Annotated in this window: 53 protein-coding genes, 1 tRNA gene and 1 pseudogene (1 of these 55 running past the window's edge); 14 read left to right on the top strand and 41 right to left on the bottom strand. The window is 45.3% G+C overall.

What is annotated here, in order from left to right; all coding sequences use genetic code 11:
- From HMPREF9442_RS08775 to HMPREF9442_RS08765, 3 genes are all read left to right on the top strand, one after another.
- Positions 1–362, top strand: the 3' portion of a protein-coding gene (locus tag HMPREF9442_RS08775) for a hypothetical protein (protein WP_008627641.1). The gene continues 115 nt to the left of window position 1, outside the view; only the last 362 of its 477 coding nucleotides appear in the window; its start codon lies off the left edge, out of view; its stop codon occupies positions 360–362.
- A gap of 109 nt (positions 363–471) precedes the next feature.
- Positions 472–1,554, top strand: a complete 1,083-nt coding sequence (locus HMPREF9442_RS08770; protein WP_009040055.1) for a type II toxin-antitoxin system RnlA family toxin — start codon at positions 472–474, stop codon at positions 1,552–1,554.
- A gap of 1 nt (position 1,555) precedes the next feature.
- On the top strand, positions 1,556–1,939 hold the full coding sequence (locus HMPREF9442_RS08765) for a type II toxin-antitoxin system RnlB family antitoxin (protein WP_005647599.1): 384 nt from the start codon (positions 1,556–1,558) through the stop codon (positions 1,937–1,939).
- 248 nt (positions 1,940–2,187) lie between these two features.
- On the opposite strand, the gene HMPREF9442_RS08760 is transcribed toward HMPREF9442_RS08765, so the two are convergent.
- The 8 genes and pseudogenes from HMPREF9442_RS08760 to HMPREF9442_RS08720 form a co-directional block, all read right to left on the bottom strand.
- Positions 2,188–2,679 (bottom strand): dihydrofolate reductase family protein, encoded by a 492-nt coding sequence (locus tag HMPREF9442_RS08760; protein WP_008627633.1) that lies wholly within the window; start codon positions 2,677–2,679, stop codon positions 2,188–2,190.
- Between the two features lie 408 nt (positions 2,680–3,087).
- Positions 3,088–3,447: a helix-turn-helix domain-containing protein gene (locus tag HMPREF9442_RS08750; protein ID WP_004327328.1), complete on the bottom strand. Its 360-nt coding sequence runs from the start codon at positions 3,445–3,447 to the stop codon at positions 3,088–3,090.
- Positions 3,422–5,522: pseudogene (locus HMPREF9442_RS08745) on the bottom strand (AAA family ATPase). Before HMPREF9442_RS08745 ends, HMPREF9442_RS08750 begins: the two are co-directional and overlap by 26 nt.
- Positions 5,485–5,913 (bottom strand): helix-turn-helix domain-containing protein, encoded by a 429-nt coding sequence (locus HMPREF9442_RS08740; RefSeq protein ID WP_032581435.1) that lies wholly within the window; start codon positions 5,911–5,913, stop codon positions 5,485–5,487. Before HMPREF9442_RS08740 ends, HMPREF9442_RS08745 begins: the two are co-directional and overlap by 38 nt.
- A gap of 238 nt (positions 5,914–6,151) precedes the next feature.
- Positions 6,152–6,988: an RteC domain-containing protein gene (locus HMPREF9442_RS08735; protein WP_004327325.1), complete on the bottom strand. Its 837-nt coding sequence runs from the start codon at positions 6,986–6,988 to the stop codon at positions 6,152–6,154.
- A 147-nt stretch (positions 6,989–7,135) separates the two neighbouring features.
- Positions 7,136–7,981 carry a helix-turn-helix domain-containing protein gene (locus tag HMPREF9442_RS08730; protein ID WP_008627616.1) on the bottom strand — a complete coding sequence of 282 codons (846 nt, stop codon included), beginning with the start codon at positions 7,979–7,981 and terminating at the stop codon, positions 7,136–7,138.
- A 223-nt stretch (positions 7,982–8,204) separates the two neighbouring features.
- Positions 8,205–8,723: a hypothetical protein gene (locus HMPREF9442_RS08725; RefSeq protein ID WP_008627612.1), complete on the bottom strand. Its 519-nt coding sequence runs from the start codon at positions 8,721–8,723 to the stop codon at positions 8,205–8,207.
- 30 nt (positions 8,724–8,753) lie between these two features.
- Positions 8,754–9,056, bottom strand: coding sequence for an immunity 17 family protein (locus tag HMPREF9442_RS08720; protein ID WP_008627610.1), 303 nt, complete (start codon positions 9,054–9,056; stop codon positions 8,754–8,756).
- 130 nt (positions 9,057–9,186) lie between these two features.
- Between HMPREF9442_RS08720 and HMPREF9442_RS08715 the strand changes: the two genes are divergently transcribed.
- From HMPREF9442_RS08715 to HMPREF9442_RS08700, 4 genes are all read left to right on the top strand, one after another.
- A complete protein-coding gene (locus tag HMPREF9442_RS08715; protein ID WP_008627608.1) occupies positions 9,187–9,942 on the top strand; it encodes a WG repeat-containing protein in 756 nt (251 codons plus the stop codon).
- A gap of 654 nt (positions 9,943–10,596) precedes the next feature.
- Positions 10,597–11,676 (top strand): LacI family DNA-binding transcriptional regulator, encoded by a 1,080-nt coding sequence (locus HMPREF9442_RS08710; RefSeq protein WP_008627603.1) that lies wholly within the window; start codon positions 10,597–10,599, stop codon positions 11,674–11,676.
- A gap of 28 nt (positions 11,677–11,704) precedes the next feature.
- Positions 11,705–12,988 (top strand): Na+/H+ antiporter NhaC family protein, encoded by a 1,284-nt coding sequence (locus tag HMPREF9442_RS08705; protein WP_008627602.1) that lies wholly within the window; start codon positions 11,705–11,707, stop codon positions 12,986–12,988.
- Between the two features lie 58 nt (positions 12,989–13,046).
- The gene (locus HMPREF9442_RS08700) at positions 13,047–14,222 is read left to right on the top strand and encodes an MFS transporter (protein ID WP_040602866.1); all 1,176 of its coding nucleotides are present in this window, start codon (positions 13,047–13,049) and stop codon (positions 14,220–14,222) included.
- A 21-nt stretch (positions 14,223–14,243) separates the two neighbouring features.
- Here HMPREF9442_RS08700 and HMPREF9442_RS08695 read toward each other — a convergent pair whose 3' ends face one another.
- Genes HMPREF9442_RS08695 through HMPREF9442_RS08680 form a run of 4 tightly spaced genes read right to left on the bottom strand, consistent with a single transcriptional unit; the run spans position 14,244 to position 17,417 of the window.
- Positions 14,244–14,765, bottom strand: coding sequence for an IbrB-like domain-containing protein (locus HMPREF9442_RS08695; protein WP_008627598.1), 522 nt, complete (start codon positions 14,763–14,765; stop codon positions 14,244–14,246).
- Positions 14,752–16,050, bottom strand: a complete 1,299-nt coding sequence (locus tag HMPREF9442_RS08690) for a DUF3440 domain-containing protein (RefSeq protein WP_008627596.1) — start codon at positions 16,048–16,050, stop codon at positions 14,752–14,754. Before HMPREF9442_RS08690 ends, HMPREF9442_RS08695 begins: the two co-directional genes overlap by 14 nt.
- A complete protein-coding gene (locus HMPREF9442_RS08685) occupies positions 16,047–16,451 on the bottom strand; it encodes a hypothetical protein (protein ID WP_008627594.1) in 405 nt (134 codons plus the stop codon). The genes HMPREF9442_RS08690 and HMPREF9442_RS08685 overlap by 4 nt, the downstream gene beginning before the upstream one ends.
- A gap of 45 nt (positions 16,452–16,496) precedes the next feature.
- Positions 16,497–17,417, bottom strand: coding sequence for a restriction endonuclease (locus HMPREF9442_RS08680; RefSeq protein WP_008627590.1), 921 nt, complete (start codon positions 17,415–17,417; stop codon positions 16,497–16,499).
- Positions 17,418–17,662: 245 nt separating this feature from the next.
- On the opposite strand from HMPREF9442_RS08680, the gene HMPREF9442_RS08670 reads away from it, so the two are divergent.
- Genes HMPREF9442_RS08670 through HMPREF9442_RS08660 form a run of 3 tightly spaced genes read left to right on the top strand, consistent with a single transcriptional unit; the run spans position 17,663 to position 19,733 of the window.
- Positions 17,663–18,442, top strand: a complete 780-nt coding sequence (locus tag HMPREF9442_RS08670; RefSeq protein ID WP_253271070.1) for an RsiV family protein — start codon at positions 17,663–17,665, stop codon at positions 18,440–18,442.
- A 13-nt stretch (positions 18,443–18,455) separates the two neighbouring features.
- Entirely contained in the window at positions 18,456–19,076 is a 621-nt protein-coding gene (gene rsmG / locus HMPREF9442_RS08665; protein ID WP_008627587.1) for a 16S rRNA (guanine(527)-N(7))-methyltransferase RsmG, read from the top strand.
- Positions 19,077–19,088: 12 nt separating this feature from the next.
- On the top strand, positions 19,089–19,733 hold the full coding sequence (locus tag HMPREF9442_RS08660; protein ID WP_008627586.1) for an MBL fold metallo-hydrolase: 645 nt from the start codon (positions 19,089–19,091) through the stop codon (positions 19,731–19,733).
- A 197-nt stretch (positions 19,734–19,930) separates the two neighbouring features.
- Here the strand turns inward: HMPREF9442_RS08660 and galE are convergent, their stop codons facing one another.
- The 13 genes from galE to HMPREF9442_RS15815 form a co-directional block, all read right to left on the bottom strand.
- Complete coding sequence (gene galE, locus HMPREF9442_RS08655) at positions 19,931–20,965, bottom strand: UDP-glucose 4-epimerase GalE (protein ID WP_008622763.1); 1,035 nt, start codon at positions 20,963–20,965, stop codon at positions 19,931–19,933.
- A gap of 144 nt (positions 20,966–21,109) precedes the next feature.
- Positions 21,110–21,721 (bottom strand): electron transport complex subunit RsxA, encoded by a 612-nt coding sequence (rsxA, locus tag HMPREF9442_RS08650; RefSeq protein WP_008627585.1) that lies wholly within the window; start codon positions 21,719–21,721, stop codon positions 21,110–21,112.
- A 20-nt stretch (positions 21,722–21,741) separates the two neighbouring features.
- Positions 21,742–22,326 (bottom strand): RnfABCDGE type electron transport complex subunit E, encoded by a 585-nt coding sequence (locus tag HMPREF9442_RS08645; protein ID WP_008627584.1) that lies wholly within the window; start codon positions 22,324–22,326, stop codon positions 21,742–21,744.
- A gap of 18 nt (positions 22,327–22,344) precedes the next feature.
- A complete protein-coding gene (locus tag HMPREF9442_RS08640) occupies positions 22,345–22,974 on the bottom strand; it encodes an RnfABCDGE type electron transport complex subunit G (protein ID WP_008627583.1) in 630 nt (209 codons plus the stop codon).
- On the bottom strand, positions 22,971–23,960 hold the full coding sequence (locus HMPREF9442_RS08635; RefSeq protein ID WP_008627582.1) for an RnfABCDGE type electron transport complex subunit D: 990 nt from the start codon (positions 23,958–23,960) through the stop codon (positions 22,971–22,973). Before HMPREF9442_RS08635 ends, HMPREF9442_RS08640 begins: the two co-directional genes overlap by 4 nt.
- Positions 23,961–23,972: 12 nt before the next feature.
- Positions 23,973–25,319 carry an electron transport complex subunit RsxC gene (rsxC, locus tag HMPREF9442_RS08630; protein WP_172634402.1) on the bottom strand — a complete coding sequence of 449 codons (1,347 nt, stop codon included), beginning with the start codon at positions 25,317–25,319 and terminating at the stop codon, positions 23,973–23,975.
- Between the two features lie 29 nt (positions 25,320–25,348).
- A complete protein-coding gene (locus HMPREF9442_RS08625; protein ID WP_008627579.1) occupies positions 25,349–26,305 on the bottom strand; it encodes a Fe-S cluster domain-containing protein in 957 nt (318 codons plus the stop codon).
- A gap of 8 nt (positions 26,306–26,313) precedes the next feature.
- Positions 26,314–26,733 carry a SoxR reducing system RseC family protein gene (locus HMPREF9442_RS08620; RefSeq protein WP_008627577.1) on the bottom strand — a complete coding sequence of 140 codons (420 nt, stop codon included), beginning with the start codon at positions 26,731–26,733 and terminating at the stop codon, positions 26,314–26,316.
- 122 nt (positions 26,734–26,855) lie between these two features.
- Complete coding sequence (locus HMPREF9442_RS08615) at positions 26,856–28,490, bottom strand: RagB/SusD family nutrient uptake outer membrane protein (RefSeq protein ID WP_008627576.1); 1,635 nt, start codon at positions 28,488–28,490, stop codon at positions 26,856–26,858.
- Positions 28,491–28,501: 11 nt separating this feature from the next.
- Positions 28,502–31,243, bottom strand: a complete 2,742-nt coding sequence (locus HMPREF9442_RS08610; protein WP_420850128.1) for a SusC/RagA family TonB-linked outer membrane protein — start codon at positions 31,241–31,243, stop codon at positions 28,502–28,504.
- Positions 31,244–31,488: 245 nt separating this feature from the next.
- Positions 31,489–31,562: transfer RNA gene (locus HMPREF9442_RS08605), tRNA-Ala, on the bottom strand.
- An 87-nt stretch (positions 31,563–31,649) separates the two neighbouring features.
- Positions 31,650–33,296 (bottom strand): hypothetical protein, encoded by a 1,647-nt coding sequence (locus HMPREF9442_RS08600; protein ID WP_008627572.1) that lies wholly within the window; start codon positions 33,294–33,296, stop codon positions 31,650–31,652.
- A gap of 32 nt (positions 33,297–33,328) precedes the next feature.
- Positions 33,329–34,339 (bottom strand): hypothetical protein, encoded by a 1,011-nt coding sequence (locus HMPREF9442_RS15815; RefSeq protein ID WP_008627570.1) that lies wholly within the window; start codon positions 34,337–34,339, stop codon positions 33,329–33,331.
- A 146-nt stretch (positions 34,340–34,485) separates the two neighbouring features.
- On the opposite strand from HMPREF9442_RS15815, the gene prmA reads away from it, so the two are divergent.
- Positions 34,486–35,331, top strand: a complete 846-nt coding sequence (gene prmA / locus HMPREF9442_RS08590) for a 50S ribosomal protein L11 methyltransferase (protein WP_008627568.1) — start codon at positions 34,486–34,488, stop codon at positions 35,329–35,331.
- 63 nt (positions 35,332–35,394) lie between these two features.
- Here prmA and HMPREF9442_RS08585 read toward each other — a convergent pair whose 3' ends face one another.
- Both HMPREF9442_RS08585 and HMPREF9442_RS08580 read right to left on the bottom strand, forming a co-directional pair.
- Positions 35,395–36,348: a glycoside hydrolase family 25 protein gene (locus tag HMPREF9442_RS08585; protein WP_008627566.1), complete on the bottom strand. Its 954-nt coding sequence runs from the start codon at positions 36,346–36,348 to the stop codon at positions 35,395–35,397.
- Positions 36,349–36,438: 90 nt separating this feature from the next.
- Complete coding sequence (locus HMPREF9442_RS08580) at positions 36,439–38,076, bottom strand: diphosphate--fructose-6-phosphate 1-phosphotransferase (protein WP_008627564.1); 1,638 nt, start codon at positions 38,074–38,076, stop codon at positions 36,439–36,441.
- Positions 38,077–38,266: 190 nt separating this feature from the next.
- Here HMPREF9442_RS08580 and HMPREF9442_RS08575 point away from each other — a divergent pair, with 190 nt between their 5' ends.
- Genes HMPREF9442_RS08575 through HMPREF9442_RS08565 form a run of 3 tightly spaced genes read left to right on the top strand, consistent with a single transcriptional unit; the run spans position 38,267 to position 42,000 of the window.
- Positions 38,267–38,536, top strand: coding sequence for a hypothetical protein (locus HMPREF9442_RS08575; protein WP_008627549.1), 270 nt, complete (start codon positions 38,267–38,269; stop codon positions 38,534–38,536).
- Positions 38,537–39,091, top strand: coding sequence for a 1-acyl-sn-glycerol-3-phosphate acyltransferase (locus tag HMPREF9442_RS08570; protein WP_008627547.1), 555 nt, complete (start codon positions 38,537–38,539; stop codon positions 39,089–39,091). It abuts the gene before it with no gap.
- The gene (locus HMPREF9442_RS08565) at positions 39,091–42,000 is read left to right on the top strand and encodes a golvesin C-terminal-like domain-containing protein (protein WP_008627545.1); all 2,910 of its coding nucleotides are present in this window, start codon (positions 39,091–39,093) and stop codon (positions 41,998–42,000) included. The genes HMPREF9442_RS08570 and HMPREF9442_RS08565 overlap by 1 nt, the downstream gene beginning before the upstream one ends.
- Here HMPREF9442_RS08565 and HMPREF9442_RS08560 read toward each other — a convergent pair.
- The 14 genes from HMPREF9442_RS08560 to HMPREF9442_RS08495 all read right to left on the bottom strand — a co-directional run.
- Complete coding sequence (locus HMPREF9442_RS08560) at positions 41,963–43,045, bottom strand: glycosyltransferase family 4 protein (protein WP_420850127.1); 1,083 nt, start codon at positions 43,043–43,045, stop codon at positions 41,963–41,965. The genes HMPREF9442_RS08565 and HMPREF9442_RS08560 overlap by 38 nt on opposite strands.
- A gap of 200 nt (positions 43,046–43,245) precedes the next feature.
- Positions 43,246–44,427 carry a radical SAM protein gene (locus HMPREF9442_RS08555; RefSeq protein ID WP_008627541.1) on the bottom strand — a complete coding sequence of 394 codons (1,182 nt, stop codon included), beginning with the start codon at positions 44,425–44,427 and terminating at the stop codon, positions 43,246–43,248.
- Between the two features lie 14 nt (positions 44,428–44,441).
- The gene (locus HMPREF9442_RS08550; protein ID WP_008627539.1) at positions 44,442–45,587 is read right to left on the bottom strand and encodes a glycosyltransferase; all 1,146 of its coding nucleotides are present in this window, start codon (positions 45,585–45,587) and stop codon (positions 44,442–44,444) included.
- A gap of 40 nt (positions 45,588–45,627) precedes the next feature.
- Complete coding sequence (locus HMPREF9442_RS08545) at positions 45,628–46,740, bottom strand: glycosyltransferase (RefSeq protein WP_008627538.1); 1,113 nt, start codon at positions 46,738–46,740, stop codon at positions 45,628–45,630.
- Entirely contained in the window at positions 46,737–47,822 is a 1,086-nt protein-coding gene (locus HMPREF9442_RS08540; RefSeq protein WP_157183532.1) for a glycosyltransferase family 4 protein, read from the bottom strand. Before HMPREF9442_RS08540 ends, HMPREF9442_RS08545 begins: the two co-directional genes overlap by 4 nt.
- Positions 47,823–47,881: 59 nt before the next feature.
- Complete coding sequence (locus HMPREF9442_RS15365) at positions 47,882–48,904, bottom strand: glycosyltransferase family 2 protein (RefSeq protein ID WP_008627535.1); 1,023 nt, start codon at positions 48,902–48,904, stop codon at positions 47,882–47,884.
- The gene (locus HMPREF9442_RS08530; protein ID WP_008627534.1) at positions 48,901–49,707 is read right to left on the bottom strand and encodes a glycosyltransferase family 2 protein; all 807 of its coding nucleotides are present in this window, start codon (positions 49,705–49,707) and stop codon (positions 48,901–48,903) included. The genes HMPREF9442_RS15365 and HMPREF9442_RS08530 overlap by 4 nt, the downstream gene beginning before the upstream one ends.
- Positions 49,673–51,019: an O-antigen ligase family protein gene (locus HMPREF9442_RS08525; protein WP_008627533.1), complete on the bottom strand. Its 1,347-nt coding sequence runs from the start codon at positions 51,017–51,019 to the stop codon at positions 49,673–49,675. Before HMPREF9442_RS08525 ends, HMPREF9442_RS08530 begins: the two co-directional genes overlap by 35 nt.
- Positions 51,013–51,651, bottom strand: coding sequence for a DapH/DapD/GlmU-related protein (locus HMPREF9442_RS08520; RefSeq protein ID WP_008627532.1), 639 nt, complete (start codon positions 51,649–51,651; stop codon positions 51,013–51,015). Before HMPREF9442_RS08520 ends, HMPREF9442_RS08525 begins: the two co-directional genes overlap by 7 nt.
- Positions 51,652–51,663: 12 nt before the next feature.
- Entirely contained in the window at positions 51,664–52,467 is an 804-nt protein-coding gene (locus tag HMPREF9442_RS08515) for a DUF4422 domain-containing protein (protein ID WP_050795508.1), read from the bottom strand.
- Positions 52,468–52,481: 14 nt separating this feature from the next.
- The gene (locus HMPREF9442_RS08510) at positions 52,482–53,621 is read right to left on the bottom strand and encodes a polysaccharide pyruvyl transferase family protein (RefSeq protein ID WP_008627530.1); all 1,140 of its coding nucleotides are present in this window, start codon (positions 53,619–53,621) and stop codon (positions 52,482–52,484) included.
- Positions 53,622–53,635: 14 nt separating this feature from the next.
- Entirely contained in the window at positions 53,636–55,414 is a 1,779-nt protein-coding gene (locus tag HMPREF9442_RS08505) for a thiamine pyrophosphate-binding protein (protein ID WP_338117939.1), read from the bottom strand.
- Positions 55,374–56,906 (bottom strand): MATE family efflux transporter, encoded by a 1,533-nt coding sequence (locus tag HMPREF9442_RS08500; RefSeq protein WP_040602854.1) that lies wholly within the window; start codon positions 56,904–56,906, stop codon positions 55,374–55,376. The genes HMPREF9442_RS08505 and HMPREF9442_RS08500 overlap by 41 nt, the downstream gene beginning before the upstream one ends.
- A gap of 510 nt (positions 56,907–57,416) precedes the next feature.
- Positions 57,417–57,671 (bottom strand): PD-(D/E)XK nuclease domain-containing protein (locus tag HMPREF9442_RS08495; protein ID WP_008627526.1); only part of this gene is annotated, 255 nt, incomplete at its 5' end.

Raw genomic sequence — 57,671 nt, 5'->3', positions numbered from 1 at the left:
GCATCCTGATGATCGACGGCGCATCCCTTGCCGCCCTGTTCAGCCGCAACCGGGTCGCCACCATCTACGAAGACGTGGCGCAACAGCGGGGCAAGCCCGGCAGACCGGGCAGGCTCCGCCGCCTGCTCGATACCCCGCTCGACACCTTCGGCTTGTCGCAGCGCATCGTCCGGGCGTGCCGGGAGTTGGGCGTCTTCACCGTGGAGCACCTGCTCGTCCACCTCCGCCGCTTCCGCTTCTCCCGCCTGTACTGTGTCCGCAACTTCGGCAGCGGATCGGCAGCCGAGACCCTCCGGCGGCTCCGGCAGGACGGCTTGACAGACGGCGGCAGCCCACGGGATTTCAAGGTCTTGTACCCGTAAAGGCTTTTAAGCACAATTGTTAAAAAACAACCATGTAGTTCTCTTGTAAATTAATAATATAGTTAATAATATACTGATCTACATTGTAATATAAATAAAATGTATAACTTTGCAGACCAATTTGAATGTAATGGCGACTAAAAAATACTCTCTGGCTATTGAGAAAATAGATGAAGTAGCAAAAGAATTTATTGCTGCCCGCCCTGCTTATACGCTTCACATAAAGGAATGTAACCAAGGAAAGCAAAAGCAGATAGAGATTATCAATATAAAAAATCAGGAAAAAAGCACATTAAATTGTTTTATTACTGGTGGACAAGTTTCTCATAATATACAAGGCAAAAATGGAACTTTGAATGGAATTTGCAAGGATTGTTGGGAGTATATTGTGGAACAGACTGCGATACCGGATATGGATCAAAAATGCTTCAAATTGAAAGGTGTAAGGAGCGATGATTTTGATACATTGATTTCAGCGGTAAAAGAATATAATAATGTTGTTGTTTCCGAAGTAAACACGGATAAGAGTCCGAACATCCGGAACCAATATCATCTGAAAGGGAAATACGATGCTAAGGTTTCTGTTATCTTTTATAATAACGGAACATTAATGGTACAAGGATGTATCACATCATTTTATGTGGAATTTATAACCGAAGTGTTGCAAGCTATATCTTCCATTCCTTCCGAAGCTATAGAAGAAGTGTTTGCTATCCAAGCACGTGCTGGCTATGCATTAGACAACGATCTTAGCAAGTATATTGGAAACAGAGAGCATATTGATGGAAGTGTGATAGAAAACTTTATCAATACTTCAATCAATTTGGCTAACTCTGCGGTTAAGGTGGATGATTATGGATGTTATACTTTTGGCATTTTGAAAGCGTTAGATGCGGTATTGCGCACTCGTCTTTTGGAAGATGCGCCTGATTTTGACGAATACGGGACATATTTTCAGAAAAATAATAGTGGGGCGTATTGCTTTAAAAGTGGTATCGGAACGTATGACAACAATCTACATTTGAAGCAGGCTTTGGAACAAGGATATTCATTCTTCAATCAACATAGGCACTCGACATTCCATGTGGACAGTTTTAATGTGGAAACAAGTAGAACCCTTGAATACGATGAAGCCGTAAACATTATTAAGGACTGCCTTGTTATTATTAATAATATATGTAATAATTGGTAAAATGGAAAATAAAGAATTTCAAATAATCCCCTTGCAAGGACGGAGCTTGTTAGTGGTTATTTTATCGTCAGAAATGACGAACTACTACTGGAAAGAGCTTCAGACTGAATTGGCAAATCTCAACATTGCCGATGCAGAGGTCTATTTTGATTTTCTGTACCGCAATGGATTAAAAAATAGATTCTTTAAGTCTAAACTTAAAGGGATGATGTTAATTTCCAATTCATTAAGAAAATGTGAGGCACCCAAAGAATATATCAAGGTTGCCGATACTTTTTTTGCTTCACATTCTAAATGGATTGACAGTAGTGTATTGTCTTCTTTCCAAAAAATCTTTTATAAAAAGAGAATTATTGACACTCAGTCATTGCCAACGGCATTGTAATGTTTGTCAGTTACATATTATACAACAAAGGTGCATCATTGATGCACCTTTGTTATTTTGTACCTCAAATTTAGGCAACGGTATTACCTAAATTTAATATTCTTTTGTCTTTCAAAGAATTTACCTTATCTTTGCACCAATAGAACCCGCCAAGCCTCTTGATAATGCTCAAATCGGCGGGTCGTTTTTTTATAACCCGTCATCCTTTCCTGAATGACCCAAGCCACTTTTCAGTGGCTTTTTGCATTTCATGGGCATACCCTTCCGTACACCGTCCGGATTTTCCCGTCCTCCAATACCTTGCTCGACCGCACGACCCACGTCCTGTCGTCATTCAGCCCGCACTCCAGTGCCTTCTCACCGCCGCCGACCAGTACCGGCACGGTTATCACCACGATTTCGTCCGCCAGCCCGTTATCCAAGAGCAAAGCCCCGGTTTCCGCTCCGTAAGCCGTTACCGTACCTTCGCCGTCCGCTTTTATTCCCCGCAGTTCCGCTGCCGCATCCCCTGTAACAAACCGCACCCGTTCCTTCTCCGTCAAATCAATACAGCCGTCCGTCACGACCAAAGTTTCTTTTGCCGTGAGCGGCCAGCCCAGATGGTTCAGGTAAATGCGCAGGTAGGTTTCCTCGTCGATCAGCACGCAGCCGGAGGCGTCCACCGCCGCATCGAAATACTTGTCCGATCTGACCGGACAACCGTCAATGGATTGGTACACGTGCAAGGTAATCTGTTTCATATCAATGTGTTTTTAAGGATTATGTCCGCCTCGCACCCAAAAGAACGGCGTGAACTCACGCTATTCCGGAATAGAGGCACTGGTATACCCGACAAACAGAATAGGTAAGCGCACGCCGTATAAGCATACAGCATGTGCATTACACCATCCGTCCTGTTTGTCAAAAATTACCAGTTTTCTATTCCAAGACGTTCAGCGAACGTACAATATGTATATCAATCCCTGCCTGTTTCCAAGCCGGGCATGAATCTTCTATGTCACGACAGCGGGCGTGCCCGAAAGCACCGCCTTCTGTCTTCGTGGAGCAAAGATAGCGAAACTTCCCGAATAACAAAACAATAGCCCCGCCTAATCTCACGATCCGGCAGGGCTTCATCCACCAAAAGCACCGTCAGAAAAATGTCATTTTCACGGGAACAACCCCCTTTTCCTGCGCCTTTCCTCTTTCCGGGCTTCCTTCTCCTTGCGTTTCGCAGCCCGTTCCTCCACGTCGGCGAAACGGGTGCGGATGAACTCGTGCACGTCCTTCGTGCGGTAGAACACCTTGCCGCTGATGGTGAAGTACGGCAACACCCCGATGGCACGGTAGCGTTGCAGCGTGCGGATGCCCACCTTCAGCAGCAGGCACAGGTCTTGGTTGTCCAGCACCTCCTCGCCGTCGAGCGTGTTGTTCTTCTTCAGCACCCTTTCCAGCAATTTCTCCGTCCGGTCGAAGCGTTCCATGATGCGCTCCATCCAGCCCTCAAACTCTTCCCTGTCCGTGTACATAGCAGTCGCCCTCCTTTTCGATGATTTCCTTTTCCCGCATATAGCGGATGTAGCCTTTCGCCGTCCGTTCCTTCACTTCCAGCATCTCCTGTATCAGCTCGCACAGTTCGATGTAGCCGTACTTCTCCTGCCGGGCGAACGCCTCCCGTGCCATCTCCGCCAGCTCCTTCTCCTTGCGCTTCTCTTTCTCCGCCCTCGGCTTCTCGCCCACATAGACGGGCATCCCGGCTTGCTTGTCCCATCTGAACTGCATCAGCGGAATGTCCAGCGGGCTGCCGTCCCTGACCTTCAACGCCTTCACCACCGACACCTCCGGGTTCTCGTCCTTCTCGATGGAGAGGATGGCGGCGGACTTGCGTTGCAGCTCGCTGCCGAGGTGTCCCCGCAGCTTCAGTCCGTTCGGCACGAAATGCACCACGGCGGCGATACACGTGCGGTAGATTCCCGCCAGCCGGTAGATCTCGTCAATCAGCGCCACGCTCTCCGCCTCGTCGTTGGCGCAGCGGATCAGGTCCGCCACCCCGTCGATGACGACCAGATGGATGCCCCCGTGCAGGTAGTAGTACCGGTCCATGCTCTGCACGATGGCGGTCAGCCGCTCGCTTCTCGACATCCCCGTCAGGCAGTACACGTGCAGATACTCCGGCATCCGCTCACGCCCGGCACGGCGCAGCAGCCGCCCCGTGTTCTTGTGGAGCTGTTGCTCGCTCTGTTCCGTGTCGTAGAGCAGCACCGCACGCCCCTTGCGGTTCGGTTCCACCCGCACCCCCAAGAGATCGGCGTCCGTCTCCCGTTCCATGATCGCCCCGGCGACCAGTGCGGCGGTGTAGTTGCTCTTGCCCGTCCCTTCACCGCCCGTGATGCAGAGGATGTTCTCTTCCGAGCCTAACGGCACGTCCCCGGCGGTAACGATGGCGACCGCCTGTTCGGGCGGGTGGTCATAGTCGATCTCGCACGATTTCAGCATCGCCAGCGTGTCCCCGTACAGCGTGTCGAGCAGTTTCAGGAACAGCCCCATCAGCTCCTCCCTCGTGTGCCCGGCTTTGAAGTAGTCCGTCACGTCCTTCTCCGCCTTCGTCCCCGACAATGGCAGCACCAGCCGTTTCACCCCGTACTCCGCCAGTTGCGCACGGTGCTTCTCCGAGCATTCCAGCCCCGTCTTGTCCGTGTCGTACAGCAGCACGATGTGCTTGAAGCGATAGACCAGCTTGCGCACGGTCTTCGCCGGGATGACCGAGGTCTCCGAGTTGAAGCAGATGGCGTGGAAGCCGTGCGCCGCCAGCGTCAGCACGTCCTTCTCGCCGCCCGTGAGGAAGAGCAGGTCGCCCTTCGAGGGCAGTTGCTCCAGCCCGAAGCAGTAGTTGTCGCCCGTGTGCCCGCCATAGACGAAGCGCACCTCCGACATCGGGCGATAGACCTTCACGCCCTATTTCCCCCTGTACCCGAACATCGGTTCCGCCGGGGTGGAACTGAAGCCGAACGCCTTGCCCTCCCTCGTCTCGCCCCGGTACTCGGCGAGCGATACCGTCCCGTAGCGGCGCAGCACCTCCACGGTGATGCCCGATGCGCCCCAGTAGACAAGCTCCCCCCTCGGTGAAGGGCTTCTCCGCCGCCCGGTAGGGCTTCGGTTCGGGACGGTCGGCGGACACAGCCGCCTCTTCCGTGTCCGTTCCGGCTTCCCCGGCACCGCCGCCCCTTGCGCCCGGCACGAGCCGCAATCTCCGGCAGCCCCCGGTTCCCACCGTCCCGTCGGTCGGGCTGTCCCCGTCCAGTCCGAGGCACAGCTCCCGGTCGATGGTGTGCAGCACCTCCACGAAGTCGGCGGCGTTCCGGCAGTCCAGCCCTTTCAGCTTCGCCACGAGGAAGAAGCAGTCTCCCGAATAGTCCCCGTTGCCGAAGTCCTTCATCCGGTACGTACCGCTCCGGCGGTCGTAATACACGTTGCACGAAGCCTTGCTGTCGGCGTACAGCGGGTTCAGGAAGTTCCTGCCCACCCGCCACTTCACGGGCAGGTAGTGGCGGAACACGTCCAGCCCGTTACTGGTTCTTGCCAGCACTTCTTCCTTTCTTACCATAGCTTCCGTTTTTTCGGTTATGCAGGGGATGTTCCGCTATCATCCGGTCGATCTTGGCGGCGGGCGTCTCCACCATCCACCGCTCACGCAGGCTCTCGACAGCCTGCCGGGGATAGCGTATCTGCCGCCCGATCATCGAATAGGGGACGATGTTCTTCTGGCGGTAGCGTTGCAGGGTGCGGTGGCTGATGTCCAGCGCCTCGCACACCTCCTTGTGCGTCATCCACTTCGGGTCGGCTTTCCGTCCCTTGGTCACAGGGCTTTCCGCTTCCTCTTTCCGTTTGCGCTCCGTTTCCTCCCGGTTCCGGGATTCCTCCACGTAGGCGGTTATCTTCTCGATCTTCTCCACGAGCAGGCGGTAGGCGTTGCTCTCGATGGTCATTATTTCCATTGTCGTACTCATTTTTAGGTTTCTGCCGCAAATGTCGCCCGATTCGCCGGTTTTTCCTGCCACTATACCAGCACCTTGGCAAAGATTTTTTTTCGGGGCGCATTTTCGCCCTTGCCGCCGTTCCGGGCGGTAAAAAGGACCGAGACGGGGTAAAAAAGAGCGTCCGGAAGGCTCTTTCCAGCCCTTCGGACGCTCCCTTCCCGTGTCCTGCCGTCTCTGCCGCCCCGTTGCCAACTTGCTACCGGCTATCCATGTCCCGCATCTTTTTCAGCAGCCTCTCCTTCATCTCGTCCAAGAACGCCGTCGGGTTCTGTTGCCCCCGCAGCCTGCCGAAAGCGTGGTACACGTTGCCCAGATCCACGTGGAAATGCTTCTCGAACAGCGCAGCCAGCTCGCCGATCTCGGCGTTGCCCTCGTCCACGCTTCCCGTCACGTGTATGCCATAGACGAGCAGTATGGCGGCAACCTTCGTGTTCGTCCAGCGGTGTTCCTTCTCCGGCACGGCTTCCGTCTCCGTCCCCTGCGCCGCACGCTCCATCCGGCGGCTCAAGTGTACCAGCAGCATCTCCACCGAGATCAGCCGTGCCGCCAGTATGTCGTAGCCCGTGGAGAACTCCGCCTCCTCGTCCAGCACGAAGCTGCCGCTCTCGGGGCTTAGCTCGCCCTTCGCCCGCAGGAAATAGTAGCTGTCCCGGTACGTCGCCCCGCTGTGATAATACTGGTAAAAGGGCAGGTAGCGTTCCATCATCCGCTCGGCACGCTCCATCGCCTTGCGGTAGTACGGTTCGGCGACACGCAGGCAGGCGGGGCAGCCGCTCTCTATCTGGTACACCCGGTAATAGTACAGCAGCCTGCCCGTCAGGGCGGGTTTGTAATACTTGAAGTAGAGGATCTCCTTCGCGTCCCCGGCGAACGGATGGGCGAGGGCGTACTCCTTCAGTTCCCGGTTCTTGCCTTTCAGGTACGAGACCATCTCACGGCAGACGCCTATCACCTCCTTGCCGTCCATGCCGGGGGCTGTGGTCGCCATGCGCTGATCCACCTCCTTCAGCAGCCCGTTAAAATATTCTTCCATATAAATCTTGTTTCATGTTGTTTATAAGGGCGCAAAGTTAGCGGACGGCAGGGAAACGGACGTTCTGAATCCTCACCGCCGGATTCGGATTGTCCGCCAATCGGTCCCGGACGGTCGGTTTTTCACGGCAGGGCTGGAAAAGGGAGGCTAAACTGTACGGGCGCACCGGGCGATTTCACGGATTTCGGCAGGAGTAGCCTTCAGGTGCTTCTTGCAGAAGTCCCACAGGTAGCTCGGAGTGGCGAAGCCGCACACGTCGGCAATCTCTTGAAGGGGCATGTCCGTGTCCGCCAGCAGGGAGGTTACGTGCGCTTTCCGCTGTTCCGTCAGCCAGCGGTGCGGAGTGGTGTTCAGCTCCTCCTTGAAACGCCGTCCCAGCGTATTGACCGACATGGCGCATTCCCGTGCCAGTTCCTCCACGTTCTTCACCTTGGGCAGAGCCAGTGCGATTTCTTCCCGGAACGAGCAGCCCCGCAGGTGCGGCAGGTACTTTTCCACCTCCTGCAAGTCCGCCTTGCCGAACATCGGCGGTATGCCCTTGCGGTACTCGGACGCCCGTTCACGGCGGAAGCGGAACAGCAGTCCCGCCAGACGGTTGCAGAGCACGTTCAGGTGCGGGTATTCGTCGTAGGCGTTGATGCTTGCCTGCATCCGGCAGAGGAACAGGAATCCTCTGCAGTCCTTCTCCCGGAAATACGCCTCCGCCGTTTCCAGCAGGAAGTCTGACGAGCTTCCGTGGCGGTGATAGGCGACCAGTATCAGCAGCCCGGCTTCCTCCTTTACCCGGCACGAAAGTACGGGGCGGTGTTCCCGCAGCAGCTCCACCAGCCGCACCATCCGTCCGTTCTCCCGTGCGAGCCGTTCCGCCGCAATCCATGTCACCGGACGCTCCGCATCCGTTTGCGGCAATACCCTGCGTACCTTTTCCATCCATTCCCGCCATCCCTCCCGGACGGCTTCATTCATTAGAATTAGTGTAAGATTCTGTTTCATTTTGTTTCAACACGATATTAAATAATACAAATCTTACACGAAATTACAAATTGTTTGCAATAGATGTCCTGCCGACACCCCGTATCGGTCACGATATTTCCTTGAATTACAGATTCGGATTTTGCTCCATAGGTTCGGATATTCAGTCGTGAAAAAACAGAAAGGCTGTACCGGTTCCACCCGCAGAACGGCATGACAGTAAGCAGGGGGAGCCGGAAGAAAGTCATTCGCCGGTTGGTGAGTGCGTCTTTTCAACGGGATATTTGCCGTCCCGTATCTCCTGCAACCTTTCGATCAGTGGTTGCTCCTTGGAATGGTTCTTTTGTTCGGCTATAATGAAGAACGATGCAAAACTGCCGATAACATACAGCCAGAACAGGCATTGACCGAGCAATTTCCGGTATTCGCCCACTGTCTCGTACTTCGCCTGCATCGCTTTCAGCTTCGCAGGACGGTAATACAACTTTCTGGCAATCCAGATAAAAGGAGCGAGCGTCGCTGCGGCGAACAGATAGGCAACCGGGTTGAACCTGCTCCATTCCACCTTGTCCGTCAGGGAAGAGAACCAGCCCGTCAGCATATCCCATCCCCATGCCTCGAACAAAAGATGGAGAGCCATCAGGTTAAGAAGCCACAGGATTGCCATCGTCCACGTGGCATTGGAGATAACCGCCTTGTCTTTCCTTGCACGTTTGTTCTTGCTCCAGAAGTAATACATCCAGTATGCCGGTTCCTTGAACATAGCTTCCTCCTTTCCTTGTTTTCCGCTTGCTTATCCCGTTACGAAGAACAGCAACAGGGCGCATCCCGTTGCGGCGGCAACGATCAGCCCCAGCCAGAAACGGTAACTCCTTTCACCCAGCGTACCCAGCCAGAAATTCCCTTCCCAACTTCCCGGACGGGAGTACGTCCACCGCCATCCGCAGACAATCCCCACAAGCCACAGCAGCAGGATTCCCGCCACGATCAGGTAGCCGTACCTCGGATGCGCCTGCAACCACTCCGGCAGACCCTCCATAAACTCGCTTATCTTATCGAACCATTCCATAGCAATAACAGAAAAAGCCAAATTCATACCTTACGGACGAACCGTTATACATCAAAGCAAAAATAGTGAAAAGTCCAATCACTCAAAAAGTTTCACCGCAAAAATCTTTTCCGTTTGGAAGAAATACGTTTTATTTGCACCTATATAGCCGCAACGTATGAAGAAAGCCTCCCCACATAAAAGAACCAGTCGGCCGAAGCTCCCCGGATTCTTCGACCACCTCTTTTATTGGACGTGGCGCAGTTGTCGGCACGGCTTCCCGGATCGTAGTTTTGCGGTCATCAGTGTGGTCCAGTTCGCCTGCCTCCTGTTTCCTGTCGCCATCGCTTTACAGTTCTTGGGCACTCCGGCTGTCCGCTTCCTTTACGAAACAGACGACCGCCTTACGCTTTTCCCGCTGATACTGCCGTTCCCCGTATTGCTCTGGAGGAATATGCGCATCTATACCGAGGAGCGTTACCGCATGATGCACGACTATTACGGGGCGTTCCATGTATCGGTACGGCAACGCTATCGCCTCCGTTTCCTTGTCTGCACGGTGCTTGCAGTCCTTGCCATCCTGCTTGAAATACGGCTGTTCACCCTTTATCATGACCGCTGCACGGCCATATCCTCCGGCAACAGCCATCCCGCAAGCCTCTATGTCCCGTACCGGTATGACAACGGCAACGACCCCGTGCAGGAAGGCGTTTACCGCATCGTCGATGAAAAAGGGCGTATCGGATATGCGGACGAGCATGGCAATACCCTCGTAGAACCACGCTTCGCTTTTGGCTTTCCTTTCGAGAACGGGAAGGCGAAAGTAACCGACACGGGAGAACTGGAAGAAGCTCCCGGTTCGGATGGGGAATACCACTATTGGGAAAGCGATGATTGGTATTACATCGACCGCAAAGGGCAAAGGATTGAATAAAAGCCCCAAGACTGCCCTAAGCCCGACATTCCAGCCACCCCACCTGCCAAGCCCTTGCAGGGCAAACACGAAGCCGCCAAGCCCTATCGGAACATCCCGTTCATCCCACCTTTCCCCCGAAACAAACACCAAAACTCAAAACCAACTCATTTACAGAAACTTAAAAGAATATCGGTGCAAGCCGCAAAACAGCCCTGTGTGGCTGGTGCAAGGTGCAGCTATATATATAAATATAGCTGCACCTTGCACCACAGAAATACACACTGAAAATCAACATTTTACACTTCGAGTAAAACCACGGGTGCAACCTCGTTTTTTGCACCGCCTCCTGATTTTATGCTTTTCCTGTAATCCGGTAATCCCGAAAAATAAAAAATCCCCGAAACATTTCCCTTTTTCGGTCAAAATTCCTATATTTGCATCAGTTCCAAGAGCAGAGCGAAGCAATGCAGCGAAACCCGCACAGCTACCAAATCGCTACCGGCTACCGAACTTTCTACTCTTTAAGTCTTATCTACCAACCGATTACAAAAAAACGATTGTTTTTACGGAAAAATAAATCAAAAAAACGAGTTTTTGTTTTTTTCATACCTTGTGTACCATTAAAATAACGTATCTTCGTACCATTTCGTTTCTCGAATAAGAAAGAGTATTATGTGGGAAGTCCATTCGTCAGATAAAATCAGAATCAAAGATATAGCCGAACGTTCCGGCGTTTCGGTAGGTACAGTAGACCGTGTGTTGCATAACCGTCCCAATGTCTCGGGTAAGGCGAGAGCCAAAGTGGAAGCTATATTGAAGGAAATCAATTATCAGCCTAACATGTATGCCAGTGCCTTGGCATATAACCGTAAATATACGTTTTGCTGCCTGCTTCCCGGTCACGACAGGAATGCTTATTGGACCAACGTGGAAAAAGGGTTGCGGCAGTGCATTCTTAATCGAGGCGATTTCCACCTTTCGTTGATTACGGAGTATTATGACCAGTTTGAAGGTAGTTCTTTTGCCTCTGCCGCCGAGCGTATTTGGGATAAAAAGCCGGACGGGGTGGTCATTGTCCCACAAAATTTCGATGTGACCCAGACGTTTTGCCGCCGGTTACAGGAACAGGACATTCCATTTGTCTTTTTGGATTCCAATGTTCCCGAGATAGAGCCGTTGGCTTTCTTCGGACAAGATTCCTTGAAGAGTGGTTATTTTGCCGGGCGCATCTTCATGATGCAGGCCGGCGGACACGCCCGGCGCATTTTGTTGATGAAGCTCATGTCGAAAGGGCGTGTGGCCTCCCGTCAGCAGGAATACCGCGAGGTGGGTTTCAGGGAATACATGACGACATATTATCCGGATTGCGAAGTAGTGGAGCTTTCCCTGCAACTTGACGGAGAGGACGGATACGAAAGCAGGATACGTGCATTTTTGGATGAACATCCGGACATCCGGCATTGCATCACGTTCTGTTCCCGCGCATACATTTTGGGAGAATACTTTCAACATAACAGCTTGAAAGATTTCCATTTGTTTGGCTACGACATGGTGGGACGGAATGTGGAATGCCTCAAACAAGGCACTATCGATTTTCTTATTGCCCAACATCCGTGGAAACAAGGCTACAACAGCGTGAAGGCGCTGTTCAACCATATCGTGTTGAAGAAAGCCGTACAGCAATGCAATTACATGCCGCTTGAATTGTTGACGGCTGAGAATTATATTTATTATACGGCCGACGAGAAATGACCGGCCGTCCACATGTAAACGTTGCGAAATGTCTATAAATGGAAAAAGTGTGGCAGCCATCAGTCCGCTGCTCGTTTTCGTGCTCCTTTATCTCGTGACCAGCATTATCGTCCGTGACTTCTATAAAGTGCCTATCACGGTGGCTTTCATGGTGTCGTCCGTCTATGCGGTCGCGACCATGCGTGGCGTTCCGTTGGAAGAGAGGGTAAAGGTATATTCCCAAGGAGCCGGTTCGCCGAACCTTATGCTGATGATATGGATTTTTATCCTTGCAGGAGCTTTTGCCGCATCGGCCAAAGCCATGGGGGCTATCGACGCGACGGTGAACCTTTCCCTGCAACTCTTGCCGGAGAACCTGCTGTTGGGAGGCATTTTTCTGGCAGCTTGCTTCATCTCGCTTTCCATAGGGACTTCTGTCGGTACGATTGTGGCGTTAACGCCTTTGGCGGCAGGTATAGCCCACGAGACAGGGACAGGTCTTCCGTTGTTGGTAGCTATCGTAGCCGGAGGAGCTTTTTTCGGCGACAACTTGTCGTTCATATCCGATACGACTATTACGGCTACCCGTACGCAAGGATGTAAGTTGAGCGATAAGTTTAAAGTCAATTCACAAATCGTCATGCCTGCAGCCGCCATCGCGTTCGCATTGTATATATTTATGGGAGTACATATCCACGCACCGCAACAACTGCCCGAAGTGGACTGGATTAAGGTGGTTCCTTATATGGTGGTGTTGGTTACGGCCGTTGCGGGAATGAACGTCATGATGGTTTTAGTGCTCGGGTTGGTATTGAGCGGTGTGGTTGGCGTTTTTACGGGTACATACGATTTGTTCGGTTGGTTTGCTGCCATGGGAGAAGGCATCACCGGAATGGGGGAACTGATTATCATTACGATGATGGCGGGCGGACTGATGGAAACCATCCGCTACAACGGAGGTATAGATTATATCCTGCACGCACTGACCCGGCATATACGTTCCAAACGCGGGGCGGAATTAAGCATAGCGGCATTAGTGAGCGTTATCAACTTGTGTACGGCTAATAACACGGTAGCCATCATCACGGCAGGTCCGTTGGCCCATGACATAGCCGGAAAGTACGGAGTGGATAAGCGCAAAAGCGCAAGTATCCTGGATACGTTTTCTTGTTTTACGCAAGGGCTGATTCCATACGGGGCACAGCTCCTGATGGCTGCCGGGTTGGCATCCATCAACCCGATAGACATAATACCTTATTTATATTATCCGTTCATCATGGGGGCTTGTGCGCTGCTGAGCATACTGTTCCGTTACCCGAAAAAGTATTCCTGACGTGGATGAATGCCCAGTTGGATTGTGGGGAAAAACTATCAAAAAAAAGAAAAAGCCGATGAAATTTGAATTAAAGGAAAATGCCGGCCTTCCGGCGCATATACTGTGGACATTGGCCATTGTGGCCGGCATCTCCGTAGCGAACCTGTATTACAACCAACCTTTGCTGAACCTTATGCGGGCTGATTTGGGCATCTCGGACTTTCAGGCTAATCTGATTGCCATGATAACGCAAGTTGGGTACGCGCTTGGTTTGCTCTTCATCGTACCGCTCGGTGATTTATATCGCAGGAAAAGAATCATATTAATCAATTTCATCCTGCTCGTCTTTGCTTTGTTGGCCATGGCGGTGGCTGAAAGTATTTATACGGTTTGGACAGCTTCTTTAGTGACGGGTATTTGTTCCATGATTCCTCAAATATTTGTTCCTATAGCTTCCCAATACTCCCGTCCTGAACATAAGGGGCGCAATGTGGGAGTGGTCATTTCCGGCCTGCTTACCGGCATCTTAGCCTCCAGAGTGATCAGCGGTTGGGTGGGAGAACTGTTGGGATGGCGCGAGATGTACTTTATTGCTGCCGGACTGATGTGCATCTGTGCCTTCGTCGTCCTGAAGGTACTTCCCGACATACGTCCTACGTTCGAGGGGCGATACAGTACTTTGATGAAATCCCTGTTCCACCTTCTACGGGATTATCCGGCTCTTCGTATTTATTCCATACGGTCGGGATTGGCCTTCGGATCGTTTCTGGCGATGTGGTCATGCTTAGCTTTCAAGATGGGAAGCGCGCCGTTTTATGCCGACAGCGATGTGATTGGCGGACTGGGGTTATGCGGAATCGCCGGGGCACTCACGGCTTCTTTCGTAGGGAAATATGTGAAACGTGTAGGCATACGTAATTTTAATTTCATCGGTTGCAGTCTGATTCTGTCGGCATGGGCTTCATTGTATTGGGGTGGAAACAGTTATGTCGGTATCATTGCCGGAGTTCTGCTTATCGATATCGGCATGCAATGTATCCAACTCAGCAATCAAGCCAGTATCTTTGAACTGTGCCCCTCGGCCTCCAATCGTGTCAATACCATTTTCATGACCACTTACTTTGTAGGCGGTTCCATGGGGACTTTTCTGGCCGGAAGTTTCTGGCACATCGGCGGATGGGCAGGTGTGACCGCAGTCGGCGTTTTGCTGACGTTATGCTCTCTTTCCATCACATTGCGTTCCAAGAAATAATAAGGAATTTCATCCGTAGGATCATTCTTCCAACCAATCATCCGAGGGGCTGAAAGCCTTGTCGGCAAAAAGTTCTGCCAACCCCGATATTTGTTTCAACCGCAGAAGTTCGTCCTTGTCCATCCCTATATTGCGTATGATCCAACTGTCCGACATTCCGGATTTGGTCAGTTCAGACACGATATGGCTCATTAATTCCACCGAATGCATGCCGCGGGCCCGGTTGTGCCGTATGGTAGATGCCATGCGTTCCGAAAGGTCTTTGTCGATAACGGAAACAGGAAGCAACCCCTTCTCCCGTTCATAAATGCGTGGTGAAGTTTTCATGACTTGGTAACGATGGAATCCGTCTACGATTTCATACACGTCTTCTTCTTTCCGGTAATAACATACGCAGGGCATGGTGTAACCGTCTTCCCATATTGAGAGTTCCAGAAGTTTCATTTCGGGAGGGGCCACTATGTTGGGATTATATTCGTTTGCCACAACCTTTTCGATAGGCACCGCAATAATATTGTATACCGGGCTTTTATATTTGTCCATGTTCTAACGATTTATATTTCTTCATTACTCTTTCGCGCAGTTCTTTTTCCTGCTTGGTTTGTGCAAATCCCATGTATTTACACGTATGGTCGTTTTTCAATATACAGATACACATACGTTTATAGGTCGGTATCTCCTTAAATTCAGGGATGTCGATGTCATCCAGATATTCCATTCTTACCGGTTGTTTGTCCGTATGGTAGGCCGTTTTCTCTCCGAGGGCAAACTCCACACCGGCTTCGCGCAACTTTTGTATCGTCTCTTCACTCAAGCATCCTCCCCGCTTACGCCAGAAACGGATGCTTACGTCCAGTTTGTTGAGATAGTTCTGCCGAGTGGATTCCGGGAGCGTGTCTAAGAGGAAATACATATATTCTTGCCAAGAAAAGCCGGGAGGACATTTAATCATCCTCCACCCCATTGCCATGGTACGGCCATACATACCTGCGAAGTTTACTCCGTTGACTCTGCCTAACATTTTTCCCCAAGTGTCCGGGTCGATGATGCGATAAACTTTCAACGCCGAGATGGCTTGGGAAATAAACGGACTGGCCACACGTTGGTGAGCGATAGGAATTCCGGCCTGATAGTATAAGTCATACAAATGGTTGTACGTCCATTTGAATTTTCCGTTGGCCGTCCAGATATCTGTGGTTTTCCAGTCGTAAATGGGATATGCGTTGTATATGTGATGATCGAGCCTGTGAGTCCATTTATAATAGGCCAAACGTTTGTAGTTTCTGTCACTGTGGATGCTTCTCCATCGGTTAAAGCTCTCTTGCGTGCGTATCCCCACCAAGCAACAGACACGCTTGCATTTCTTTTGCATACGTAACCATGGGGCAAAAAGGTGTTGGAAATCATAGTCCCATAGTTCCTCGTTGAAAAACTCGAAGTCTTTGGCCGTATAGCAATCTTTGGGCTTTTCCCGAACCCAGATGTCACGCTTGCTCTCCTCCCACGGACGCCAATAAGATTGGTACATGGAAGTGCAAGTGGAAACTTTAAAAGGAACGCAACAGTGGTATACCTCTAGCATATCAGGATGGGAAGCCATGGTTTGTTCCACATATTCCGTAGTTTGCCGGTACTGTGCCTCGTAATCCATGTGGAATACTCCAAGCTTCCGGCCCGGTTCATGCTTTCGAAGGTAGTCGATACATAAGTTTAAAAGCACGCCACTATCCTTACCTCCGGAAAAGGATACATATACATAGTCGAAATAATCAAAAATGATTTTTAATCTCCGTTGCGTGGCTTCGTATACATTTAACTGGCGTATCATATTTCAGGGACAGGAATATACTCCATTTTATCATAAAGAGTCAGTTGCTTATCTGTTCGGAATTGATTTTGCCGGAAAGCTTCCGTATGACGTTTATGCACTAAGGCCGTCAGTAAAGAGTCGGCTTCCAAATCGTCGATGACATGATGTAACAAAGCATCAATCGTTTCCGTACGGTCTCCTTGTATGTAATAATTATCTATATGGTAATTCTTTTCATTTTTCTTCAAGGGGATGAATCCGACGATTACTCCGTCCGATATGGCGATATACCACAAGTAGCGGTTGGAGGTTTTAAAGGGATAATTATTATTCTGTCTTAAAATGGCCGGGTTCATGACCAGAGGTCCCACAAGTGGATACAGTCTGGCATCCACCCCGTTCAAACGCATTATCTCCATGCTTACAGGTAATTTTGTCCGACGTTCACTTATTTCCTTTTATTTTCATTCTTCCGACTCGAAAAAGTCGATATCTATTCGTTTCACCTCAAAGGTGTTGGCAGTAAACACCCCGATATTATAATCTATCATGTATTCACACAGTTGATTCCCATCTATCAACACGATTTTGATATTGTTCTGCGGTTTAAATTCCCGTGCTCCCCGACTGAACGAGGATGTGGTAATGAATATCCCTTTGGTGGCTCCTTTGCCGGCCAAAGCACCGACAAATTTTTGTACTTCGGGGCGTTCCACTACGTTATTCCAACGTTTAGCCTGGATATAAATGTTGTCCAGACCGAGTTTATCTTCTTTGATGATACCGTCTATGCCTTCATCCCCACTCTTTCCTACCACCATGCCCGCAGCCTCGTTTAAAGAACCGCCGTATCCCATCGCTACCAGTAATTTGATAACCAAGGCTTCGAAGAAGCCCGGGTCTTTTTTTAAGATACGCTCCAACAAATCTTGCGCCAATATATTGCGTAACTTCTTATATTCCTCTTCCATGATGATGTCCGGTGTCTGTATGGCACACTCAGATTCCTGTCTGGAATTCCGTTTCGGTTCACTGTTTCTGTTGGATAAAGCAATCCATTCCTTATAAGCCGGATAGTTGAAAAGCAATTTCATATTAATATGCTCCGGACGAGTTTGCAACAGGCGCAATCCCGCCTCCGTAATTCTATATTGTGCACGTTGAGGAGTTTCTAGCAAACCGGCTTTTTGCATGTGGGTTTTGGCCCATCCTACGTTACTTCTGAAACGTGTGGTCCTATTGCTGGGTAACATTTCCTTTACATCGGTTTCCGTCAGATGAAACTCTCTGATAAGTGCGTTTTGTATTTCTGTCATTGAATGGACGCTGCCGTCTTCTAATTTCCGAAGAAAAGGCAGCATGCAGGATTGGAAGTCCGGTATCATTGTTTATCGCTTGTTATATAGTGTCCAAAAGTACGAATATTTTTTCAGAAATCCATCGTATTTTTGCTACAAAAAGCATTTGTTTTATGATTTATCGGTAAAAGCGATATGTTGCGTAAAAGGCGGAAGCCGACAAGAGGTAGCCCGGTACAGTTCCATCAGAAAATTGCATTTTCATTTGCCTCTGCGCCCGCCTTTCACTACCTTTGCATTCATAACAGGCTTTTGGGATGAAATACGGAAAGATGAGTAAATATATATACGGCCTTGCTTTTGCCATGGCTTTTTTATGTGCATGCCGAGGTGAAGATGGAAGTTGTTCGTTGTCCTTTCAGCAATTAAAAGTTGAGAAGACCGTACCATTGGACAGCAGCGAGCACTCGCCTGCATGTAGAGTTATCATAGAGGCGGATGAGATAAACGACACGACCCGTGCCGCCCGGAACATGAACCGAACCATTGCCTTTCATCTGTTTGGAGGAATGCACCGTTCGTTCGCCTCGACCGCCGATTCGTTCTGTCTGACGTACGCGGAGCAATACCGGAGAAATTTGACCGATTTATACAAAGCCGACCGGCAAAGCGGCATCAACTCCTCGTGGTACGATTACAAATATCGGATAGCCACGGAACACAAAGACGGGCTGAACGGATATTTGTGTTATCTGATTCATAAAGTAAAGTACGAGGGAGGAGCACGCGACTATCGGGAGGAACAATGTTTGAATTTCGATACAGAAACGGGTGAGTTGGTGAAGTTGGAGGACGTGTTGCCCCCTGCTTCCTTGGCCTTGCTTCCTTCCTTGTTGGCAGACGAACTCCTGAAAACGTACGGTTGCCGCAACCGGGAAGAACTGCAGGATAAAGGCATACTACGGCTTACCGACATTTACATTCCCTTGAATTATGAACTGGGAAAAGAAGGTATTACTTTCATTTACAATGCCGACGAGATAGCTGCGTATGAAGTCGGGGCTATCAGGCTGACTTTGCTGTACAGTAGGTTGGAAACCCATACGAAATAAAAAATAAAGATATATGGAGCTGATTTTAAAATACTTTCCGAAACTTTCGGAAAAACAGACAGAACAATTCCAGCAGTTGGACGCGCTCTATCATGACTGGAATGCTAAAATCAATGTCATTTCTAGGAAAGACATCGACAATCTGTATGAACATCATGTATTGCATTCCTTGGGAATTGCCGAATTCACCCGTTTCAAATCCGGCACTGAGATTATGGATTTGGGGACGGGAGGCGGATTTCCGGGGATACCCCTCGCCATCATGTTCCCCGACTGCCATTTCCATCTGGTGGACAGCATCGGTAAGAAAATCAAGGTTTGCATGGAAGTGGCTAGGGAGCTCGGGTTGAAGAATGTGACTTTCCGCCATTGCCGGGCAGAGGAAGAGAAGGCCAAATTCGATTTTGTGGTAAGCCGTGCCGTCATGCCGTTGGCAGATTTGGTCAAAATTATACGCAAGAATATTTCTCCCGTGCAGCACAACGCCATCCCCAACGGCCTTATCTGCCTGAAGGGGGGCGAATTGGAGAAAGAGACGACCCCGTTGAAGAACCGCACAATGGTTACCCCGTTGAAAGAGTTCTTTACGGAAGAATATTTTGCCACCAAGAAAGTGGTGTACGTTTCACTTTAAAGGATAGGAAAGATGCTAGAGATAAAAAAAATTCCGGTAAACATGTTGGAAGAGAACTGCTACGTCGTGAGCGACGACACCCGTGAAGCCGTAGTCATAGATTGCGGTGCCCTTACCGACGATGACCGCAGGCAGATTATGGATTATATTGAAAACCGTCGTTTACAGGTCAGGCACCACCTTTGCACCCACATGCACTATGACCACTGTTTCGGGGCCGCATTCATTTGGGAGACCTTTCATGTCGGTCCGGAGTTCAACCGGGCAGACGAATCTATATATAAAGGTATGGGAGCGGAGATATTCGGACCGTTGGCACAGGTGATGAAAGAAGGGCTTACTCCTGCGGCAGCGCGTTACCTGACGGAGGGAGATGACATCTCGTTCGGACATCACACGTTAACCGTCCTGAATACTCCCGGACATACCCCCGGGGGCATTTGTTTTTACTGCGCTGTAGAAAAAGCCGTATTTGTCGGCGACACTTTGTTTTATTGCAGCGTTGGACGAACGGATTTCCCCGGCGGAGACAGTGAAGTCTTGTGCGAGAGTGTCAGGAACAAGCTGTTTACTCTGCCGGAAGATACCCGTGTCTATCCCGGGCACGGGCCACACACTGAAATCAGATTCGAGAAGACTCACAATCCATATGTATAAACGAAAAACTCTCTTCCGACTCACGTCGGAAGAGAGTAACAACACAAACACAAAATAAAACACGACAAAACTATTGTGCACACTAACCTGTCTTAAATTATTTAAAGCGTGATATTCCCGACTATTCACATATTGGAAATACCAACTGGATTAATGCGCAATTACGCATAAAGCGTCTTCTGTGTCCTTTATTTTATTTACATTATTCCTTTTTCGCGCAATACGCATTGCCATTTCCAAGCGGAGGCCAACACGTCCTCCAACGGAGTTTCGGCTTTCCAACCCAACACTTTATTGGCTTTGTCCACATTGCCCCACACCTTTTCGATGTCACCGGCACGGCGTCCTACGATCTTATAATTCAATTTCACACCGGTAGCTTTCTCAAAAGCATTAATCAATTCAAGCACGGAAGTACCCGTACCCGTACCGATGTTGTAAACCTCCACCGGTTCGGTAGTCTGGTCTTCCATGATGCGCGTCATGGCGCAAACATGTGCCTTAGCCAAATCCACTACATAAATATAATCACGGATGCAAGAGCCGTCCGGCGTGTCATAATCGTCTCCGAACACACTTAATTCCTTACGGATACCCATGGCCGTTTGTGTCAGGTATGGTATCAGGTTCTGAGGCACGCCGTTCGGCATTTCTCCGATAAACGCTGTGGGGTGCGCACCAATCGGGTTAAAATAACGCAACAAGATGGCTTTTATCGGAGAGCCGCTCTTGATGGTGTCCGCTATGATTTCCTCGTTAATCTGTTTGGTATTGCCGTATGGGCTTTCCGCCTTTTTGATGGGGGTCTCCTCTGTGGCAGGTAGCACATCCGGCTGGCCGTATACGGTACATGACGAAGAGAAGATGATACCCTTCACATCATACTTCGGCATCAACTGCAACAGATTAATCAGGGAAACGATATTGTTATGATAATACAGCAACGGTTTCTGTACGCTTTCACCTACAGCCTTGCTCGCTGCAAAATGAATGATACCGCTAATTTTCGGATATTTTTTGAATACCGACTCGGTGGCGTCGAAATCGCGCAAGTCTACTTTCTCAAAAGCCGGACGAATGCCGGTAATCTTTTCGATACCATCCAATACATCTTCACGTGAATTCGAGAGGTTGTCCACGATGACTACGTCATAACCAGCCTGCTGGAGTTCCACCGTCGTGTGTGAACCGATGAATCCGGTACCGCCTGTCACTAAAATTGTCTCTTTCATATTAGTAAGCTTCGATTTTTTGTTTTTGTAACAATAGCAAATGTACTAAATTTAATTATATGCTGTATGATTTTTGACCATAAAAAAGCGATACGACCTGCATTTTCTTTGCAGGTCGTATCAGTTTTGAAAAAACGTGGCGGATTAGAGGCTAAGAAATGCCTTCAATCCGTTATCTACTCCGCTGAATCCCATGAATGCCATGGCCAACAAACCAGCGGTGACCAACGCGATACTCATGCCCTGCATCCCTTTAGGTACGGACACAAGGTTGAGTTGCTCGCGTATGCCGGCAAATATAACCAATGCCAGTCCGAAGCCCAACGCAGTGCTCAAGGCATACCATACCCCCATCATCAGGTTGAATTCCTTTTGTATAACCAGGATGGCCACACCAAGCACAGCACAGTTAGTGGTTATCAGAGGAAGGAATACTCCCAATGCCTGATAAAGTGCCGGGGATACTTTTTTCAGGATGATTTCCACCAACTGCACCAATGCAGCAATAACCAAGATAAAAGCTATGGTCTGCAAATAGCCGAGTTCGAGCGGGTTCAAAACATAATACTGCAACAGGTAAGTCACCAATGTGGCGAGCACCAAAACGAACGCCACAGCACCTGACATGCCTAAAGCCGTATTGATTTTCTTGGATACGCCGAGAAACGGACAAATACCAAGAATTTGCGACAACACGACGTTGTTGACAAATATGGCGGTGATGAAAACGATTAAATACTGATATATTGCTTCCATATTGTTCTAAGTTTACAAATTTACGCTTTTTTCAGTTTGTTCACAATGGCAATCAAGTACCCCAATACGATGAAAGCCCCGGGAGCCAACACGAACATCAGCATGCCGTAATCTTCCGGCCAAACCTCCAGACCGAAGATTTTACCCGTTCCCAAAATCTCTCGTACGGCTCCGAGAACAGTCAAGGCGATTGTGAAACCTAACCCCATTCCTACTCCATCGAAAAACGAAGGTATCACTCCGTTTTTACTGGCAAATGCTTCGGCACGTCCCAAAATGATACAGTTCACTACAATCAAGGGAATGAACAAGCCCAATGTGGCATAGATGTCAGGAACGAATGCCTGCATGCACATTTGCAAGGCGGTTACGAAAGACGCGATGACGACAATGAATGCCGGAATACGCACCATGTCGGGAATCAAATTCTTAATCATGGAAATAACCACATTGGAACATACGAGCACGAAAGTCGTGGCCAATCCCATGGACATACCGTTCAATGCCGAAGAAGTCGTACCCAAAGTGGGACACATACCCAAAAGAAGTACAAACGTCGGGTTTTCTTTGATGATACCGTTCATCAACACTTTAAAATTATTCATATTACGTCCCTCCTTTCTTTAATGAATAGAATCACTTCCGGTTCCGGTTGCGCTTTCCACCCGTCCGGCCTGTACGCTAGCTCCGCTCGCTGCATCGCTGGTATTTCCTTTCAACGCCTGATAAGCAGCATTCACGGCATTCAGGAAAGCCCGGCTAGTAATGGTAGACGCCGTGATGGCGTCGATGTCTCCGCCGTCTTTGGATACGGCCAGTTCCTTCTCTCCCGGATTCCGCCCGATAATGTCGCCCTTACCGCCTTTTTGGAACCACGTGTCGGCTTTCACACCCAGTCCGGGAGTTTCTACCGTAGCCAGAATCGTATAGCCCAGAATGTCACCAACCTCATTAAAACCAACCAGGACTTCAAGCGGTCCGCCGAACCCATTGGTTACAGCCTTCACGGCCGTTCCCTTGTCGGTTTTATAGAGAGTATAACCGTTTGATTCTACCGGTTCTTCAACTTTTAAATCACCGGGTTGACCTCCCAAAATCACTTTTTTGATGCCATCCTGCAAATTCTTTGCGTTGATTTCGGCAATGGGGCCTTGTGTCACCTTATTAATATAAGCCAAAGTCCCCCCGGCTATGAGGGAAATGGCGGTCAGCACCAGGACCATATTGAGTAATGAAGACTCTAACTTTTTCATTTTTTTACGACCTCCCCGAATCTTTTAGGTTTACAATAGGTGTTAATCAACGGCGTAAAGGCGTTCATGATTAAGATTGCGAACGACATACCTTCAGGATATGCGCCGAAAGTACGAATGACTACGGTGAGCATACCTATGGCCACTCCATAAATAATCTGTCCCTTTGCCGTCATGGGCGAGGTCACATAATCCGTAGCCATAAAGCAGGCCCCTAACATCATACCACCCGTGAGCAATACGGACACGGGAGACGCATAAACGGGATTAGACAGATGGAGCAGTCCGGCCAACACAAAAACGGTAGCCAAAATGGAAACTGGAATGTGCCATGTCACGATACGCCGGGCCAACATATAGGCCAGACCTATCAATAAGGCCAAAGCGCTCACTTCGCCCAAGCATCCTCCGGTCTGACCTACGAGCATGTCAATAGCGTCTGGCAATCTTTGAAGTACGGAAGCGTCTCCGCTCTTGATTGCTTCCTTCATGACAGCCAACGGAGTGGCACCTGTTTCGGCATCGAGATAAGCTACCATTTGTCCGGGCACAGGCCATGTGGTCATCTGCACCGGGAATGAAACCAGAAGGAACACGCGCCCCACCAATGCCGGGTTGAAGGGATTACACCCTAATCCGCCGAAAGTCATCTTACCGATACCGATGGCTACCAATGCTCCGATGAGGATAATCCATATCGGCAGATTGGAAGGCAGATTGAACCCCAACAGCAGTCCGGTCAGGATGGCCGAACCGTCTGTTATCGTTACTCGATCGCGTTTCAATACATATTTCGTTATAGCCCACTCGAAGAACACACAGGCAGCCACGGACGTAGCCAATACGATAGCGGCTCCCAACCCAAAGAAATACAACGAGGTTAACAGGGTCGGTATGAGTGCGATGCACACTCCATACATATTTCTTTGTACACTATCCCGTCCATGCACATGGGGCGACAGCGATACAATTAATTTCTTTGCCATAATCTTTCTCTTTTATTTTGTATTACGAGCCCGGATGAGGGCCATTACAGTAGTCTTGCCCATACGGATATTATCTAACATCGGGCGTGTGGAAGGACAGGTAAACTGGCACGAACCGCATTCGATGCATGACGTGATGTCGTTATCTTCCGCCAACTCCCAGTTGCGCAACGCGGAAGCCGTGGCCAACAAATAGGGCTCGAGCCCCATCGGGCAGGCACTGACACATTTGGCGCAACGGATGCAGGGCTGCGGTTCCGCACGACGGGATTCCCTTTCGCTCATGAGCAGGAGGCCGGAAGAACCTTTGCATACCGGCACGTCGAGGTTCATCAGCGCCTTTCCCATCATCGGGCCTCCGCCAATTACTTTTCCTGTGTTTTCTGGCAATCCGCCGCATTCCTCGATGAGTTGGTTCATCGGCGTGCCGATACGTGCCAACAGGTTAGAAGGGTTTTGCACTTCCTTACCCGTCACGGTGATGACACGTTCAAACAGGGGTTTGTTTTTCATTACCGCTTCATAGATGGCAAAAACCGTACCTACATTTTGTACCACTGCTCCTACGTTAATGGGCAATGCCGGAGGAGCCGGGACTTCACGTCCGGTAACAGCGGCAATCAACTGCTTCTCTCCTCCCTGAGGGTATTTCACTTGCAATGGCACGACCTCAATATGCGGATAAGCTTTCGCTTTCTCCGTCAAGAGAGCGATGGCATCCGGTTTGTTGTTCTCGATGCCGATATAACCCTTGTCCACACCCACTGCCTTCATGATTAAATCCACTCCTACCAGGATTTCGTCCGGTTTTTCCAACAGCAACCGATGGTCGGCTGTCAGGTACGGTTCGCACTCCACAGCGTTGATGATGACGCATTCGGCTTTTGTCCCCTTGGGAGGAGTCAGTTTCACATGGCAGGGGAATGTGGCACCACCCATACCGACAATACCGGCCGCTTTCACCGTGTTCACGATGTCTTCGGCTGTCAACTCCGGCCTTTGAGCCAATGTCACCAAATCGGGGGTCCGGTCAATCGTCTCGACCCATTCATCTCCCTCCACGTCTACAAAGATGGCCGGACGGCGGTAACCGCTGGCATCGACAATCGCATCTATCTTGCTCACTTTTCCGGACACGGAGGAGTGGACGGGAACCGACACAAAGCCGTCTGCCTCGGCCAACATCATGCCTACTTTCACTTCATCTCCTTTGGCTACGACCGGTTTAGCCGGTGCGCCAATATGCTGATAAAGTGAAAAGACAGCTTGTTTGGGCAATCCGGCCAGGCGGATGGGAGAAGCGGCGGAAAATTTGTTTTCAGATGGATGAACTCCACCTATCTTAAACGTTTTCACGATATTCTTTTTTAATTTGACAATCCTATGAATTATGCTTCTTTCTTTTCTTCCGATGTAACGGTGGTTACAGGCTGTGCTGCGGGAGCGGATACCGGTTGTGCCGCCGGATTGGTTGGTTTCGGGGCTGCTGTTGCAGTCGGTTTCTCCACTTTCGGCTTACGCGGCGGGAAGTTGATGGCATGGATGGCTCCTTTCGGGCAAGCTTCCTCACACTTTCGGCACAACTTGCACTTTTCCGGATCGATATAGGCCAAATTGTTGTTGAGAGTGATGGCCTCGAACGGACAGGTCTTCACGCACTTGCCGCAACCGATACAGGAAGCCTTGCAAACCTTGTTCGCCACAGCACCTTTGTCACGGTTCACGCACATTACGACCATTCGGCGGTTTTTCGGTCCTTTCGGCCGGAGCTCGATGACTCTTCGCGGACAGGTCTTGACGCAGGCACCACAAGCCGTACAGCGTTCTTCGTCTACCTCGGGCAATCCTGTTTCCGGATTGATAGACAATGCACCGAACTGGCACGCCGCCACACAATCACCACCTCCCAAGCAACCGAATGCGCATGCCGTTTCTCCTGTGCCCGCCAACAGCTGCACACGGCAACTGCGCACCCCGTCGTAATCCACCACACGTGGCCGATTGGCACAAGTCCCGTTACAACGCACAACAGCCACTTTCGGGGTGCTGGCCGCAGCTGCAAGCCCCAAAATTCCGGCTACTTTTTCCATAACCGGTTGTCCGCCTACGGGACATAACTTGCCTTCGAGCGAACCACCGTCTGCCGCTTTCACGCAAGCAGCGGCAAAACCGGCACATCCCGGATAACCGCATCCGCCACAATTGGCTTGCGGCAAGACTTCGGCCACTTGGCCAATGCGTTCATCCTCTACGACAGCAAATTTCTTGGATGCCGCATAGAGCATGATGGATGCCACCAACCCCACGACTCCCAAAATAATTACTGCAATCAAAATCACGTTCATAACAATATTTATTTTATGTGTTTAATGGTAAATGAAAATTTTCTTGTCAACCTGTTTTTATTGAGGTAGAGCACAACATAATAGACAACCAGGCTGGCTAATGCTATCAGAGCTGCCAAAGGTTCATCGGCCGTAACTTGCAAGGTGGCTAGCAAAACAGCCATCAATAGCAACAACGGCGCACCGTATGCCCAAAACACGGCTTTCAGTCCCATCTCCACACTTCCGGTCAGGAGAACTTCCTCTCCTACCTGGTAAGAAAATGCTTCGGGGCTGACGATATCGACCAACTTCTCTTTGCTTTCCGACGAATTGCACATTTTTTTAGCCACACAGGATGAACACGCGGAAGCCTGGATTATTTGCACACTAACGTGTTTTCCTCTCACGCTTTTCACGGTACCTCGATGTATGATTATTTGGGCCATTTTGTAAACTCGATATTGCAAATTGCCGCAAATGTAGCATTAATTTGGTAACTAATAGTAGGTATTCGAATAGAAAATTCTCTGTATTTGTTTTTTTTAACCTATCGTTTTTTTCGAGTCATTCACCTCGTCTCATATCCGGGATTTTGGGATAATCGCGGATTCAAAGACAACACCTTGGCAGGGATGGGAAACACCGTGGTGTAGCCTGATGCTTCATCCTCCTGTTGCGGACGGTCTGTGTAAGCTTGCGTATAGGTACCGAAACGAATCATGTCCTGTCTTCTCCATCCTTCCCATACGAGTTCCAGTTTGCGTTCCTCCAGGATATTGTGAAGGGTGGCTGGACGAGGATACATGTCGGAACGTCGCCGCACTTCGTTCAGTTCAGCTGTTCCGTCTTCCCCGTTTCTTATTTTAGCCTCGCTTTTCATTAATAATACGTCGGCATAACGAAACAATACAATATCGTTGTCCGACAATTTACCGTCTTTTGTGCTTTTCAGGTCTACTTCATATTTCTTCATTCGTGCGCCGGCAGATTTTTCGTAAGGTTGTGCCGATACGTCCAAACGTATGCTCCACGGCAAATACTCCAACGTGCTTCCGTCGTCCAGTTTCACTGGATTGCCATTGGGATCCAAGACCGTTCCGGCAAAGAAGCTGTCTTCGAAGCGATGGTCTACCGAATCGGTATCGTAGCCAAATGTGCGTAGGGTTTCAATCGTGGCACTGGTTCCATTTTCTCCACTCAGCCCGTAAGCTTTCCCATGGTTGTAATGACGGGAACGGAATAGATATTGCATTTGGTTTTGCAATGCATGTTTATCCATCGGTATCGTGAAAATATTTTCTTCCGACGGTTCGTTGTACACAACGAAATTATCTACCATGCGCGAAGATAATTTGTATCCCATAACACGTATCGAGTCGCAATACGCTTGTACGGCCTGCCATGCGTTCAGTGTTTGAGATCCTATATTCACTTGATATGCTTTTCCGTCAGGGTGGTTTTCGTCCGTCCAATCGTTGTCCGTATAAATCTCTATATTCAGGAATAGTTTGGCCAACAAAAAACAAGCTACCGGACGGGTCATCCGGCCATAATATTCTCCTTTTTGGTTGCTGTGCGCTTCATTCAGATAAGGCAATGCCGCCTGCAATTCGTTTACAGAAAATTTGAATACTTCCTCACGTTCGCTTTGGTTGACGTCCTTCATGGGGGTGGACGAAGATAACACCAAAGGCACACGCCCGAACATATCTAGCAAATAATAGTAGTACATCGCCCGAAAGGCTCTGACTTCTGCCACATAATTTTTCAATTCTGCAGGAGCATCCTTGCGGTTCTGCAATTCCGTCAGACGTTCTATCGACTTGTTACTAAGCACAATCACTTTGTATAGATACTCCCACGAAGCTGCTATCACGTCATTATTGACTCCCCAATCGTGCAAGAACAATCCTTGCCAGAGTCCGCCATCGTACCAGTCTCCTCCGCGAGTTGGCAACAAAGCTTCATCAGTGGTCAGTGTGTTCAAGTCATATACACCTCGGCAAGTACCCTGTAGCCCTTGACTGTCTTCGTATCCACCCACATAGTTATAGAGGGTAGCCACCGTGTTCAGGTATATATTGGCAGGCGTGTCATAAGCGTCCTCTTCGGGTAATTGGTCTCGTGGAGCTTCATCTAAGAATCCTGCACAACCATAACAGCAAACAAGGGTGTATCCCGCCCATAAAATCCACTTTTTCATGTTGTCATGCTTTAAAATTGAATAGTTAATCCCAAGGTATAAGAACGATATACCGGATAGTTCCGTTTGTCGTCCACTCCGAGTGTGGCATCTACGATGTAACTGTTAATCATTGGGGTCAGTCCGGAATAGGCCGTAATGGTAGCCAGATTGTTCACCGACGCCGATAAACGCAGATGCTGCACGTATTTGCCCCATTTCTTCAACGGAATATTCCAACCGATAGTCAAATAATCAAAATTCACGTAGTTTCCGTTTTCAAGCCAGTAATCTGTAGCAGTCTGGTCGTAAATATTACGTTGAGGGGCGGCTGCCAGTACGTTGTAATCGGGAAAACTTCCCATATTCATATAAGCCAAGGCCGTACCATTATAAATTTTATGTCCGAAAGCACCATTGATTTGCAACGATACGTCCACATTCTTATAACGGAAGCTGACGTTAGAACCCAATAGAGTTTTGGGAGTGGCCTGTCCTGCCACGTAACGGTCCCCCCCGTCTTCCAGGTCCACGCCTCCTCCGTCAAGGTCGGCTATTTCGTATGCGTATGTTCCGTCTTCGCGTTGGATGAGTCCTGTACAATGGGGTAAATAAAAGACACCCAAAGGCTGCCCTACAATCTGGTATACAATATGATTATATCCGCCATGAAAGCCCGCACCGGTTAAGTCGGCAATCGGCGTATATTGTGGAGCCGACATATATTCTCCATTATACATTCCACTTAGAGAAAGTAACTTATTGCGTTGGAACGTGACGTTGACGTTGACGTTCAGTTCCATGTCTTTTTTACGCAAAGGAGTGAAGCCGAATCCCAATTCCACTCCGCTGTTACGCATGGAACCTAAATTGGCCAACAATTTATTATAGGCAAATGGCGGTACGCTTACATCGTATTGGTACAGCATGTCATCCGTGACGGAATGGTAATAATCAAATGTGAAAATAGCCCGTCCGTCCCAAAAAGCAGCATCCAGTCCAACGTTCATCGTACGTTTTACCTCCCAACGCAAGTCAGGATTGGCATTGCGTATCAAACCCATTGTCACCGTTGGGTCACCACCAGAAGATACTACTCCATTAGGTTTCACCAACTGGAGGGAATTGTAAGAATCAATGGCATCCTGATTACCAGAGTACCCGTAACCGACTCTGAATTTGAGGTTGTTCAGCCAATAGAGAGATTTCATGAAATCTTCCTCGCTCAGAATCCAGGCAGCGGAAAGCGATGGGAAAAAGCCCCAACGATGGTTACGTCCCACCTTGGATGAAGCATCGGTACGCATGTTTACGGTAGCCACATAACGATCGTCGTATACATAATTGACACGTCCTAAAAAAGATGCCAGACGAGGATTCTCATAATAAGAGCCTGTCCCCTCCCATAGTCTTACGGCTCCGGCCTGCAGGTTGTGAAAACCGAACTTGTCGGTTGTGAAATTCGTAACAGTTGTGTGGAAGCCGGACATGATACGTTGTTGCGCTTCTCCCAATAGGAGAGCGTCCAGTTTATGTTTTCCAAAAGCTCGATTGAAGTTCAACATCATATTTCCCAACACATCTTCCACCTTCTGTTCGCCTCGATAAGCTTGTCCATGTGCCCATACGGTAGTAGGAAGATATTGTCCGTTATCTATGACATTGTACAGGTAAGAACCAAAGGCGGAAAGTACCAAATGTGGGGTTAAAACCAACTCCATTTTCAAATGGGCATTAAAATGCGCATTCGATTCTTCGTCGCTTACTTCCATCCAGGCCAAAGGGTTGGTAATCCAACTGGCAGTTGTCACTTGATCCCAACCGCCCGTCGCATTCTTGTGGGCCGGAAAAGTGGGATTGAAAGCTGCTGCTGAATAAAATGTCTTTTGTATATCTACCAAATTGTTGCTCTTACGTACTGCCCCCATTACCCCCAGGTCGAAACGCAGGCGGTCGTTGAACGCCCGTTGCGTAATATCTATTTTGGCCATGTAATTCCGGTAGTCTGAACTTTTCACCACGTCTTTTCGATCCAAAAGCGCCAGAGAAGCACGGTAATAAGAGGATTCCGTACCACCTCCAAAAGCTACATGATGATTTTGCACCCATCCCATGCGCGTGATTTCCTCTGGAAAATCCGTGTCATATCCCAAATCCAGAATTGATATGCCTCTTTCGTGTGCCACGTTCCTGAAAGCCTCTCCAGAAAGCATTTTTATGTTTTTATAAATAGACTCGACACTAAAATTTCCGTCATAACTCAAACTGAAACTTCCGCTGTGTCCTTGTTTGGTACTTACTTTTATGACACCCGAAGCACCTCGTGCGCCATATTGAGCCGTTTCTGAAGCATCCTTGAGAATAGTGAAGCTTTCGATGTCCGCAGGAAAAATCATACTTAGCGTGCTCAAATCAGCAAATACGCCATCAATGATTACCAAAGGATCATTCCCCCCCGTCAGGGAGGTTGTACCCCGGACACGTACGGAGTTGAGCATGGCCTCCCTTCCCGGTAACATACTGACACCGGCCACTTGCCCGTTAATAGAGTTTAAAGGATTGGAAATCATGCCTTTGTTCATTCTATTTTCAGATACCTGATCTACAGAACCTGCTACGGTTCTCCGGTCTCCTGTGGCATAACCGATTTGCAGCACATCCCCTTTCATTAATGAATCCGATAACATCCAAGGAATGGAGTCCGGCAGAATCACTTTGTTCTGTGCTGCAAGAGGATATATATGGCATAACGCCAAAGAAAGGGGTAATCCCATTCGCCCCAACCATAAAAATGTCCCTTTTTTCATAAGCAAAGAGATTTAAGAGTAAATGTTGGTATAGTTTGAATATTACATGGGCAAATATACAGAATTTCTTTTAAATAAGCTCTTTTTTAAGGGAAGAAAAATAGAGAAAGAAAAAAAATGTAATAAAGTTGAATAACCCAAATAGAATAATAAAATTCACCAATAAAAATATTGGTTTTAGCGACTGCAAGTTTTTTCGCTTTTATGTAAAGTGGAGTATACAGGACTCGAACCTGCCACCTTTTGACTGCCAGTCAAACGCTCTAGCCAGATGAGCTAATACCCCAACCTTTTTGACGATGCAAAGTTAGATATATTTTTTGAAACGCAAAACTTTTTTGCTGTTTTTTCTTCTGACTTTGCTCCTTTATAATCAGAATTTATATCCTAATGTAAAAAACACCTGATGAGTATTTAGGTTTACATCCACTGGAGTAAGACGAGTACCGGTTTGTGTGATATAAGTATCGTCGAATGCATAGAAATCTCCCGACTGTACGCGGCACTTATAAGCCATATCGGCATAAAAATGCTTTCCGTGGTAACCTAAACCGGCTGTGAATATATTCACGTCGTCTTTATTCATATAATCTGTTGTCGTTTGATAACCGAAAGCCGGAGAAGGCCCCGTTTGATCTAAAGTCGCTTCTTCCTTGAACATGCGGGAATAATAATTATACCCCGCACGAAATGCGACATTATCCGTCAGATTCAATTCCATACCGAACTTGAAAGAATGGCTTCCGCGTAGCGTAGACTTGTGCAACGCGTCCATATCGCGGTCGTGTGTCGTTCCTCTGGAATAACCATAGCCCCAATAGTCGTAGTCCCAGTCTTCATACCCCTGTTTCGTTTTAGAGTAATCAGCGTATTCATATTCAGCTCCTATAGCCAGATAAGTTCCAATCGTATGTCCTAACGAAACCCGAAATTTCCACGGTGTGGTAATTTTCATGTGCAAGTTAGCCAAATCCACCTCCGGAAGATAATTGGTATATATAAAATTACCGTTTCTGTCTTGATTGATGTAGATGTCATAGTTCTCATCCTCCATCATGGGAGAGTCTATGCTATATGAAGAATAAGATTCCAAATGATAGAAGGTCGGCGTTTCTACGGCCAGACCTATGCGGAAGGGGGAATTTCCGATGGGACGGAATATACCACCCAACTTCACATTGATTCCATATCCACTTACATGTTGGGTATTATATAAGGAATAATTCTCGAAATCGCTGTAAGAGTTACCTTGGCCGTCCGAAATCGTGCCGAACTCCCGATAAGTGCTGTAACTGTAATAGTCCACGTCGTTCACGCCTAAAGTGAAACCTAAATACACTCGGTCTTTGATGTTCATAGACAGGTTGAAATCATATCCTGCGATACCGCCTTCCGTCGTACGGTCGTAATTATTCCGATCTGACTCTAAAGCATTATAAGAATCGTATAAGGGATTCCCCTCTTGGTCTACCTGCACATTACCTTGGTTATCCCGTATGTATTCCGGATTCACAAGGCAGGAATTATACATCAGGTCTGCCAAAGGAGTGGAATACTGGGTATGGTTCAGAATGTCTGCCATTTGTTGCGTCTGAGACAAACCGTTCAAGGCTCCGTTGTCTGCGATAAATGACTGGTTGAAGTTGGCTCTTTTCTGATAATTGACTCCAAAATTAACATACCTTACGCTTTTGGCCATAACCGGGATACTTACCACGAATCCCATCTGGTCAAAAGACAAATGAGTCATGTCTGCATTTAAATCCGGTTTTTCCTGTTGGGTCAACACGCTGAATGATAAAGCTGCATCGCTTCTGCGGTAAAGCCCTAATGCTGCCGGATTGGAAGAAGCGGTAGACAAATCAGCACCCAATGCCCCTAATGCACCGCCCATACCTACATAGCGCGCACTTCCGATTAAATCGGTCGGCATATAATTCTCGTTCATATATGGTGTCTGTGCCATCATAGACTGGCTTGCTAGCAATGCGCTTACAAATATGAGGTTTTTTCTTTTCATTATTTCTTCCTTTTATGGTTTATCTTTGTTTGTTAACGTCGACCGCCTCGTGCTCCTCCGCTCCTGGATGGGGAGAAACCACCTCCGGAACGGCTGGGGGAACTTACCGACGGACGGAAAGTGCTTCTTGTGGTCGATGGCGTGAAATTAGAACTTCTCGACGGTTGAGTGTTACGTTGAAGAGTTGAAGTCGTACGCGTGTGAGGAGACTGCCTGGTAGTTGTTGAAGAACGATTTGGAGTAAATCGTGCAGAATTCTCCGAAATGGTTTGCCGGTTGGTGTTACCTGTGTTTCGTATGGTTCTTCTGGCAGAAGAACTGTTTCTTACATTAGTGCGGGATGTTCCTCTTGCCAGGGAACTATTCTCCCGATATCTTACACTGGGACGAGTAACCGGTCTTGATGGATACCATCCATGACCGGGATGTCCCCAATGCGGATGATGCCAGTGCGGTCCCCAATACCAAGGATCATACCATCCGGCATACCAAGGACCTCCCCACGCCCAATAAGGATTGTATAATCCCCATCCCCACGAGTAGGAGAAGGTAGGTCCCCAATACCAACTGCTAGGATAAGCGTATGCGTAAAATCCATCATCATATACATCCCAATATATGGAATTGGGACCATAACGTAAGTCCCAGTATAAAGGACTGCTGACCGCAACGCCGATGGTCGGGGTGTTGAAACGAAGAATTCGTTTCGTATATTGATAGTCTCCCCCTTCTTCCCGGTTGTTATCGGTTGAAGCACTATCTTGACCTGCCACTTCCTCTTCAGCGGCAGATATACTATCATTATCCCAACGATATCGTCGGTTATATTCATCTACATCCCTGATGCTTCCCTGAGCATATCCTGAGCGGGTGTCCACTGCCGTATTTTCTGAAATCGTACGTACCGAAGGTTGCGGTTGGGGATGCTTATCCTCATTCACTTTCGTCTCTTTTTGAGGGACGAAATACATATCATCTATTTGTGCAAAGCCAAAAAACGGAATCACTGCAACGATGAGTGAAAATAATATTCTGTTTTTCATTGTCTTTTCTCCTTTACCTATATTATATGCAAATATAACTTTTTCTCGGTTGACGGGCAATACGGAAACGCGAATAAAGTTTAGTATATAACTCTTTTTTTGCTATTTTTGCAGAACCAATAGATTCTCGACACAAAATAAACAGTATGAAATATTTGGAATTGGATTTCATTATATCCCCTTATAGTAGGGATGCAGCCGACATCTTGATAGCCTTGGTGGCCGATGCCGGTTTGGAAAGTTTTGTAGATACTCCGCAGGGGGTGAAAGGATATGTGCAAACCGGACTTTTCGAGCAATCCGTATTGGATAACCTGCTAGATTTCTTTCCCATAGAGGATGTGAAAGTAACCTACCGATTGGCGGAAGCGGAAGATAAGAATTGGAACGAGGAATGGGAACGTAACGGCTTTGAACCAGTCCGAATCGCCGACCGTATTCTGATTCATAGTCCGGAGCATCATAATCTGTCTCCTGCCGAATATGATATCGTGATAAATCCCCATCAGGCTTTCGGTACCGGTACGCATCACACTACAGGCATGATATTGGAACGTTTGCTCGGGATGAACCTCGGACATAAAACCGTATTGGATGCCGGGTGCGGTACTGGCGTGTTAGGTATATTCTGTACGTTGAAAGGGGCGAAATCGGTGTGGGCCTACGATATAGATCGTTGGAGTGTAGACAATACGAAAGAGAACATGCAACTGAATGGTGTGAAAAACATGGAAGTGGTTGAAGGGAATGCCTCCATATTACAAGGAAAAGACGCTTTCGACTTGATTTTAGCCAATATCAACCGGAACATTCTTTTAGCCGACTTGCCATCGTTCGTATCGGTTATGCATGCAGGAAGCCAAATGATTCTCAGCGGTTTTTATGTAGAGGATATACCCTTGCTTGTGCAAAAAGCGGAAAGCTTGGGACTGAGCTATCTCAACCATACGGAAAAGGAGAACTGGGCTACGCTTTTATTCGAACGTTTATAATAAGCGACATGAATCCAGAGCTGCCGGTAATGCCTGTAGGACTTCCGGCGGCTTTATTCCTGTCTATAATGAATCTTCAGGATAGGTATAATCGTCTTCCTGTTCCGGTATGGTCAGGTTCATCAAATCTTCAAACGACCCATTGAAAATATTACAGTCTACATTACCTTTGATTCCGGTAACTTTCCCACAGTCCGTATGTTGCCAGAAATTCCATTTTCCTTTATATTCTAACTTCTCCACATAATAATGCGCTATCCAATAAGGATATTCATTGAATGCAGGAGTATTCAGATAATGCAATTTGAATTTGTATCCTGTATAAATAATGGGTTTCACACCATATTCTTTTTCTACAATATCCAACCAAGTCTTTACAGCTTTTTGGAGCTGTGTTTCCGTCAGCTTTCCGGCCTTTTCCACATCTAAAACAGGAGGGAGGTCACCAGGTTCCAAATGCACTTGCTTTAAGAAAAACCGGGCTTGCTTTTGGGCATCCACATCCGGCAAAAAGAAATGATAAGCTCCTCTTATAAAGTCATTTTGCTTTGCTTCATAAAAGTTTAGGTTGAAATTTTCATCCAATAGCGTCGTGCCTTCGGTTGCCTTGATGAAAACAAAACTGACGGGAGATGAATTCAAACTGGCGTTGCGCAAACGCTCCCAGTCTATGTTTTCCTGATAATGAGAAACATCAATGCCATGTACATCAAAACCTTCAGGATATACGGGATCTCCGTAAATGGCCTTCCAACGGAATGAATAAGGCCCGACAAAGAAATAATAAAAGAAAAGTATATAAGCTACTCCCAAAGACAAGGCCCCGACCCATATCGCCCACGACGGCCAACGTTTGAAAAACAACCATTTGCTTCCCCCTTTCTTCTTTTGCTTCTTGCATAAGGCAGTTTTCCTCTTAGGACTACGTGACGTGGGAATGTTATCCACTTTCTTACGGTTTCCCCTCTGAACAGTCGTTTTTCTGTTTTTTACAGTTTGCGGCATTTGTGCACACATGATAGAAACGGTCTCTCTTTTCCCCTTTATTCAGAAAAATAGCAAGTCCCTTTATCAATGGACAAAGGGACTTGCATATCTATAAATGAATTACTTAGCTTGTTCCAATTGTAAAGTCTTGGTTGCTTGGTCACAAACTTCGGTCGGACCGAAATACTGTATCGGGCCAGGATATACGAAACAAGTTTCACGAGCCCATTGGTTGCGTCTCGATGCAAATTCCTTGAACGGGGCACCGTCCAAACGAACCAATGCCTTTTTAATTACCGGTTTCATTTCGCCATTACGCTTCTCCATATTCATCATCATGGTGATGGGCACACCACCGGCAATCCATTCAGCAGCCGGTGCCGTCGTGTTCTTCACAATAGCCATATAACCGGTCTTGCCGTTAGCCATCAACATGGCGGCACTTGTACCCAAAGCATAACAATAATCAGCATCGTAGTTGGAAGGAGCAGCACAACGTCCTTCATAGCCGAAGAAATGGTGCAACGCCGAGAACTTACCGTTGAACTTACCTTCTTTCTTCCATGCAGCCAACTTGTTGGCAACCATTTCAGACAACAGTTTTTCCGTTTCAATCAATGAAACCTGCACGTTTCCATGCGGATCACGCTCCATAGTCAACTGGGCAGCTACTCCCAAGGGAAGAGATTCATATACAGCCTTGTTTGCTGCAGAAAGTTTATTCAAAATCCATTCGCGTTGTTGGTCCTTAGCCAATGCAGCACCTTCCGGAGTTGCCAACAAGTCGTTCAATTCTGCAATCAAAGCCTTCATCGCCGGGATGAACTCAATCAAGCCTTCCGGAATCAATACCGTACCAAAATTGTTTCCATCGGCTGCACGGTCGGCTACAACCTGAGCAATATAAGTAACGATATCATCCAAAGTCTGGTTTTTGGCTTCCACTTCTTCCGATACGATACAAATGTTGGGTTGGCACTGTAAAGCGCATTCCAAAGCGATATGCGAAGCCGAACGTCCCATCAACTTGATGAAATGCCAATATTTACGAGCGGAGTTCGCATCGCGTTGAATGTTGCCAATAACCTCTGCATACGTTTTACAAGCCGTATCGAAACCGAAAGAAGTTTCAATCTGGTCGTTCTTCAAATCACCGTCGATGGTCTTCGGACAACCGATAACCTGCACACCGCATTTTTTCGCAGCATAATATTCAGCCAAGACACAGGCGTTCGTATTGGAGTCGTCACCACCAATGATGACAATGGCTTTAATACCCAATTCCTTGATGATTTCAAGCCCCTTTTCGAACTGTTCCTCTTTTTCAAGTTTAGTACGTCCGGAACCGATCATGTCAAAACCGCCTGTATTACGATATTGGTCTATGATGTCAGCCGTCAACTCCATGTATTTGTGATCCACCAATCCGCCAGGTCCCAAAATAAAGCCATACAACTTGCTTTCTGGGTTCAGTCTTTTAATACCGTCGAACAAGCCGCAAATGACATTATGCCCGCCGGGAGCTTGGCCACCGGAAAGAATTACACCGACGTTGAACGGGGCGTAAGATTGAGCCTCGCCCGGAACGAACTCAATGAGAGGCATTCCATAAGTGTTCGGGAATAATTTCTTGATTTCCTCTTGGTCGGCCACAGACTGCGTGGGTGCGCCTTCCTTTACAGATACGTTACCCTGCAATCCTTTGGGTAACTTGGGCTGATAAGCCGCTCTTGCAATTTGCAATGCACTTTTTTCCATGTCGTGTTACTTAATAATTTGTTGAAAAAGAATTTTCTGCATGCAAAATTAATGTTTTTTGTCGGAATGAAGAAACTCTCACCCCAAAAACATACGGTTTATTTTCTTCTATAAAATTTCCCGATATCACCAACTTTACGTACCTTTGTCTATAGTTACTGATTTACATCATTATTTGAAATCAAAGAATATGGCTAAAAGAAAGACATTAAAAAAGAATATCAACTATATCTGTAGTGAACTGTTTGCGGAATGCGTAGCGTTGACGCATTACAAAGTAGATATAAAACAAGAAGATGTGGACAACGTAATGGTCCGCATATTGTTGATGCATGATGAATTTGTCAGCAGGATCAGTCATACGGAACCAGGAAACGTAAAAGGATTCTACAAGAAGCTGCGTATGGATTTCAATGCACAAGTCAGCGATATCATCAGCACAATCAGTCAGCTTTGTTAAATGAGCCGGCATTTTTGCAGTTTCCTCCTGTTCAGGGTGATGGGATGGAAAGTAGACGTGACGGTCCCCATGGGAGATAAGTATATCATTGCACTGGCACCTCATACAAGTAATTTCGATTTCGTGCTAGGAGTGCTTTATAGCCGTGCAATGGACTTCCGTTGCGACTTCTTAATGAAAAAGGAATGGTTTTTCTGGCCTTTGGGAATCTTAATGCGATGGTTGGGAGGAATCCCAGTATACCGGAACAAGAAGATGAGTATGACGGATCAGTTGGCACAAGTGGCCCGGGAACGGGATAATTTTCACCTTTGCATTACTCCGGAAGGCACTCGTTCACGTACGGAAGAATGGAAAAAAGGATTCTATTATATCGCCTTGAAAGCCGGGCTGCCTATTTTACTGTATGGAGTTGACTATCCAACCAAAACTATACGTTGCACTCAGGTAATCATCCCCAACGGAAACATAGATGAACAGATGAACGACATTAAAACATACTTCAAAGATTTCACAGGACGACATCCTGAAAAGTTCGCAACCGGATTAAAATAATGATAAGTATGAAAAAAAGGCTTATGGTCCTGGCGGGAGCATTCTTGCTGGGACTTTCCGTATATTCACAGAGTGGTGAGAAAATAGTAAAAGCCAAATTGGGTGATTATTTCTCTGACTATCAGATATCTTATACCACAGCCACCGACCGCTGTCGGATAGAAACGGTCAAGGTAGATGCTTCTGCACGGACGGCAGAGATTTACCTGAATGAACTCTTTGCCGGGCAGTCTTTTAGCAGGGATAAGGTTGATGAAATCTATCGTGCCGTAAAACGTTTGCTTCCTGCGCCATACAACGCTTATACTATTATTATATACGGTAACGGAATCCCCATAGAGCATCTTGTTACGGACATGAACGGAGCTTCATCGAAAGTGCAAAAGAAATGGGGGAAGGCTTTGTATCACGGGGCGCCGTGGGTGGAACGGATGCAACGCCCCTATCCTATCACCAAAGGTATGCAACAACGCCATTTGTCTGTTTGGGCCAGCCATGGACGCTATTACAAGAACGACCAAAAAGAGTGGATGTGGCAGCGGCCGTATTTATACTGCACGACAGAAGATTTGTTCACTCAAACGATAGTCATCCCCTACTTAATCCCCATGTTGGAAAATGCCGGAGCATACGTCTTTACTCCCCGTGAAAGGGATTGGCAGCCCCACGAAGTGATAGTGGACAATGACACCCGGGATTCGGGCGGAACATATTCAGAACATGAAAACAAATACGTATGGGAAAACGGAGGTATGGGATTTGCACCACTCAAACAGACTTATCTCGACGGCGAGAACCCCTTTACGGATGGGACAGTCCGCAGTACCCATACGGTAACTCGAAAAAGCCAGGCTTCCGAAATACGTTGGACGCCCAATATGCCTGTGTCCGGACGCTACGCCGTATATGTATCATACGTGACCTTGCCCACGAGTGTTTCCGACGCCCATTATGTGGTTCGCCACCAAGGTGTGTCTACGACCTTCAAAGTCAACCAACAAATGGGAGGAGGAACTTGGGTTTATCTCGGGACGTTTGATTTCGACAAAGACCAACCCCATTCCAATTATGTCAGTTTAAGCAATCTGAGCAACCATCGCGGAACGGTGACAGCAGATGCCGTACGATTCGGAGGCGGGATGGGAAACATTGCCCGTGGAGATTCTTTACAGGAAGTGGTAAGCGGTTTCCCGAGGTACTTGGAAGGAGCCCGCTACAATGCGCAATGGAGCGGTATGCCTTATTCCGTATATAGCGGTAGAAACGGAACGAACGATTATAGCGATGACATCAATGTCCGTTCATATATGACGAACTATCTGGCCGGAGGTTCTTCTTATTTTCCGGCCGACAGCGGATTGCATGTACCGATTGAACTGGCCATCGCGCTTCATAGCGACGCCGGCATAGCCCCCGACAGCACTTTTGTCGGTACATTAGGTATTTATACCACGGATTTTAATGAAGGGAAGTTTGCGGCCGGAATGTCACGATTGGCATCACGTGAGTTATGCGATGTGGTCATGACGCAAGTGGACGAGGATTTGAACCGACTTTACGGACAATGGAAAAGACGCCAAATGTTCGACCGGAATTACAGTGAAACGCGCGAACCCCAAGTCCCGGCCATGATATTGGAAATGTTATCCCACCAGAATTTCCGGGATATGGCTTTGGGACACGACCCTGCATTCAAATTCAATTTGGCACGGGCCATATATAAAGGAGTACTGAAATATACATCCTATCAACATGAGGCAGGTTATGCCGTACAGCCCCTTCCCGTTACTTGTTTCCAGACTCGTTTAAACCCGGATGAAAAGGAAATAACGCTATCCTGGCTTCCCCAACAAGACGAGCTTGAACCCTCTGGAACTCCAAAAGGTTACATTGTGTATACCCGGCAAGGAGAACATGGTTATGACAATGGCACATTTGTACATGAGCCTCGGTTCTCGTTCCGTGCGGAGGAGAATGTGGTTTACTCGTTCAAAGTGACAGCCGTGAACGACGGTGGAGAGAGTTTTCCTTCGGAGGAACTGTCGGCCATGATAGCCAAAAACGCCTTTGCCAAAGTCCTGATTATCGACGGCTTCCAGAGGGTGGCCGGGCCACAGGTTATCCAGACGGATTCGACCCGGGGATTCGACCTGTCAGCGGATCCCGGTGTTCCTTATATGCGTTCTCCCGGATTCTGCGGTCGGCAAATCGTATTCAACACAGAACTGAACCCCAAAAGCGCGTGGGGCTTTAGCGGGAATGAACTTGAAGGCAAGATGATAACGGGAAACACATTCGACCATAGCCGCATACACGGTGAAGCCATAGCCACCGCAGGCAAATACTCGTTTGCATCCGCTTCCCGTGCGGCAGTAGAGGCACAAATGGTAAACCTGAATGAATACAATATAGTGGATTTGATACTGGGCCTGCAAAAAAATGACGGATACAGTACCCGACCGTATCCGTCATTGACACCTGTTTTATGTAGTGCGTTACAAGAATTTACCCGCATGCGCGGCAGCCTGTTGGTGAGCGGTGCCTATATTGCCCGCGACCAGAAACAAAAGGAAAATGCAGACTTCCTGCGCAATACGCTGAAAGTAGACGCATACGCTCCGGTCACCTTGGATGCCTATTCTCAAGCCACGGGCATGAATACCACCCTTCATTTGTACACGGAACTCAATTCCCAACATTATGCCGTCACACATGCGGACTGCCTGATACCCCTTCCCGAAGCGTTTTCCACCTTATTATATACGCCTACCAATTATTCGGCCGCCGTAGCCTACCAAGGGGAAGACTACCATGCGATTACCTTGGGATTCCCTTTCGAGTGCATCAAATATGCCGCCGACAGGGACAAGGTCATGGGTGCGTTCCTGAGTTTCCTGCTGTCAAGGTAAGATAGACTTCCTCTACTTGCGTGGCAATCCGGTTCCAATCGTATTTCGACATGTCGTAGCCAACATGTTTTAAAGGTGAAGCAGCTATCTTGTCCAATTTTTGTGCCAATGCCCCAACGTCTCCTACTGGGAAATAGCAATCCTTGGCCAAGCCGACTTCAAGGTTTGCAGGGATGTCGCTGACTACGACTTCCACGCCATAACTCATAGCTTCAAGCAAGGCTATCGGAAGCCCCTCGTGGCTTGACGGCAAACAGTAGCAGCGGCAGTGGGTCAACAAGGAATGGAGCTTGCGCCCTTTGACAAAACCAGTCAACACTACCCCATTTGCTTTGGCCGTCTCTTTCAACGACCGGGAATAGTCGTCTTCAAAATCAGTATCACCGGCAAGAACCAACTTGATACTTTCGTTATTTTCCATTTGGATGAACGCCTCTACCAGATGGTGCAAATTCTTCTCCGGCACAAAACGGCACATGCCTAAAATATATTTTCCCTTCTCGATTCCCAATTCTTCAAAATATTCAGGCTCATCGCAAATTTCCGGTTGGGATACCCCATTATATATAAGGTGTACACGGCTTGTCCGTCCGTACTTTTGCCTTACCAGGTTACGAATCACATCGGATATGACGATGACATCGTCTGCAAACATGCACCCCATGCGTTCGCCGAGTTTCAGCATCGTTTTGGCCGCAAGCCCCCACTTGCCCCGGTCGTAATCCGGCCCATGATGGGTAAATACCACTTTCATCCCCAACATCTTGGCATACGGTACGAGCAAGACGGGACCGATGGCGTGGACATGTAAGATGTCAGCCCCCAACCTCCGGGCTTCGTTGATGGCACGGAAAGTATGGATGATGGCCTCGAACGATTTTTTCTTGGGGGAAGGAAGCGTGACGAGCCGGACACCCTTCCACTCCTTCAGGCCATCCTTCACATAATCGGAACGGCGCACCACCGTCACATCCCATCCCTGTTGAGCCAGACGTGGGAACAATTCCTCACAATGCGTCTCCACCCCACCCATGACACCGGGAATGCCACGAGTTCTACTACTATTTTCTTCATTTTACCATCCGCATTGAAAATAATTCATTACTTTTACATGCAAATACCACAACTTCGAGAACTCATGAGAGCATTTGCCACCCGAATCAAAGAAACACTCCAATATGTCGGCATCCTATCGTTGGCGTGCCTTTCTGCCCTTTGGCTTTGGCTGACGGGTAAAGGAAAGCATTAGTGGGTAATCTCATACCCTTGCCTGGCCACATCGGCATTCACAATATCCTCACCTCGTTTACCCTTCAAGGCTGCTTTGGAATCATCGGAAAGACCGTTATTGATTTCCGCATTCACGTCACACGTAGACAAACGGTCAAGTTGTTCTTTAGTCACTTTCCCGTCGCGGTAATCACAGCATACAGGATTCTCATACATGGAATACTTCATGCCTAAAAGCGACTTCAGCTTATGTTTGGCCACCCATAAGGCCGGTGTAGCGATATACTTGTGCATGGCCGGAGACACCGAGCCAATCATCCAACAGTTACGGTTACAACCACGCACTTTCCGACGTACCTTCTCAGCTTCAGGACTGTTCCACAATTCCTCCCACGCCTGCCGGTTCAAGTTGCCCATCACCTCCTTGTCTTTTGTTCCGTTACAAGGCATCACATCCCCGTAAGGGTCAATGAAGAACGTGTCGAAACTCATGTCGCAAGGCAACAGGCGCTTCTGCCCGTAGATATAATTGATAAGCCCATGGTTGAAATAAGCACGGAACCACTTCTTAGGCGAATTAGACTTCAACAGTTCATTGACCAAGTTCTCAAAATTCTTCGCCACCATCGGACGGTCGTGGATGATGTTCTTAGCTTCTACAAAATAGAACGAGTTATGCAGGGAAGCCGTGGCAAACTCCATCCCCATCTTATTGGAGAGCTCATACAGCGGCACCAAGTCCGGCGCGTTCTTGTCCTGCACAGTCATGCCGAAACCCACGTCCTTCATCCCCATCTCACGCAGTTTCTTCAAGGTATTATATCCACGGCGAAATCCATCGTTCAAGCCACGGATTTCATTGTTGGTCTTTTCCAACCCTTCAATGGAAATACGGATACCGATCTGTGGAAACTCCTTGCAAAGTTCGATGATACGATCCGTGAAAAAGCCGTTGGTAGAGATGACGATACGGTCACTCTTCTTATACAGTTCACGTACCACCTCCTTCAAGTCCGTACGGATAAACGGCTCCCCTCCGGTGATATTCGTAAAATACATCTTCGGGAGCTTCTTAATCGTCTCGATAGAGATTTCCTCCTCCGCCTTCGAGGGAGCTTTATAGCGGTTGCACATGGAGCAACGCGCATTACATCGGTACGTCACGATGACCGTACCGTTCAGTTTCTTTTCTGCCATAATGTTTTATGAATTTATTTTGAATACACTTTAACCATGTGGTTGTAATAGGATTCCGCATCATATTTCCTTTGTGACACCTCAGCCAACTGCTGATAATCGAAAGGCGTATTCCACATTTCTTCTATTTTTCCTTTCAAATCAGTCACATTTCCGCTAATGAAAGTTTTGTCGGTCAGTTCCGGAATGCCACCGATCCGGGCACCGAGTACCGGAGTACCCAAACATTGCGCTTCTATTACGGACAACGGATTGTTTTCATACCACTCAGAAGGTACCACAGAAAAACGAGCTTGTCCCACAAGTACCTTAATTTCATCCCAATCCTTATGTCCTAGGAATTCAATGTGACTATGTGCAATGGCTTTCAACTCGCCAAAGAGCGGCCCATCACCGATAACCTTCATTTTATACGGAAGTCGGTTGGCAGCCTCTATTAACGTTTTCACCCCTTTCTCTTGGCTTAATCGTCCGATATAGCAATAGTAATCCCTTTTGTCGTAATTATCCCTTCGACACCTTTCCGAATCAATAAAATTACAGAGCACAACCATCTTTTTCTCATCAAATCCTCCCTCCGCCATTTTGTAAGACATGAAGCGGCTGGGACAGACAAACACATCCGTTGAAGCTTCCAATCGCTGCCGGTTCCACACGTTTGCTTCACGAAAACCCACGAAAGAAGCTAGTTTGGAACCTTTCATGCACTTATGGTTCAGACATGCTTTCTTATCCCCTTTGAAACAAGCTTCACATACCGTATTTCCATTGAGTAGGCAATCATATCGCGGACACAGCAATTTATAATCATGCAACGTCCACACGACCCTTATGCCACGTCTGTGTGCCAATTCAGCCAACACTGGAGAAAGTTGAGTATGGATATTGTTCAGATGTACCACATCGGGACGGAAATCATCCAACAGCCTATTGAATTTCCCCTTTACTTCTCTTGACCCGAAAGGCCGTGTGAAAGCCATCAATTTACTCATCTTCTTAGGAAAATACCGCTTCCATTCCGTGTCTACATTCTCCGGATAGTCCATGGCAAATACGCCCACTTCATGTCCGTGCTTCCTCAATAACCGCTCCAGATTAAGCACGTAGACGCAATCACCGCCCCGGCGGTAATAGAATTTATTGGCTAATAAGATTTTCATTGTATTGAAAGAAAGGTTTTAAATACATATTCCAAATCTATCAATCTTTTTTGCTGTACTGATTGAATATTGATATTAACTGTTTAGCAGACTCAATATTTGTAAGTTGACTCCGATAGGCTTTGCAATTTCTAACGTAAATAAAATTCTCATTTATGATTTTCTTCAATTCATTTACTCCCCAATCATCCTTTACTATACCCAATTGTTTCCTCTTAATGTATTCTGCTGACGCAGGTATGGAATTTGTTAATATAGGAGTGCCGGAACATATACTTTCTGGTATGGATACCATATTTAGGTCTTGTCGGGTATTTACCAAAAAGGCCAAGGAGGTACGTACATATTCTGAAAGTTTCTCTTGTGGAAGAAACCCTAAGAAATCCACAAAATCTGTCAATCCTAAATCTTTAACCATTTGTTTTAAATAAGTTTCTTCGTTACCACGTCCTGCTATTAATAGTTTGATGTCTTCATAACCTTTCTCAAGGTGCAAGTTGGCAAATTTTAAGATAATGCCATCTATATTTTTTCGATGAATTAATTGCGAAGAACTAATAAGCTGCCTTTTTTTCTTTTCTGTATAGATAAATTTATTTATATTAATTCCATGATCTACAATAGTTTTTGAAGTCTGTGGAATATAATTTCGTACAAAATTATATGCATAAATAGATCGAGGAACGACAGCTATTATCTTTTTCATAAACCATCGTCCAATGATATTATACCATAATTTTGATGGAACTTGAAACATCTTTTTTTGATGTGAAGTTAACTCTTGCCATACAATTGTTTTTTGAGGGCAAATGATGGAAGCCATCAAAGAATGAATTGCAAACACTTCACTTGTGAGGATACAATCAAAATCCTTATGAAACTTCTTAATATAGTGTAACAAGTCTTTAGAGAAAGGAAGCAAAGATGGTGGAAAAAAATGTGTCCAATCAGAACGGAAAAAGTGCACATCAAAATCGTAGTCTTCTCTTTTTTGAGGACGGAACTCTTCCGCTGCGCATAATGTGATATTGTGCCCTAAAGCAACAAAACCAATGCACATATTATATATCATTGTGTCTTTTATTGAATCAACATTAGGTATGATATTCCGTTCTGCCGTATATAAAATTGGATTAAGTATGAGTATATTCATTTTTCTATGATTTCTTCAAATAGTTTTTTCCATTTAGGCATAATAATTTCTGCTTTATACTTTTGGACACTTGCACGAGCATTAAGTCCCATTTTAAGTCTTAACTCCTGATTTGTTATTAATAGTGATAATTTATTTGCGAAGTCTTGTTCGTCATCTTCTTTACATATAAAACCATTATATCCATTTGTTATTATGTCGCGAGGGCCACATTTAAAATCATAAGCTATGCAGGGAAGGCTACAGGACATGGCTTCCAACATTACCATAGGTAACCCCTCATAACGGGAGGTCATAACAAAAATAGATGAAGAACAAAACTCCTCATAAATAAATTGAGTAGGAGGTATCAATGTTGTATATGCTTCTACATTTTTCGCTTTAATCAAATCCTGTAATTTATCATGGTCGCATCCTGCACCTACAATTTTTAAATTCCAATCAAAATGACAGCATACTTTAGCCCATATGTTTATTAACCTGTCAAAGCCCTTTTGAGCATCCAACCTCCCTACTGCAATAATCTGTTTTGCTTCCAAACCAACTAATCCTGTATTGTTAAATGTTAATATATTAGGTATAGCTGCAACATTGGGGATTATAGTTCTCCAACGTTGTTTATCTTCCTCCGTTAATGTTATGAAGCGATCATACTTGGGAACAATAATATGTTCGTCAATGGACTGTTGGATATAGTATAGACATTTCTTTACAAAAGAGAAGCGAAAAGCTTTGGCGTACATCATTTTTACTCCTCGGCAAAAATGTATTTCTAATATTTTTCTACTACCATCGTGTATTGAGGGCAAAATGGATGCTTCACTAAAAAAAGTAGAAATCACTATATCGGCTTTAATATCTTCCAAAATATTTTTCAGGAAACGTTTTTGTCTTCTTTTAAGGACAATTCTATTTATTACAGACTTCAATAATGAAGAACCTGTCAATCCATCATAATCTAATCCTAAATCTATATGCTTTATTTTATCTGAAAGTTCGTAGAAAGGTTTGTTTCCAAATTGTTTTTCCGTAATAATAAAAACTTCATACCCATACACATCAGCTAAATAATTGGCTTTCATGGATATTATACGTTCCATTCCTCCTGGATGGAACAATTGGGGACAACAATACACGATTTTCATTTTTTCATTTTATAAAAATAAAACAATGCAGAAAGAACCCCAAATAAACGATGTCTTAAAAGTATTAAGACCCAACCTTTTAGATACTCTCGACCTACGGGCATTGGAATTGTATTATTCCAATTAATGAAAGTAAACAAGTTATTTAGTAGTTGGGTTATTTGCATCCTGTCTTTTCCCATCATTACTGCATAGGATAATATGGATGTTATTTTTTCACTACAATATAAGGTGTATTCTTTTTTATTTATTGGAATTCCATTAGAAAGCAAATTATTGATACTGTACAATTCTTTTTGAGAATGCTGTAATACGTCATCGTAAAATTTTGCGGATGTAGATAATGTATTGCGTAAATAATGGATATATAACACATCTTGAAGTATTCCTAGACTCTTAACATTGGGATATAAGCGAATATTCAAATCAAAATCTTCTCCGCCATGTTTGTAGCATGGATTAAAATATAAAGCTCCGTCTTTAAATAAGGATGCATTGTACATTGCACTCCAAATAGTGTTACAAAATCCGGTATTAATCAAATGCAGGAATTCTTGTCTGATTTGCTTGTTGTCAAAGTACTGAAATCTTTTTTCTTTCCCAATATGGCGATTATAGGTTATATTTCCTTTTATTTCATTCTGAATTTCAACAGAATACTTAATAACTTCCAAGTTAAAATCTTCCGCATACTTTACCGTAGTTTCAAGTAAAGACGTATGGTATATGTCATCATGATCACAGAATGCTAGATATTTACCCTTTGCTAATTGTATTCCAACATTTCTTGCCTTACAAATTCCCTTGTTTTGCTGTCTGATAAGTCGTATTCGTTTATCTTTAGCTGCATAAGTACTACATATATGTCCACTTGTGTCTGTCGAACCATCATCTACTATTATCAACTCAAAATTCGTGTATGATTGTGATAATATACTATCCAAGGTATTTGTGATAATATTACCTGTATTATAAACAGGCATGATAATTGAGACAAGAGGTTGTTGTTTAATGATCATATTTCTACTTTATATTTTTTCATTCGTTGTGTTCTTACGATATTAGGGAATAAGCTTTCTATTATTGCTTTCACCTTATTTATTATAATCTCTTTATATGCGTAAAGGTACACGCAGATCAATGGCTTATATCCAAAAAAATCTGCTCTCTCTTTTAATATTTGCACTATTTTGTTGTGAGATGCCCCACCTGTACGGTCGTCAAAAATGGATATAGGTTGTCCTACATAAAATATCTCTTGATTTCCCTTATAGTAGATTTGTGCCGTTGTATCATAATCCGCTCCTAATGGATATTTCAAATTAAACCCAACATTTTTCAGCATAGAAGTTTTTGTGAATAAGGATTGGTGGCAGAAGCCTTGTGATTTAAAGACCAGTTCTTTCTTTGTCGGCTTTTTAGAGTAAATAGCATCAGCTTTACAAAATAAATATCCTAATTCATTTTGTATGTAAACATCCCCATAAATTAAATCTTCATGATACTCTTGTTTTCCGAAAATATCCGATACAATATGACTACTCACAAATCTGTCACCTGCATTCATAAAAAGCACATATTCTCCCGTAACATAGTTTAGTGATTTGTTCATAGCATCAAATATGCCTCTATCTGGTTCTGAAAGTACTTTTGCAATAAAATTTTGATATTTATCTACTATATTTAAAGTACCATCCTGACTTGCACCGTCAATTATAATATACTCCAGATTCGGATAATCTTGTGATATTACACTTTTAATTGTTTGTTCAATTGTGTCTATACAATTAAAGCACACTGTAACTATGGATATCCTTTTCATGCATAAATATTTCTTGTTTGTTCATAATTACACTCCCTATTCCAAAGAAGAAAAAATAGTTGAGTCCTGTAGCAACAATTAAAACAATCATTGTAACCAAAGCTAATAATTGATAATTGACTTTTCCATATTTATAAGGTCGGCTATATTTATAGGATTGATAAAATAACATATAATACATTAAATAGCCTAAAATTCCGAATTGACATACAGCTGTAGACAGTATAGTTTCAAAACCAAATAATACAGGATGTAACTCATATTGATTTAGATACCATGAACACCACCCAAATCCTTTTCCAAACAATATATTGTCCTTGACTTTTATAAATGGATAGGTTACTTGAAGAATTCTTAGCTCCCAACTTGACCCTCCAACATCTTTTGCAGCTAACAATTTATCATCCCAAAAAAAGAAAGATGTCTCTATCATAGACCTTATACTTTCTAACGCAGGAATTATAAAAACAGCCAATAAAACTACTGCCCCCAATAAAAACACTTTCATATATAATAATACATTCCATGTTTTTCGCTTCAAATACATCCACAATATAAGAAAAACACCTATTGAAACAATTGGTGAACGTTTCTTACATAAGAAAATATTAACAATCAATAGAGCTAATGCTATAAATATGGTTCTTTTATTATATTGCCCTGTATATTGAAGATATACGAATAGAGGTATTGACATGGATATAAAATATCCAAATCCATTTGCATGTAAAAATGTTCCTGATGTAGAAACTCCACGACCAGTTGTATACCATACTTCTTTCACCAACGATGTATCTCTCCATCCTGTTATTGTTTGGAAATAATTTACATACGGATTCTTTTGCATAAGATATGCAATTATAGCATAAACACAGCATAATATAGTTGACCATAAAAAGGTCTGTATTACTATTTTTAAATCCCATTTTGTTCTAACAACAGCAATTGCTAATATAACAGGGAGTATGTCCGTAAGGAGAAATTGTATTAATGAGTTATATTGGAATTGCAAATCCTCATAATCAGAGAAAGGTAGAAGCACAGCACATGAACATATAAAAAATACAAGAGCTTTAAAATATGAATCCTTAACCAAACGTACATAAGTCTTAGCAAGGCCATTAACCAATACACTTATAACAATAATGAGTATTAGTGTGCTATTAAAACTAAGTCCTTCAAAACCTGGGGTCCGGACAACTTCAGGTATTAAAATTCTTGCAGATATGAAACACGCTAATCCATACGAAGGACGAATTAAGGTTGCTACTACTGTGAATGCTAATATAGCAAACAACAATATATTTAACATATTACTTTCTTAAGTATTTTTACAACTTTTGCCGGATTTCCAGCCACTACACAATCTTCTGGTACATCTTTAGTTACTACACTTCCTGCACCTATAATAGAACGTGCTCCAATATGTACCCCTTTTAGGATTATAACATTAGCTCCAATTAAAACGTCATCTTCGATGATAATCTCTTTATCTATTCTGTTTTTTGCGTCAGAAATTTCATTTCTACGATCTTTGAAAGAAAGTGAATGGGCATCAGTGTCCATCAACGTAGTGCCTCCCCCTATTTTCACATTGTTTCCTATTTTTATATGTTTTGCGACCCAGATTATGGTGCCACTCATTCCAACATTCTTACCTATTTCAAGCACTGCATTATCCATTATAAAGATACATCCATGAGCATTAGTTGTTAAGGGGTTATAAGTTGATCCAGATAAAAATAAAAAGTTCTCTCCCGTAGAGAATATCGCATTCTTACCTTTGTGAATATGAATCTTTCCTAATATTTTAAATCGTCCTTTGGGTTGTAATCCTGTTGCTTTTGCATATAACATATTGTATCTCCAAGAAATGGACATACTTACTTTTTCCTTTAAAGTAACTATTAGACGTATTATATTATATACTATTCCACTTTCCATAAAAAGTTAGCACTATAAAATTCCATCATTTTTCATTCCCACTAATACAGACGTTCCAATGATATCGTCAAATGAACTCGCTGGAGATTGGCAAAAAAGCGCAGATAGTTGTTTTCGTATCCAACTTTGCCTTTTTTCATGCTCTCCAATCATATTTACAATTCCATCATGATGTATTTTCATTTGGTTATGCAGGCAATATATGGGTAGTAAGTATTCAGCAAAATATCCATAAATACGGTTGTACCTCGAATATGGTAAGGGTTTTACATGCTTTTCGCATTCTTCCAAGATGGAAAACTGCCATTGGCAGAATTGATTGAAAGCTTCTTTTCTCATAATGAACATGTTATAAGGTATATCCGCATTTCTTGCCAAGTATTGCAATGTTGTTTTTTCATACTCAGGATATAGTTTACGTATTGACATAAAAAATATGGCATAATCTTCAGGTACAATGTTCATTTTTAGTTTGTTCAACATCGTATCCCTAACCCCACTGTAAATAGGCCTTGGTAATATTACATCATATTTAGAAAAGAGTCGTTCCAATAGTTCATCCGTATAAACGGTTTCGAAATACCGCCTATAATGACATAAACCTATATACCGACAATCTACATTCTTCCAAGCCCAGTATTGGGCCGTCAGTTCACAATAACTTGGGTTCTTTTGACTGATGTTATCCCCTGTGTCATCTCCGATAATTCCCAAGTCATATTCAGATATGGCCTTTCCAACCTGAATGGGAGTGTATATTCCCTTGTTATACATGTTACAGGGTTTGTGGCAAGCTACCAATATCATAGATTTCATCTTTCTTCCTTTTTTTATTCATTTAATTTATTTATAAGTTCATTCGTGCACTCCTTGATTCTTGTTTCAAGTTGTGGATACACTCTTTCATAGGGGACGGGAGACAAATAATCCGCACAGTTTGGGTTATATATTTTAAATTCCAGTCCAAAAGAGGCAAGGAAATCATACATACGTGAATTCTCGGATTTTTGGTCTTCTTTGCAGCGCATAAGTGCCACAAAATCCTTTTTCAGTTTTAAACTCATGGCCACATTATGAAAAGAATCTGTCACGACATAAGTCGCGTGATGTAAGAACCATACAAAATCATAGATGTCTGCCGACTGCAAATATTCATATCCTTTTATCTTGCAAGTCGGAGGAGCCACGCTGAATACAATAACCCGATTAATCCCATATTGCTCTTTTATTGTTTTCAAAGCCTTCCATTCAAAGTCCTTGTCACCAATGAAATAACAGAATATATAAGGTATGGAAACGGATATTCGATTCACGAGAGACCCCTTGTGGGAGAATTGTATCCAACTATTTTCATCGAGTAAAAGAACCGGATCTAATACCGTTTTTACTGTTTTTCCCGTAAGGGCAGATAACATTTTTGACCCTGTTTCTTCCCTGCAAAAGATTGCACTGAAAGAAGAAAGATATTTTTTGTATAGGTCTTGTTTCTCTTCTGGAATCCTACTAACCGCTATGGAAGAAGAATAGGCTATTTTCTTTTGATCTTCTTTCACGAAATCAAGCATGTAGAACGTATCAAGATTATATGGATTCCATATTTGGTCGCTTCCCGTGAGGAACTTATCGTATTGCTTATTCAATAATTCAATATCCTTTGGACAGGTAACAAGAGGAGTAAAACAAAATTCATTTTTCAAGAATTTCATAATTTTCGTTTGACGGACTTGCTCTGGTTTTATTATGCCTAATACTTTTTTAATTAACGCAACACATTTGGAACGGAGTTCCCTTTGTTGTCCAGGATATTGGTGAAACTTTTTCCGTCCGCAAAACGGTCTTATCATGTCCACATGAATCCCCTTGGAACGAAGCACTGTATAAAGGGCATAGGCTTGAAGATTGGTACCGTAATTATTGCTGCCGTACCATGTCACAAGGCATACTTTCAGTTTTTCCTCTGCATTCTTCATATATACTTTCCTTTTTATTTTTTGAATATCTTTTTGAGTATGCCATAAGCTTCTTCACCTACCATCTTCTTTACCATTTCTTTCGATTGCTCTTTATTGGATTGCTTGATAGTTGACATTATTTTTAAGGCTGCGTTTTCGTTCACATCCTTAGTAAAAGCTTCCAATAAAATGGGCTTTTCGGATGATGGGTTTAAAAAATCTGGCAAGAGTTTTTCATATTCTTCTTTGCTGGAAGCAGTGAGGTAAATAACCCCCAAATCTTCGGTATAATGACGTACCAATTTTGGAGACTGCTTTCCATAATGTCCTTCTGCACAAATATACGGGTAGGCTTCTTGTCCTAACATTGATCCCATATTCATGTGATGAGTAAATTCACATCCTTTTCCATTGTTAACTAATAAGATTCTTATGTTTTTGCCCACATGTCTGTTTCCGAGTGAGTTCATGTCATAGAAGAATGATAAGTCACCCACCACACCCAAATATAACTTTTCGGGATGTGCCCATGAAGCCCCTATAAGGGTGGACATATTGCCATCGATACCGAAACCACCCACATTGGAGAATGAAGTAACTCCTTGGGGAAGTTTGAAGAAATTCCATGATCTCAAAGAGGTTAGGATGCCTAAATGTAATACCGTTCCTTCCGGTAATTTTCCGGAGGTTACAGAGGCCATCCATATATTTGAGAATGGCAAATCCGGTAGAGATTGCATTATAGCTTCATACTCTTCCTTATAAGATGGATATTCGTCAATAGGGTAAGTGCAATCTTCTTTCGCATAATGGTTAAAAAAGAAAGTCTCATCCATTTCAAAAACATTTACCAACTTCTTGAAAGGGTCTCGGATTTCACCATCTTCGCTCACGCGCCATACTTCTTGTGCATAAGGACTGATATTGAACATATCCCCGGAAATTTCTCCTAAATGTATCAGTAGTTTCAACGAACGTTTGATTTTACCACTCTGCAACTGAATGAGAGAGTAATTCATTTTGTATTTCCCATAATATCCACTAGTATGGTCACAAAATACGATGGCATGATGCTTTTTACAGAAAGCCTCAATGCTCGTTTCTTCTTGCTGGTTGAACTTTTTATGCGAACCGACGAAGATTCCTATCGGACCTTGGGGTAATGACGGGAGTTCGTTTTTATGGCTGTACCTATGGATAACTCGAGTGTACGGAAGTTCAGTTATGGAAAAATCCGGGTTATAAGAAGTAATCAGATTGATATGTGCCGGCCCTCCTCCATGTCTTGTAAGTTCAAGTATGGCTTCATTGATTTTATTTATTGCGTTCCATTCCTGTCGTTCGCAATGAATCTCATCCACCTGAAAACTCTTTTTTACTATATCAGCCGGTAACTGTATGCGATTGGTTACCTGATCCTTTAAATTGCCTATCCATTCCGAATATTGCGAAGAAGTTACCACAAGAATGGGAAGCTTACGATAATAGGCTTCCGTCAATGCCGGCATATAGTTGCGAGATGATGTGGCACCCGTGCAACTTAGCATTACCGGTTCTCCGCTTTCTGCTGCCAGTCCACATGCCATATAGGCCGCACTGCGTTCATCAACTGAAGAGTAAATCTTGAAATATGAATCATGTTGGAGGCTGGCTACAAGTCTTAAATTCGTTGCTCCTGGAGAAGCTATGATATTACGTATTCCATGGGCTTTTAAGAGTGATATCAGAATAAGAGAATTTTTCTCTGCCGTATAATGTAAATCCATATTATTATTGTTTTCTTCGTTTGAGTTTATTTTTAACCATGTCACACACTGTGATTCTTTCTGAACGCGTCATACCTATATAGTACATCGCGGGGATTGCTGATATGACGCTTACCATACATGTCAGTATAAGTCTTCCAAATGAAGGAGGCAGAATCTCAACAATCGAAATAGGAGGAATAAAGCAAACAAGCAGAACTATTAAAACAATACTCAGTACCTCATTTACATATCGACGGACAGGGAATTTCACCATCCTTTTTAAAAGGAAGAGTCTGACAAATATGAGGAGTATATTGTCTAATATGTAAACAATGTAATAGATTTCGGGATTGCAACCTAATTTAAATAGCAACCATGTGACAGGGAATACCAAACATCCAAATCCTCCCACGTAAAGATAATAACGTTTGATGTCTCCTGTACCTAATGCCAGAGTGGTGAGTGGTGCACCTGGCAAATCTGCCAAAGCTACAAATAGTGCTAATCTCAGAAATAAAGGAGCATAAGAAGGAACTTCTTTCAACCACAGCCCTAAGACATAGTCGGCTTCCAACACCAATGGTATTAAAAAAAACAACATGAGAAAGAATGAGAACTTTGCTCCTTTGAACACCAATTTGAAAGATTCTGTAGCATTTCCTTCTGCGTATGTCTTGATGATTTGAGGGTTCAATGCTGTCGTGAAATTACTCACAAACATCCGGACCGCCGAATCCACCTGAGTAGCCACTCCACGTGCCGCATTGAGTACCACTCCAAAGAAGATATTGATAATAAGGTTCACTCCTTGGGTATTGAATATATAAGCACTTGTTCCAAAAAGGTACCATCCTGCAAAAGCTCCGATTTCCTTAAAAAGAGATTTATCGAGGATAAAGTGGTAACGGCATTCTTCAAAATGTTTTTTGCAGTAAACTCCATATACCAATCTTAAGAGTAGTGCTATGGAGGTCAGAAGAATAGCATATAGAATAAGCTTGTCCATTGCAAACAGCACAAGCAGGTAAACAGCTCCAAGTTTTAGTAGAGATTCCCATAAGCCAATATAGGCAAAGGTTTTCATGTGCTCATGGGCAACAATGAGTGCGTTGTAGGGGACGCTGATAAGTCCAAGTATAAAAGACAATAATGAACATTGAAAAACCCATAAGGCTGCAAATTCTCTTCCTTCAGGAATATTCATTTTTGTGTAAATGAACCATGCGCCTACCAATTCAGCTAATATAATAATGATGGCTGAAAGGACTATTTGTATATTAATGCTAGTGCAGAAAATTCTGTTTAATCGTATTTTATTCCCTCGTCCTAATTCAAAAGTAATGAAACGGGAAATAGAGTTAGTAAGTGATGCTGAAACCAATGCGAACATGGCTACAAATCCACCTACTACATTATATATTCCATAGTCCTCTATACCCAGTGTGGAAAGTACCACTCTAGAAGTATACAGACTGATGACAAGAGATAAAAATGTCCTGAGATATAAAAAGGCTGTATTTTTTATAAGCCTTGTTCTATTATTGCTTTTTTCCACTTTGCCTGTTAATTAAAAGGTATATGGGATATCATCATAGATTATAATACCTGCTCCTCCTGACATTTGAATGGTATCAAAGCTCTATTATCCAGAAGGTTAATATAAAAGTTATCGCTTTCCATTCCGAAAACAAGAAGCAATGACCTTATGGATGATTACAACTTCTTCCTTCCTATACAGGAGTTTTCCCAAAAACATCCTTCATCTTTCAGGATGCATGCTAATTAATTCATTGTTTGCGCGTTATGGACTAAAGGATGTTTCAGCTATCCTTCAGCCACGTTTCATTTCCTTTGGAAGAGAACGGAAAACCAATCTGCGGAGAATGAAAAATCGTTTGGCTTAGATTGAAAAATCATTTGGCGCAGAACGTTTGACGGCTTTCTGCCATGAAAGGGAACTGAAAGATGAGATTTTATCGTTCAGTTCCTAATGTTTTGTATGATAGATGTTTACCATACATCCTGAAGGATGAAGGATGTTTTTGGAAATTCCCTTGGGTGTATTTTAGTTAGTGATTACCCAATCTTTCAGGGTGTGCCGTTCCATGTCGAAGTTGATGCCGACTTTCACCACGGGCAAGCCGCACAGGACGAAGCGTTCGGGATAGTTCTTCAGGTCAATCTGTTGCATGGCGGCTGTGGCCGACTGGTTCAGTTTCAACTCCACGACGTAGAGCGTGGTGGCCGTGCGTATCACCAAATCCACCCGTCCCATCGGGGTACGTACTTCCACGTCCACGTACGCGCCAAGGAGGCTGAA

The sequence above is a fragment of the Paraprevotella xylaniphila YIT 11841 genome (genome assembly GCF_000205165.1).
Taxonomy (GTDB): Bacteria; Bacteroidota; Bacteroidia; order Bacteroidales; family Bacteroidaceae; genus Paraprevotella; species Paraprevotella xylaniphila.
The sequence above is the reverse complement of the archived record's forward strand: the minus strand, read 5'-3'. Positions and strand labels throughout refer to the sequence as shown.

Coding starts and splice junctions, on each gene's coding strand:
- HMPREF9442_RS08575 (WP_008627549.1), top strand. CDS start 38,267: ATGGCTAAAAGAAAGACATTAAAAAAGAATATCAACTATATCTGTAGT.
- HMPREF9442_RS08710 (WP_008627603.1), top strand. CDS start 10,597: ATGTGGGAAGTCCATTCGTCAGATAAAATCAGAATCAAAGATATAGCC.
- HMPREF9442_RS08680 (WP_008627590.1), bottom strand. CDS start 17,417: ATGATACCGGACTTCCAATCCTGCATGCTGCCTTTTCTTCGGAAATTA.
- HMPREF9442_RS08760 (WP_008627633.1), bottom strand. CDS start 2,679: ATGAAACAGATTACCTTGCACGTGTACCAATCCATTGACGGTTGTCCG.
- HMPREF9442_RS08725 (WP_008627612.1), bottom strand. CDS start 8,723: ATGTTCAAGGAACCGGCATACTGGATGTATTACTTCTGGAGCAAGAAC.
- HMPREF9442_RS08510 (WP_008627530.1), bottom strand. CDS start 53,621: ATGAAGAATGCAGAGGAAAAACTGAAAGTATGCCTTGTGACATGGTAC.
- HMPREF9442_RS08695 (WP_008627598.1), bottom strand. CDS start 14,765: ATGGACAAATATAAAAGCCCGGTATACAATATTATTGCGGTGCCTATC.
- HMPREF9442_RS08570 (WP_008627547.1), top strand. CDS start 38,537: ATGAGCCGGCATTTTTGCAGTTTCCTCCTGTTCAGGGTGATGGGATGG.
- HMPREF9442_RS08585 (WP_008627566.1), bottom strand. CDS start 36,348: ATGTGTGCACAAATGCCGCAAACTGTAAAAAACAGAAAAACGACTGTT.
- galE (WP_008622763.1), bottom strand. CDS start 20,965: ATGAAAGAGACAATTTTAGTGACAGGCGGTACCGGATTCATCGGTTCA.
- HMPREF9442_RS08620 (WP_008627577.1), bottom strand. CDS start 26,733: ATGGCCCAAATAATCATACATCGAGGTACCGTGAAAAGCGTGAGAGGA.
- HMPREF9442_RS08685 (WP_008627594.1), bottom strand. CDS start 16,451: ATGGAGATAATGCGTTTGAACGGGGTGGATGCCAGACTGTATCCACTT.
- HMPREF9442_RS08610 (WP_420850128.1), bottom strand. CDS start 31,243: ATGGGATTACCCCTTTCTTTGGCGTTATGCCATATATATCCTCTTGCA.
- HMPREF9442_RS08625 (WP_008627579.1), bottom strand. CDS start 26,305: ATGAACGTGATTTTGATTGCAGTAATTATTTTGGGAGTCGTGGGGTTG.
- rsmG (WP_008627587.1), top strand. CDS start 18,456: ATGGAGCTGATTTTAAAATACTTTCCGAAACTTTCGGAAAAACAGACA.
- HMPREF9442_RS08705 (WP_008627602.1), top strand. CDS start 11,705: ATGTCTATAAATGGAAAAAGTGTGGCAGCCATCAGTCCGCTGCTCGTT.
- HMPREF9442_RS08715 (WP_008627608.1), top strand. CDS start 9,187: ATGAAGAAAGCCTCCCCACATAAAAGAACCAGTCGGCCGAAGCTCCCC.
- HMPREF9442_RS08545 (WP_008627538.1), bottom strand. CDS start 46,740: ATGAATATACTCATACTTAATCCAATTTTATATACGGCAGAACGGAAT.
- HMPREF9442_RS08600 (WP_008627572.1), bottom strand. CDS start 33,296: ATGAAAAGAAAAAACCTCATATTTGTAAGCGCATTGCTAGCAAGCCAG.
- HMPREF9442_RS08730 (WP_008627616.1), bottom strand. CDS start 7,981: ATGAAACAGAATCTTACACTAATTCTAATGAATGAAGCCGTCCGGGAG.
- HMPREF9442_RS08645 (WP_008627584.1), bottom strand. CDS start 22,326: ATGAATAATTTTAAAGTGTTGATGAACGGTATCATCAAAGAAAACCCG.
- HMPREF9442_RS08640 (WP_008627583.1), bottom strand. CDS start 22,974: ATGAAAAAGTTAGAGTCTTCATTACTCAATATGGTCCTGGTGCTGACC.
- HMPREF9442_RS08555 (WP_008627541.1), bottom strand. CDS start 44,427: ATGGCAGAAAAGAAACTGAACGGTACGGTCATCGTGACGTACCGATGT.
- prmA (WP_008627568.1), top strand. CDS start 34,486: ATGAAATATTTGGAATTGGATTTCATTATATCCCCTTATAGTAGGGAT.
- HMPREF9442_RS08740 (WP_032581435.1), bottom strand. CDS start 5,913: ATGGAAATAATGACCATCGAGAGCAACGCCTACCGCCTGCTCGTGGAG.
- HMPREF9442_RS08635 (WP_008627582.1), bottom strand. CDS start 23,960: ATGGCAAAGAAATTAATTGTATCGCTGTCGCCCCATGTGCATGGACGG.
- HMPREF9442_RS08660 (WP_008627586.1), top strand. CDS start 19,089: ATGCTAGAGATAAAAAAAATTCCGGTAAACATGTTGGAAGAGAACTGC.
- HMPREF9442_RS08735 (WP_004327325.1), bottom strand. CDS start 6,988: ATGGAAGAATATTTTAACGGGCTGCTGAAGGAGGTGGATCAGCGCATG.
- HMPREF9442_RS08700 (WP_040602866.1), top strand. CDS start 13,047: ATGAAATTTGAATTAAAGGAAAATGCCGGCCTTCCGGCGCATATACTG.
- HMPREF9442_RS15815 (WP_008627570.1), bottom strand. CDS start 34,339: ATGAAAAACAGAATATTATTTTCACTCATCGTTGCAGTGATTCCGTTT.
- HMPREF9442_RS08670 (WP_253271070.1), top strand. CDS start 17,663: ATGAGTAAATATATATACGGCCTTGCTTTTGCCATGGCTTTTTTATGT.
- rsxA (WP_008627585.1), bottom strand. CDS start 21,721: ATGGAAGCAATATATCAGTATTTAATCGTTTTCATCACCGCCATATTT.
- HMPREF9442_RS08750 (WP_004327328.1), bottom strand. CDS start 3,447: ATGTACACGGACAGGGAAGAGTTTGAGGGCTGGATGGAGCGCATCATG.
- HMPREF9442_RS08540 (WP_157183532.1), bottom strand. CDS start 47,822: ATGAAAGCCAATTATTTAGCTGATGTGTATGGGTATGAAGTTTTTATT.
- HMPREF9442_RS08565 (WP_008627545.1), top strand. CDS start 39,091: ATGATAAGTATGAAAAAAAGGCTTATGGTCCTGGCGGGAGCATTCTTG.
- HMPREF9442_RS08615 (WP_008627576.1), bottom strand. CDS start 28,490: ATGAAAAAGTGGATTTTATGGGCGGGATACACCCTTGTTTGCTGTTAT.
- HMPREF9442_RS08580 (WP_008627564.1), bottom strand. CDS start 38,076: ATGGAAAAAAGTGCATTGCAAATTGCAAGAGCGGCTTATCAGCCCAAG.
- HMPREF9442_RS08525 (WP_008627533.1), bottom strand. CDS start 51,019: ATGTTAAATATATTGTTGTTTGCTATATTAGCATTCACAGTAGTAGCA.
- HMPREF9442_RS08765 (WP_005647599.1), top strand. CDS start 1,556: ATGGAAAATAAAGAATTTCAAATAATCCCCTTGCAAGGACGGAGCTTG.
- HMPREF9442_RS08690 (WP_008627596.1), bottom strand. CDS start 16,050: ATGATACGCCAGTTAAATGTATACGAAGCCACGCAACGGAGATTAAAA.
- HMPREF9442_RS08530 (WP_008627534.1), bottom strand. CDS start 49,707: ATGAAAAGGATATCCATAGTTACAGTGTGCTTTAATTGTATAGACACA.
- HMPREF9442_RS08550 (WP_008627539.1), bottom strand. CDS start 45,587: ATGAAAATCTTATTAGCCAATAAATTCTATTACCGCCGGGGCGGTGAT.
- HMPREF9442_RS08720 (WP_008627610.1), bottom strand. CDS start 9,056: ATGAATTTGGCTTTTTCTGTTATTGCTATGGAATGGTTCGATAAGATA.
- HMPREF9442_RS08520 (WP_008627532.1), bottom strand. CDS start 51,651: ATGGAAAGTGGAATAGTATATAATATAATACGTCTAATAGTTACTTTA.
- HMPREF9442_RS15365 (WP_008627535.1), bottom strand. CDS start 48,904: ATGATCATTAAACAACAACCTCTTGTCTCAATTATCATGCCTGTTTAT.
- HMPREF9442_RS08515 (WP_050795508.1), bottom strand. CDS start 52,467: ATGAAATCTATGATATTGGTAGCTTGCCACAAACCCTGTAACATGTAT.